Source organism: Methylacidiphilum sp. Yel, assembly GCF_004421185.1.
Classification (GTDB): Bacteria; Verrucomicrobiota; Verrucomicrobiia; order Methylacidiphilales; family Methylacidiphilaceae; genus Methylacidiphilum.
On sequence record NZ_LXQB01000030.1, the window covers coordinates 1 to 57,671 of the forward strand.

Below are 57,671 nucleotides of genomic sequence, written 5' to 3' on the forward strand. Positions count from 1 at the left end.
GCCCCGTCCTCATCCAGTCTTGCCAGATGAAAAGCGTTCGCATGCTGATGTTTCTGGCAGCCACTAAATCGGCATGGAGCGTATACCCACAATGGGCGCATACAAACAACAGTCCCTTATTGGGCCGATTCTCCCGCCCAACATGCCCGCAAACCGGCCGTCTCTGGCTGGAGGAATCCGCATCCACCCAATCCGGCACTCCGCCCGACAGCCGGATTTTGTAAGCCGTCTTGGCCTGCAGCTCCGCAAAACCCCAAGTGCTCCCCTTGCGGTTGGCCTTGCAGCTTTTGACGGAAACCTTCTCCGACTGTCTGCGCTCGGTTCGATGACGGATAGCCTTCAGCCACTCCATGCCAACCATCGCGTGGGGCTCCGCGATGGCCTTGCTCACACAGTGCGCCGTGTCTGCGTTCAGTAGTCTTTCTCGTCGCACCAATCGCCGCAAATCCGCTTTGGCTCCACGAGTGCCCTTCGCTTGCAGCGCACTTCGTCTACTGGCAGCACGCACTTGGCCAGGTGCCTTCGGTGTCCACCAGGATAAAAACGACATTTGCCTAGGGTATTGGATTCCACCGCGATGTTCCGGCGGTTCATGTCCACACCCTTGACCGTGGTGATGGAGGCCTGCGGGTTCCGGTCCAAAGCCTTTTCGATGGCCTTGTCGAGACCTTTATGGCGCCGGGCCGATTCAGCCTTTCGCTTTATGGGCCGCGCCCGATTTGGCGCGTTCCCAGAGGGTTTTGTAGGCCGCAGCCACTTGCCTGGGCACGTTGCATGCCATTTGAGCTGGCAGCCCGAACCACTCGCGCAAATCCTGGTACACCAGCCTTTGCAGTTTCATGTCTTGCGATATCTTCCCGCCCACAAAAGCGACAGTGGATGCGTGATTTAGGGCGTTACGGTAAGCCAACGCCGTGCGCCGCACCGCCTCCTCCTGCTCTTTAGTGAGCAGGAGGTTCAGTTTGCACCTCAGTGATTGGGTGGCTGGCAATTCATTCATGTTCACGAGTATTATGTTTCAGTTGTAAAGCATCGCCGCTGCGCGGCGGCGCTATCCCTCCCCGCCTTGAAAGGCGGGGACTCCCGCGCAAATTTGTTGAAAACGAGGGGAAAAAACTGCTGACTGGGTTTGTGGATATACCAAATGGAAAGGAAAGGAATGGAATGGAATAGAAACCTACCCAAAAGTGGCTATTTGAGTCAGTTCTATACTTTTTCTTAAGATGAATCGACCCTATGGACAGATCGTCACTGCTTACAAACAGGCTGATTGCTCAGAAAAAAACGTTTGAAAAACAGCTCAATCCGTCCCATTTGTTTACAGAGATGATTTCATCAGAAAGCAAAAACCTTGCCCATTTGGCGCACTTAGCTCCTTTGATTGGATATTTTTTTGCGATTGGACAAATTTTAGTGCCACTTACCATTTTTTTGCTCGCCAAAGATCCTTTCGTTAAAATGCAGGCTAGAGAAGCCTTGAATGCACAGATCAGCTTTACTGTTTATTTTTTGATTTGTCTCTTCCTCTTTTCTGTGTTGATCGGTTATCTTCTTATACTTTTTTTAGGGATCTTTGTAATTTGGACGATGATTTCAGCCTCAATCGCTGTATCCAGAGGGAAAACTTATAATTATCCCTATATTTTTAGATTGGTTTCTTGAATAGAAGGCTTGTTTTTTTTCTTTTGCCAAAAGGTTCTTGAGGTTGGAACTTATCCCGTAGCATACGATATTCTATTTCTGTTCCTTTGTTTTTCGATATGATGCGATTTTTGATTCTCTTTTTTTCACTATTCTTTCTTTTTTGCTCTTGTCCTATAAAAGCCATTTCTTTAGATGACTTTTTGGATATTTTTGGCAAAGAAGAAAATGTTCAAAAAGGGCATCCTGGGCATACAGTCGTAAAAATTTCTTTGAATCATCAAGCTCTTTATATTGTAAAAGATGGAAAAATCGTTCTTGCTACTCATGTATGCACAGGGAAGGGAGATACGACTCCAACAGGCCATTTCAAAGTACTAGATAAGCAACAAAGGAAATGATCCTCCAGTTACGGATTTTGGGTTAAAGATGGAAAATATATTCCATCAGATATTTCAGGGCGACCTGGAGCCGGATGGAGATATGTTGGTTATCCGATGCCCTATGCCGTAGAATTTTTACCTGGTTATTATATTCATCAAGGCTATGTATGGCCTGTTCCAAGAAGTCATGGCTGCATTCGGCTTGAATGGAAAGAAGCTGAAAAGTTTTACCAGCTAGTTGACATCGGGACTCCAATAGTGATTGCTAGGACGCAGGCAGAGGACAAAAGGATAGGAAGAAAGCTCAAACAGCCCAAAAGTTATAAAAAGCCTGATCCGCTTCCCTCTCTTTTGGTATCAGAAAAAGCATTTAGTCCTTATTAGAAAATTCTTAATGCTCAACATGTTATTTATTCGCAAGAGTTTCTTCGGCTGGAAGATCAATCATCAGCTCGTTATCTTTTTTTTTCTTGTTACTCATCAAATAAAACACTTGTGGCAGGATAATCAGGCTTGTAATTAAGCAAAAACTAATAGCTATCGTCATAACCAAACCTAAACTGTACAGTCCTTGATAAGAGCTTATGAGTAGAGAAGCAAACCCGATGACAGCTGTGAGGCCGGAAACGAGAATAGCTTTGCCTGTACTTGTAGAAAAAAGCTGAGCATTCCCATCTTCACTATATCTATCAACTGTATAGATACCATAAGCAACCCCTGCTCCGATAGCCAAAGGTAAAGTAATAATGTTGGCGGGATTAAAAGGAATGTTAAAAAAACCCATCCATCCCAAGGTCCATATAGCAGCCAAAACGAGGGGAAAAAGAGCTAGAATAGAATAGAGGAGGTTTTGAAACCTCAAGATAATAAGGATAACGATAGCTACGAATGCCCATTGAGCAGCTTCCGTATAACTTTTTCTTAAAAGCTCTATATACTCATAATTTTGAACGGGAGTTCCAGTAACTTTTGGATCAACTTTACGAATGTCGTTAACGAATTGCACATCAGCTTTCCTTTCCCATACATTTTCTTTAGGAATAATTTCAATGAGAATTTTCCCGTGAGGAGAAAGGAATCGTTCCAGAACCTCCTTCGGAAGGTCTTCTTTGGTGACTCCTCTAGAAGTGTCTTGTGATCTTAACCATAGCAGTCCACTTTCCATGGTACCAAAGATTTCAAATTGGGCTCTACTAAGTCGCTTGTTTAATTCAGTTCTTGGAAGCTTGTTCATTTGCTTTTGAATACGGCTTAGAGCAGGGATAAGTTTTGAAAAAATTTCCACAGCTTCTTTTGCCTGAGGGGCAATTGAGACGAATTTTTGTGCTGTTTTATAGCCTTCTTCAGACTTTTGGAGAAGATCGTCGATATCCTTTTTCAGTCTATCAGCGTTGACTTCTTTTTTCGAGGAGTCTAAAGGGACATCCTTAAGTTTATCGACAATATTTCTAATAATTTGAAGTTTTTCTTCTTGTTGCTCAGGAAAAATAGTTGTCAACGTACGGACTTCGGCAACAGAAGGTAAAGCCTCAAAAGCCTTGGCTCTTTTTTTTGCTTCTTCTTCGTTATCGGCGACGGATAAGGCTGAAATCATCCCCCGAGAAGGTGAGTTAAGAAGCTCTAGTTCTCGTTGGACACAATCGAGATTTTGATTTTGAAGATTCAAAAGATTGTAGTCAAATCCCACTTTTGGAATCATAAACGCAAAGAAAACAGTAGCCAGTGACGCTAGCGTCAAAGTGCCTCTAGGAGAAAAAAACAGAACGGTGTTAAACCATTGAGGTGTTGTCCAGGTGGTTTTAATTGTAGACTGCCGGATTCTGTTAAGCCCTATTTTAGAATCGATCCAGAAATACATGGCTGGTAGAAGAGTTAGGCTGCTTAAAAGGCAAAAGAGAATACCAAATCCTGCAACTATCCCGAATTCCTGTAACCCAATAAAATCGTTAAAACACATGGTAAAGAAAGCAATGGCTGTCGTACATCCGCCTGTAAAGATTGCAGCTCCCGTGTGTTTGGAAGTTGTTTTAAGAGCTTCTAGGATGGTTTTTCCTCCAGAAATTTCTTCTTCATATCTACTCATGTACTGAATACTAAAATCGATTCCCATCCCTATTACCATGGCTACAAAAGCTTCAGAAATAATGTTCAGATGACCAATGGTTACCATAGGAAAAGCCAGAGACCAGCACAAAGCCATTGCCAGAACAATCAAACCGATAGCAGGACGAAGGATTTCACGATAGCTGATAAAAAAAAGGAAACTAACAAGGCTGAAAGCTAGAAGAGCTGAGTTTAGGCTATCTTTCGAACTTTCCTGTAGTTGGTCATCTTCAAGTACCGGCTCTCCAGTCAGACCGATTGATAGCGAAGGGTATTCCATTCCAATATCAGCAATAATTTCTCGGATTTTTTTTATCGTTTCTGTTCTTTTTTTCCCATCGCTTGCTCCTTTGCCTGGAGAAGCAGTCACAAGGACAAGTTTGCCATCTTCGAAAGAAAGAAATTCATGATCTTCTAGAATAGACCGAATGTCTTCAACTCTTAGACTAGACATGTCTTTGTCCTGAAGCTGGAGCGAAGATTTCTGTACTTTTACTTGATAGTTTGGCTTCTGCTCGAGCTGATCAGCTAGCTGGTTCAAAATTGAAATAAACCGGTCGATAAAAGGAATAAATTCTTTCCAGTTTTCGTGTTTTCGTAGGTAAGATTCTTGGAATTTTTCATTTGCCTGGTTCAAAATAGTGTTCAGATCGAGCTTTATTTCAGGTTGTTCTTTAAGGGCTTTGACGTAGCCGTCAATTTCGGAATCGATTTTTTTAAGATCATCGAGCGATAGATAAAGCAAAAGATGGGTTTCTAGTTTTGAAAGATCAAGTCTATCTCTAACATTTTGCACCAAGGGAGCAAGTTCTCTAAGCTTTTTCCCAACTTCTAGAGCAGCTTTTTTATTTGCCTCTGGATCATCTCCATGGATCACCACGACATAATCTTCAGCAACGCCAAATTCCTTCCGATATTCCAAATAATACTTATGAATGGGAGAATCTTTTCGAATCAAGGCATTGGTGTCGTTAATGACTTTAAATTGCGTAGAAAGAATCCATATGGATAATCCTGTTAGGCCAAGAAATAGTAGAATAACTATTCGGCAATGCAGGCAGGTTTTGTGCAAAAGCCCAGCCAGAAAATTTTCTAAGTTTTTTTTCATTGAGAGGTAATGAAACAAGCATTTACATCATTGAATTATTTTTTACACTCCAAAAAAATGGGATTCAAGAATAGCCTTTGTAGGATCATTAAAAAGATTAATATTTTTTTATCAAAGTTATTATAATATTTATTGTTTTTGAAAATCATAGGCAAGTAGAAAAAGAGGGGGGTAATTTTTAGAATAATTCTTCTTCTAATGAACAAAAAGGATTCTTGACACCAACACGTTCACAAATTACACATTGGATTGTTGCAACAAAGTTCAAGGGACATTTTGAATTCCAGTGTTCTTATTCTTAACAGGCTGTGGCAAGCCGTTAATTGGTGCACAGCCCGTAGGGCTTTTAATCTTCTTTATTGTGGACATGCTTACGTGGTGCATAAAAACAAAGATGATTTTTATACCTTGGATTTTTTTGAATGGAAAGAACATTCTCAAGCATACCATGGGAGCGATGTAGTTCATACAGTTTCTTTTAAAATCAGGGTACCAAAAGTTATTTTACTGCTCCTTTTTGAAAAAGTTCCAATGAAGGAAGTTAAATTTACTAGGCATAATGTCTTTGAAAGAGATGGGTATCTTTGTCAGTATTGTGGGGGAAAATTTGACCCCTCTTATCTAAATTTAGACCATGTGATACCTAGAGAGCGGGGCGGTAAAACAACTTGGGAGAATGTGGTCTGTTCCTGTATTCGATGCAATAGCAAAAAAGGAAATCGAACACCTCAAGAAGCTGGAATGAAGTTACTTAAGAAGCCGAAAAAGCCTAAATGGCGTCCTCTCTTTATTGCCGGAAAGTTTCCCATCGATGAATCTTGGGAAAAGTTTTTGGATATCAACAGTTGGGAAGTCAATATTACTGAATAATGAAATAGATTAATAAAATTAATCCATTTCTACCAATGTAATTAAAGACGGATCTCTTTAAAAGCAATTAGGCAATAAAGAAATTTTTAATCTCTGCAAAGGGCTTGAAAAGTTTCAATTTAAGTCGCACTTTCTTGCGCAAAGATATATATTTTGAGCATGTCTCTCAAACTCATCAGCATTCAAGAAGCGGCTAAGTTCCTGGGGGTCGCACCGCAAAAGATGCGGCGCTTGGTGCATGAGGGCAAGCTTCTTGAACGCACGGCTGGTGGACCGCATCACTACGATCTTGCGCGGCTTCGGCCAGATCAATTTTATGCGCTGGAGGTGGCACGTCGTACCATCGCCTTCGCCTGTGAGTCCAGCTTCGAGCAGAAGGATGAGCTGGAGCGGCAAAAGCAGCTGCTCGAACGCTACTTCGCCCGGCAAGGTTGGATGTTCGAAGTCATTGCCGACATGAGCTCTGGAATGAACTACCACAAGAAGGCTATGAAACGGCTCCCGGAGACCCCATTGGTGGTGAAGTCGGATGCCTGGTCATCACCTACAAAGACCGGCTGATGGGCTTTGGCGTGGAACTGGTGTTCGCCATTTGCTAAGCCAAGGGAGTTGAGGTTGTGATCCTTAGCCAGGGTGAGGAGACGACCTTCGAAAAAGATTTGGCTAAGGAGGTGCTGGAGAGCATCCCCGTGTTCAGCACCCGGCTGCAGGGCAGCCGCTCAGGCAAGCATCAGAAGCTGCTTGCGACAAAAAAGCCCTTGAGGAATCCCAGCTAAGATCGTTGCCCATCAAACCTACAACTGGGCGCTGGCCCAGTGGCAGAGGCAATATGTGGCTTGCCAAGCATTTAGGGGTTCTGGCATGACAACGCGCTTTACCGGAGAAAAGCTCATCGGTCCCCAGCCACACAAGAACTTGCTCAAGCGATTGCGGAGACTGTCTAGAAGTCTTTTGCGCAAGAAAAAGGGGTCGGCCAATCGGACCAAAGCTAAGGCTTGGGCTTGCAAGGCTGCATGCCAGGATTGCTAATATCTGGCAGGAGGGCTTGCACAAGCTTGCGACAGAGCTCAGGCGACGATTTCACCCCGTCGTCGTCGAAGAGCTGAACGTGGGCGGCATGGTGAAGAACCTGTAATCTGGTCTGCTCTCTATCCGACATGGGTTTCTTCGATTTTCGGCGGCAACTGGAATACAAGGCAAAGTGGAGAGGTGGCTTGTGGTGGTGGCTGACCTCTGGTTTCCGTCCAGCAAGACCTGTTCGACTGGCGAGACGGTGCAGGAAAAAATGCCTCTGGCTGTTCGAGAGTGGCGATGTCCGGACTGTGGAACCCTCAGGACCAGGAATGAATGCGGCCAGCAATTTCCTGTCGTATGGATTAGCCGCCCTAAGCGGCCCTACGGCGAGAGCCGTCCGGATGCGAAGCCTGTGGAGAGGAAGGCTCTGGCTCGGGTCGCAAGGCCCAAGTGAAACCAGCATCGGTGAAGCAGGAAGTCAGCTTCGTACCTGTGTTACGAAACGGAATGCGACGAGGAGGTTCAAGAGTGGTTCTTTTATTTTCGAATAGAAAAAGATTTGATCCATTGCCAGAATTCTTTAAGAACTGAGAAAAGAAAATTACCTTCTTTGAGTGCGTACTTATAGCAAGCAAACCATACTTCTTTTGCTTTTTCGTCTATGGTTACTGAAAAATGGAGGGAGCGCATCCTCGACTCTCTCCTAGACGCAGTATAATATGATGGTCCCCCACACATCTCTGCCACAAAATCAGCCGAAGGTTTTACCAATTTTTCCATCTCAGCTTTATCGGTTGGCAAAAGATAGAAAATTTGGCTTTTTAGCAAATTTTCATGATGCTTGAGAACTAGTTTTCTAAGAAGCTCTTCCCTAGCGATTTTAAACACTCTTTCTGAAGGAAATATGACCTCTGGAAATATAAAATCTACACGTTCTGCAATACATGAATTTTATCAATTTTAGTACCAGCTCTTTTCTTGCAACAACACGCCTTCAGTGGATCTTTATCAAAGTTCTTTGTTTGGCTTTCGGAACGAGTAATAGACATAGAATTTCATTTTGATGTCATATATCAAAAACAAAATGTAATTTACAAAATCATTTTCTCGATCAGTTTTTGGATAATCCTGTTTTGGGGCTTTTAAGACAAGGATAGGGAGATTTTCTGACTAATTTTAGTCATTTTTCTTGGCTTCTTTACTCATTCCTAAAGGAAAAGTTTTTTTCCTTTAGGTTAGAAATATATCTTTATATTCTCTTTTCATCCGCCGATCCAAAACCGCAAACCAATCATCATACCCATTACTACTCTTAGCAAAGCAAGAAAGAAGAAAAGAGCGAATAGATAAAGAAGTTGCCGTATGATGTTTTTATCATTGTCGTCTCCCTGTGGAGGCCATTTGGGATTACCAACCATGTTTTTAACTTATCTCCATAAGCAAAAAATGGAAAATGAAATTGCAAAAAAACAGCATTGTGAGCTCTCTAACCAAAAACCAGAAAAGAATCAGAAGGAAGACTTTTCCCCTCTGCCAACGAAAGAACCATTTAAATTTCCAAATGTAAAGAGTAATGAGAAAAAATGCCCAATAAAACTAACGAGCTTAATGAGGATCATTAGGTGTTATTTTATGCTTCAGTATAGGATACCCAGAATTGGTAATATATATTCAGTTTGAAAAGCAAAAGACAAAATAGTAGAATCGAAGATAGTATATTAAAAATTTTTGATTAAACTGATTGGTTTTTTTCTCCCTTTCGATATATTATTTATTACATAAGAGGGGGCGTACCGGTAATCGATTCTCCGGTTCGAACTTGGAAATTGTGCAAGTCGAGGGCTTAAAGTAGGTTGGCCTCGTAAAAAAACCTGCTTTAAATTATAAGTGCCAACGAAGAATTGGCTCTTGCTGCTTAATACATAGTAGCAAGCGTCTTTTTCCACTTTCTCCGGCGGAGTGGAAAAGGGCGTGTCAATAAGCCGGAAAGCGTTGAATAATTTGAACCTGTTATTCAACGCGAGTAAAAAAAGGTTCACGTTGTAGGAAAATGGGTTCGTGGTTCCTTGATCCTACAACGGTTAATTAAAAAACCACTAAACTTGTAGGACAATTTTCAAGTTCCCGAGAAGACGAGGGTTCGACTCCCTCCGCCTCCACCATTTGTTAATGTTCTTTAAAAGAAAATAAGTCTATTTCAAAAACCCTTCTCTACTTATCTTCTCCTGTTCTCTGTTTCAAGAGAACCTCATCTATCTTAAGTTGGTATTGTAAGAAGGGGCCATCGATCCACAGAGAGGAGCTATGGCACCCAGCAATTGGCTGTCGCTTTGGCAACCAAATCTTTAAATAAAAAGACTAGGTACGCAGTCTCTCTGAGCAGGCAACCCATGACGGAGACAAACACCGGGTAAAACCTCGAACTGGGAATACAAACGCTAAACGAGCTTCAAGCATGCGAATACTTTTATTTTCTAAGAAGGAAGTGTTGAATAGATCTAAGTAAGTCGTAGGGGTTTATTTGGGCAAATCATGGCAAAGGCATTCTTACAGTAAGCATACATGGACGAGAAACCCGTGGAGTTGGGGAGATCGACCCCTGGAACAATCGGAAGCCTTATTCGATGAGAATCGAAAAAAACCTACACTACCACAAGGATGTAATGCATATGCTTTGCGAGCGTTCTAATAAGAAAATTGGGAGAGAGACGAAAGAAATGGACAGCGAACAGTGCCCGTGGATTGATGAAAAGATGAAAAGGGGGGAGTGGTTGAAAAAAAGATCTATAAGCTTGCTTGGATAAGGAGGCAGGAAATAATGCCTTCTCGCACAGCAGCAGCTAGCCTTTTAGATTTTTAAAACATCTTCTCCTTTTTGCTATCTCCACCTTTTATTTAGTTGAGCTTCAAAAAATGGCTAGAAAATAAGCATGCATGCTTCTTTAGAGCTAACCCGCTATATTTTCAATTCTACCTTCCTTGTTCCTGGAACTATTCGTCCGATTAAAAAACCTTCCACATTACTCAAACATACCTCTTTGGATTCAGGGCCAATAATAAGACAAAGCCCAATTCCCATATTAAAAATACTGTACTGCTCTTCGATCGTCATAGCTCCAAGACTTGTCAAAAAAGAAAATATGGGAGGTATAGGCCAGCTGTTTGCATAAATAATAGCATCAACTCCATCTGGAAGTATTCTAGGCAAATTTTCAAAAAACCCACCACCAGTGATATGAGCAATACCTTTAATGGGTATAAGCTTTTTTAAGAGCTTGAGCTCTTTAAGGTAAGATTTATGCACAGCCAATAGTTCATCGACTAGAGGCCGGCTAAAACCTGGAGGAGTATCCCAAAGATTATAATGCTTTTGAGCAAACAGAAGTTTTCTGACTAAAGAATACCCATTGGTATGTAAGCCAGAGGAGGGAAGACCAATGATCAGATCCCCTGGAGAAATCATTTTTCCATCAATTATATGCTCTTTTTCAACGACTCCTACAATAGCACCTACTAAGTCAAAATCTTTTTCTTTGTAAATCCCAGGCATTTGAGCAGTTTCTCCACCGATCAAGGCACAGTTTGCATTTCTACAGGCTCTTTCCATTCCTTCTAGTATTTTTATTAATATCGAAGGTTCTAGCTTTCCACATCCTATGTAATCGAGAAAAAAAAGCGGTTCAGCTCCAAGAGTGGCGATATCATTAACACAATGGTTTACAAGATCTTCGCCAAGACCATCATAACGATTGGCCATTTGGCCAATAAGTAATTTCGTTCCCACCCCATCAATACTTGACACAAGGACTGGATGATGAAAAGTTGGGAAAGCTGCAGAAAAAAGGCCCCCAAACCCACCAAAACTCCCGATAACTTCGGCTCTTTGTGTAGAGGTTATTAACTTTGGAATTGTTGATTTAAAGGCCTGGGCTGCTTTGAGATCCACACCTGCTTGAGAATAAAGATTCATGGAGACGAGACTGAATATTATTTAGTAACATTTTCAAAGAAAGACCTTCTTTCTAGAATCATTTTATCGAAATCGGGATCAAAATCTACTGGGTATCTGCCTGTAAAGCAAGCTGTACAAAACTCTGTGTTCGCCTCTAAGCATGCTTTGATGAGAGCTTCGTGAGAGAGATATCCAAGAGAGTCTGCTCCAAGATACTTACAGATTTCTTCTATTGCCAGTTGATTAGCTAAAAGACTTTTTGGATTAGGAAAATCGATCCCATAGTGACAAGGATAGCGGTGGGGAGGACAGCTGACTCTAATATGGACTTCTTTGGCTCCAGCCTCTCTCAAGTTCACTACTCTGGCTCGAGCTGTTGTACCTCTGACGATCGAATCGTCTACCACAATCACTCTTTTCCCCCTAATAGCTTCTTGAATGAGATTGAGTTTTATTCGAACACTAAAATCCCGAATTAGCTGTGTGGGTTGAATAAAGGTTCTTCCAATATAATGGTTCCGTACAAAAGCGGGGTAATAAGGAATACCAGATTGTTCTGCGTAGCCAAGAGCTGCATAATTCCCCGAATCAGGGACTGGAACAACAATATCGGCATCAACCGGATAGAGCTTAGCCAATTCTTTACCCATCTGAATTCTAGCTTTGCTTACATTCAGCCCAGCAATGGTGCTATCAGGACGAGCAAAATAAACATATTCAAAAATACAAAAGGCTTTCTTGGTTGTGGATCCATTTATAAAATAGGATTTTAGCCCTTCTTCTCCAATAAACAGCACTTCTCCTGGCTCAATATCCCTGATGTATTCGGCATGAATCAGATCGAATGCACAAGTTTCACTTGACACAACGTAACTGTTCTCTATTTTTCCAAGGCATAGAGGGCGAAACCCTAAAGGATCTCTTGATGCGAATATGCCTTTTGTGGTCATAAGAACACAGGAAAAGGCTCCTTTAACTCTTTGTAATGCATTGAGAAAACTACCGAAAGTATCTTCTTGTGCTGGCTGTGCCATAAGATGAAGGATAACTTCAGAATCAGAAGTCGTTTGAAAAATTGAACCTTTGTTTTCTAATTCTCGTCGAATCGAAACTGCGTTGACAATATTCCCATTATGGGCTAAAGCCAGTTCGCCCTTCGAACAAGAAACTACGATGGGCTGAGCGTTTAAAAGAGTGCTGGAACCTGTTGTCGAATAACGGACATGCCCGATGGCCATTGTGCCTTGAAGAGAAGCTAAGGAACGACTGTCAAAAACTTGAGAGACAAGTCCCATGCCCCGGCAAACTTGAAAATGGGCCTGACAAGGATCAAAGCTAGCTATTCCTGCACTTTCTTGGCCACGATGTTGCAAAGCATATAATCCATAATAGGTTAATTCCGCCGAATTGACATGACCATAAATAGCAAAAACGCCGCATTCCTCTTTAGGATACATGCTTTTCGTTTTGCCAAGAGAGTTGTCAGCCACTATATTCAACTTTAAGCAGAAGGTTGGTTACTGTTTTTAAAAATCTCTTTTTTTAATGCAAGCAAATTAAAACGCGCTATGACACTTGAAGAAATAGCAAAAAGAATTTTTTCCCTACCAACAGCCCCCTTGCATGAAAAATTCATTGCTAAGGAAATATATTCTATTTTATCCGAATATCCGCAATCAAAAATAGAAATCGATCCGTTTTCTAACCTTTTGGTTCAGTTAGACTCTGTTTCGGACGACAAAGACAAGCCTCTTCTTTTATTTGTTGCCCACATGGATCATCCAGGATTTTATTCAGACAGCCAAAGCCATATCTATTTGCTTGGAGGCGTAAAGGAATCCTATTTAGAAGGAGCAAAGTTGATTTTTCCAGTCAGGATCATGGAGAAAGAGTCGGAGAGTCGGTTATTAGAGGCTATCAGAACAAAGGAAAATTTAAATTGATACAATGCGAACCCATAGCGCCACCTAATTCGATTGGAATGTGGGATCTTCCTCCATTTTTCAGTCAAGATGGTATTTTTTATGGCAGGTCCTGTGACGATCTTGTGGGAGTTTGCTCCTTGCTTTACATGTTTATCCAGATACTTTCAAAGAATCTAAAGACCAAAATAGCCATACTTTTTAGTCGTGCTGAGGAAATAGGATTTTTGGGAACCTTAGCTTTTCTTAAAAGGCAGATTTTAAATCCAGAAAATACGATCATGATTTCGATTGAAGCGAGTATGGCTCAGGGATATGGATCTATGAATGAAGGTCCAGTGTTAAGAGTAGGGGATAAAACAAGGCTTTTCGATGCTTCTGTAGTAAGCTGGCTTGAAAAAGCTTTAGAAGATTACAGAAAAGTACATCCAGAGTTTGTCTATCAAAGGAAATTTATGGGAGGGGGAACTTGTGAAACTACTCCTTTTATTGAATTTGGATATCGATCAGCTGCACTCTGTTTAGCTATGGATAATTACCATAATATGGCTATTGGCAACCAGATTGCCATGGAATCTATCTCAATAAAAGATTGGGAATTTCTTTGCTCCTTTCTGCTATGGCTAGCTAGCTATCCAAGGGAGTTGAAAGCTATTGGATGGCAGAGAAAAAAAAGGCTACTCGACCTCCAAGAAGAGGCTATTGGCCTATTAAAACAGTTTCCTCTTTTTTAAGACTCTCTTTTTAGTTTTATATTCGAAAAGTACACTTCCCCATGTAATTCCAGCGCCAAAGGAAACGAGCACAATAATGTCTCCATCTTTAATCCGTTTTGACATGATAGCTTCATGAAGCGCAATGGGAATACAGGCTGAGGAGGTATTGCCATATTTTTCCATGTTGACAAAAAACTTTTCACTAGGGATGTGAAGCCTTTGAGAAAGTGCTTCAATAATTCTCAGATTAGCTTGATGAGGAATGATGCATGCGATGTCTTCAAGAGATCGTCCAGCATTTTTTAAACACCTCAAAAGGGATTGTTCCATCGAATCAATCGCTAGTTTAAAGACTTTTTTACCAACCATGTGGAGATAATGAAGTTTATGATTTATGTTTTGAGGGGTTAAAGGAAGCTTAGAACCGCCAGCGGGAATGTATAACGTTTGCCAATGGGATCCATCGGCCCCAATATTAAATGATAACCGCTTATTTTTGTCTTTCCCGGCAGCTATTATTGCAGCACCCGCTCCATCTCCAAACAGAACACAGGTATTTCTGTCTGTCCAATCAACAATCGTCGAGAGCTTCTCACTACCAATTACAAGAATATATTTAGCAGAACCAGAAGAAACAATATGAGAAGCAAGGACAAAAGCATAGATAAAACCGGAGCAGGCAGCCTGGATATCGAAAGCAGGTACTCTACGGGCACCGATTTTTTGTTGAATGTAGCAAGCAGTAGAAGGAAATATAGTATCTGGAGTGGTAGTAGCGACAATAATTAGATCTAGATCCTCGGGAGTTAACCCGGCATTATGTAAGGCTATCAACGCTGCTTCTGCACCCATTTCTGAAGGGGTTTCTTTTTCATTTGCTATTCTTCTTTCTTTAATGCCCGTTCTTTCCGTAATCCATTGGTCGGTAGTATCGACCATTTTTTCAAGATCATAGTTAGTCAATATTTTTGAGGGCAAATAAGTTCCGGTACCGACAATAACTACCTCAGGTAATTGGCAAAGAGGTTCTTTTATGCTCTTCGATAAGTTCATGATGTGCTTTAATTTCTTCGATAATAATATGATTGACATTTTGAATCAATGCTTCCCTCGCTACACGTATAGCATTGCAAATGGCTTTTGGAGTCGAAGATCCATGAGCAATGATACACGTTCCCCTTATTCCCAGGAGAAGAGCTCCCCCATATTCTTCATAATTTGTTTTTTTCTTGACGGATTCAAAGGCTCCTTTGGCAAGAAAAGCGCCAAGGGTACGAATGGGATTTTTTTTAAATTCTCTTTTAAGCCAGCGGACTATAGCAGTAGCTACACTTTCAGAAGTCTTTAAGACGACATTACCGACAAATCCATCACAGACCACAACATCCACTGGATTTTCAAAAAGATCTCTTCCTTCAATATTGCCTACGAAATTTAAATTAGATTTGGATAAAAGTTTGAAAGCGCTTTTGGTCAATTCATTGCCTTTGACATTTTCAGTACCTATGCTAAGCAATCCGACTCGTGGATTGAATACTCCAAGAATTTTTTTAGCATAGATGCTACCCATAATCCCAAAATCCAATAAGTTTTCGGGAGTAGAATCGATAATTGCTCCCGAATCGATTAATATGAATGGATTTTTTTCAGTAGGAATGATGCTGGCTATACCCGCCCTTGATATTCCAGGTAAAGTCCTTAAGTATACTGTAGCTGCAGCCACAACAGCTCCAGTGTTTCCTGCAGAAACAACGGCATCTGCCTCCCCTTTTTTTACTAACTCTACACATCGGCTAATCGAAGAATCCTTTTTATGTCGAACACTTTCTATTGGGAGATCCTCCATACCAACGACCTGAGAGGTATGAAGAAATTCCACTCGTTGTTGAACATCCTGTCCATTTTTTTTATAAAATATTTCTTTGATGATTGGTTTATTGCCAACCAAGATAAGATGTATATCCGGGAAAAGATGGAGAGCTTCGATAGCTCCAGAGATAGGAGAATCTGGAGCGTAGTCTCCGCCCATGGCATCGAGAGCGATCTTCATTGGTGCTCATTGAGTTAATGTTCATTACTCGTTTTTAGAGTGAGAACTTGTCGGCCATTATACATTCCCGTTGTTAGGTCCACATGATGAGACCTTACCCAGTTTCCTGTTTTTTTATCCTTAGAAATCCCTGGAGGGGTCCAACGATTGGCCGCTTTTCTTGATCTTTTTTTGGCCTTTGAAGTAATTCTTTTAGGTACGCCCATAAATCTTCCTATGGTTTAAAGTTATAACTATACTTTTAAAATATTTTTTATATTTTTTTGAAAACGAAAGTGTCTATCTTTTTATAATTTTTTCAAGTATTTTCCAAATGCCTGCATCATGAATGGATGCCTCTTTAGGTTGATCTTCAAAAAGTTCCTTGCCAAAACAACCATTTGCAACTTCAGGCCCACAAAAACCAATCATTGGCAAGGCCAACAAAATATCTTCTCTAATTCTGCTGGATAGATCAATTACCTCGGGAAAAGGGGCATGAAGTTGTACTGAAAAATTGGAAATTTCGATCGGATATTCGAACCATTTGCAGCATCTGCCACATTGAATAAGCACAGATGTTTTTAAATTTCCATTAAAATATACCTCTTCCTCATCTTTGTAGGCGGTGAGATGTATTTGAATTGGGGAATGCTCTTTTACATGGGGTTCTTTTAAATCAAGTAGGGAAGCATGCATGGAGCTATCAATCACCAATGTTTCTGCTGCAAGAATGGAAGTAAGAATTTTCATAGAAGTGAAAGGGGTTGAGGTTTAAGTAGGAAAAAGCACGAAAAGCTTGTAAAATAGTCAATTTTATCTATTTTAAAAATAGCGTTAATGGTTGATCTAAATAATTAAATAAAATATGATTATATTGTCATTTCAAGTATGAAATGTATGAAATGCGGAAATATGGAGGATAAGGTTATAGACTCCAGGCCAATAAAAGAGGGCAGATCGATTCGAAGACGTAGAGAATGCTTACAATGTGGTTTTCGATTCACTACCTATGAAGAAATCCAAGAAATTGAACTGTTAGTCAAAAAAAGAAACGGTTTGATTGAACCTTTTGATAGAAATAAGCTGATGTTAGGAATTCAAAAAGCATTGGAAAAAAGGCCAATAGATCAAGCTCAAATTGAAGATTTCGTTGATCAAATTATAGAAGAATGTAGTTCCGAAAAGTCTTCCATTATTCCTTCCTATTTGATTGGCACAAAAGTCATGAACAAACTGAAAACTATTGACGAAGTAGCTTTTATCCGTTTTGCTTCTGTCTATTGTAAATTTCACGATGCGGAAGATTTTATGAACGTCATTTCAGAACTTAAAATGAATGAAGCTCGATCAAAAGATATTCCTATGCTTTCTCCAGCTGCTTCCCAATAGGAAAAATTGTGCTATGCCTTCCCTTTTCAGTCAAATCATCTCAAGGAAAATACCTGCCGATATCCTCTATGAGGATAGTCAATGCGTTGCATTTCGTGATATACATCCCGTAGCCAAAGTGCATGTTCTTATAGTGCCTAGGAAAGAAATTCCTAGACTTGGCGAAGCCTCAGAGGAAGATATTCCCCTTTTAGGACATCTTCTTTTGACAGCTAATAAAGTTGCTACTCAGCTAGGAATTTTTCATTCAGGCTTTAGAGTCATTATCAACAATGGTCCAGATGCAGGAGAAAGCATACCTCATCTCCATGTTCATTTGATTGGAGGAGAACCATTAGGTTGGGGCCATGGAGGAACCAATATTTAATGTTTTTTTGGTTGGAAAAATACGAAGAGGAGAGTTTAATAGGACAAATAGGAAAAATTAATTGACTATTAGGTATAATGTAAGAGTCCAGATGGGGATTAATCTTCCTGGATGGAAAAAAAATAAAGAGTTATTTTTTTATCTTTGAAACTGAATTTTTAAAGAGATCTAGGGATCTAAAGTACTTATCGAGGAGTTATACTATGCATGAAGAAGCTTTTCAGACTTCTGATACTCCTGAAATAGAAAAATCGACCTTTTTTCTGGATATTAAAAAGGGCTTCTCTCAAATCTTTTCTGATCCATGGTGGTGGATGAAGATTTTGATTGGAGGATTTCTTCTCATTAATCCTTTCCTTTTAGCGTTAATTCCTAAAATAAGTTCCTCATACAGTAATGAAAAATTACCAAGCACTTTTTTAGGTCTTCTTATCATTAATGTATGCACTTTTTGGTTTTCTCTTGGCTTTACTTTTGAAGTTCTTCGAAGAGCTAAAACCGGTAAGCTAAATCAACTACCAGAATGGAAACTCTCTTTGTTATGGAATTATGCTAGGGAAGGAGCCGCCAAATTGACGATCGCTCTGACAACTCTTATCCTTCCTGCTATTCTTTGGATTGGGATTGTTTATTACATTTTTATCCAGCTTTTAGAATTACCTCCTAGTCTTTTATCCCTTTTCATTCCCCCAATTCTATGGTTTGTTATTCCTTTTTGCGCTGTAGCTTGTTGCCGGTGGCTTGATGGGGTAAATGTTTTTGATTGCGCTTTAAATTTTCCAGAAAACTTTAGGATTTTTGCCCTTGCAAAAACTGATTACTTGATTGCTTCAGCATTTCTTTTAGGCATTAATTCGTTGACAATGGCCTTTTATTATACCATCCCTTTTGGTGCTTTTTTTGGTCTGTGCTTAGTAGATACTTGGTTTGGCCCTATTTATACAAAAGCTGTAAAAAAACATAAATCTTCTTTATATACCTTAGACAGCACACAACGATGATTTTTATTAGAATAATGGTTATCAATAGTTCAATACATGGAGCGTTTTATAGACAAACTAATTTTTTTGGATCACCAATCTGTTTCTCCTGTTTTTAAAGAAGCTCTAGAACTTTTCTATCACTATTCCCTCGAACCTTTTTCTCCCGTCAGTATACATCAACTAGGAATTCAATCAAAAAAGACCTTGGAATCAGCCTTAGAATCTTTTAGTTCTTTTATCGGATGTTCTCCCGATGAACTCGTATTTACTGGTGGAATATGGGAAGCGATTATCCTTGGAATTGAAGGGTTTTGGAGAAAAAATTTCCTCAAAGGCAAACATATTCTGACAAGCCCTATCGAACAAAGACCAATCTTATTGCTATTAGATAAACTAAAAAGGGAGGGTGCCCAACTTACCCTTCTACCAGTAGATAAGGATGGAATGATTGATCCCAAAGCAATCGAAGAGTTATCGACTCCACAAACCATCCTCTGCTGTCTTCAATGGATTAATCCTGAAATAGGAACCATTCAAAAGATAAAGGAAGCTGCTGAAATTTGTGAAAAAAAAGACATAGCTTTCTTTTGTGATGGTTCTTATGCCGGAGGTTGGATTCCCATTGACTTAAAAAAAATACCTATTTCGCTTTTGGCTCTTAATCCCAATCAATTCAACGGACCCAAAGGAATTGGGATACTTTATATCAGACAAGGAATAGAAATAGAACCGATCATTCCAGGGCTCAATAGAGAGTTAGGGTTATGGGGAGGAACAGAAAATATGGCTTCCATTGTGGCTGCTGCTAAAGCGGCTGAAATCACGGCAAAAATTTTTAAAGAAAAAATAGAAAAAATTGGTTATTTTCAAAAAATGATCTGGGAAAGAATTTCTGCTAGCATCCCGATGGTATCTCTCAACGGTCCACAGCTTGGTCCAAACCGTTCCATTCAGAATTTGAATATTAGTCCCGAATTTATTGGGGGAGAAGCACAGGTATTGAGTTGTGATATGAAAGGAGTTTTGCTTTCAAGCGGGCCTAGCTGTGTACAAAAAAATTTAAGAATTTCCCATGTATTTAAAGCTGTGGGGTTGGAGTACCAAAAGGCAATGTCCAGTGTAAGAATCAGTTTGGGAATTACTACAACCAAAGAAGAAATCGAAAGATTTCTTGATATTTATATCGGAGTGGTTACCAAACTCAGAGAGATGTCTATTGGTTGGAAAAAATTTCTCTCTAAAAAGAATAGCAAATGAAAAATGAATGTTTTCGGTTTTATCAACTTTCAAAAAAGAAATTTTTAACTGTTTTCGAAGTTCTTAAAAATCTACCACCAACAATAAAATTAGCTTTTCCATTAGTCTGGCTTTTAAGTGTTATTCTAGCATTTCAGCTTGATTTTCTATTTTACAGTTTTTTTTTAATAAAAGGAGATTCTCTTTTCCACGTTTTTGCTGAAAAAATAAGTTATTGGGGTGACTTTCCTCAAGGAACAGTTCCTCTTTGCGTGAGCATCTATTTTTTAGGAATTTTATTTAAAAAAGAGAAATTGAAAGAAGTGGCCATTGGGTGTTTTTTTTCGGCCCTTATAGCTGGAGCATTGGTTGATTTAGGAAGAAATATCTTAGGACGAGCCCGGCCTTCGGCAAGTGCAACTGAAGTCATAAAAGAATTGGGATATATTCCTTTGCCTCTTGTTAGTTTTCGAAGAATCCACCCAAATGGTTCTCTAGTCGATGGCTTTTATGGCATCCAGTGGTTGACTATGTTCCATGGATTTCCTTCCGGGCATGCAGCAACTTCCATGGCAACAGCAGCTAGTTTTTTAGGACAAATGCCTAAGTTAGGATATTTTCTGGTTTTTTTGGCCCTTTTAGTTTGTTGGTCCAGAATAGCATTAGGAAGGCATTATTTTTCAGATGTTATAGCCGGTGGTCTTGTCGGATTTCTCTTGGGATTCATATTTAGTAAATCGGAAATCCAAAATTGTGGAGTTGCTTTTCAAAAAATTGAAAAATGAAAAAAGAAAATCTGATTTTTATAAAAAATTGGAAAAAAAGGGGAGTCTCTGGCTGACAGGTTGAAGGTTTTATTCATAAAGAAAAAATGAAAAATTGATGCTAAATTGATTTCTTGTGAAGAAAATCATAGATATTTTTTTTCATAATTTTTGAGAAGCTTCTCTCACAGAAACAATACCTGCTTAGCTAGCATATTTAAGAGCGCCTTTCTGTACGAAAGAATTCGAAATAGCTTCATAATAGTAATACCATAGTTTTTCAAATGATCTTCTCCAACTGTATTTTTGATGAACATTCAACGCGAGGTTTTTCCCGATTGTTCTTAAATCTAATGTTCGCATTTTTTCAACAGCTTCGGCTAAGGAACGAAAATCTTTTCTATCTGCCCAGTACTCATTGAATCCTTCTTCGACTAAATCCTCCATATGCGTTCCACGGAATCCTACAACTGGACAGCCACAAGCTTGGCTTTCAATGGTCACTAATCCAAAAGTCTCAACGATTCCAGGATGAATAAAAAGATCTGCAGACCGATAATAATCGGCAAGTTCTTTTTTCGAATCTACTCTTGGAATCCAACAGATTCTATTAGAGGCTTTTCTCGCTTTGATAATCTCATTCCTTAAGGGGCCATCACCTATAATCAATAACCAATAGTCTTTTTTAGAGGAATAATCCTGAAGAAAAAAAAATGTTTTCAGCAATAAACCAATGTTTTTTTCCTTTGCTAACCTGCCAACATATAATAACAGAAATGCATCTTTAGGAATTTCGAGTTTTAACCGATAGTTGTTTTTTGGGGGCTCAGGAGTAAACGTTTTGGTATCTACTCCAAGGCTGAGATGGACTCCGTTTTTGATACCCCAACTTCGTAGTAAATTTAAAAGGGAAAGAGTAGGGACAAAAGTAAAGTCGAATTGATTGTAAATTTCCTCTGCATACCACCGAGAGAAGGTAAAAAAAGCCTTTTCTAAAAAAGAATTTTTCCAACCAAAATAGGTTCGAACATAAGCATCAGGAAAATGAGAATGGTAGTAACCAACAACAGGAACTTTGAGTTTTTTTGCAGTCCAAGAAACAAGCCAGGAAGATTGGTAAGGATCCCCGGCTTCTATAATATCTGCTTTTATCTCCTGCAAGAGATCGGTAACTTCTGTAAGGTTCAATAAAATCCTATGTTGAGAAAACTGATTGATTAAAGGAGATTTAATACTAAATATGTGGATAGGGGGGTCGTGAATAGAGAAAGTTTTTTCTCCCGGAATGATGAGAAAATGCTCATCTTCTTTTTTTTGACGGATATAATCCTGCTTTTCGTCTATATATCTTTTGACTCCTCCACCAGGGGCATAAAACTGTGTAATGTCGCAAATTTTTATTCCCATTTTGTCCGCAATAAATGGAAAAACAATTTAAGTGCTTTCATTTTTTAGGCATATCTTTATAGGATAACAACTTTAAAAAATCATTTTTCTTTTATTTTGATTTGATCATAAAATTTTTTCTTCCTCTCCCTCAACTTCTAAAAAAAGAGAGGATCTCTATTTTCATTCATAAGTTATTAGAGATTTAATGATTGGGAGATCAAATGGAGTGTTAAAAATTTTTTTTTCTAACCTTTAAGTAATTCTTAGGAGTGTCTCTCTGATATACATGGCAAAACGATATACATGGAAAAGTAAGACATAAGTACCCCTGGGAAAACTAGATAACCTACTGGAAGAGGAGGCAATGGAGAGCATCTCTTCTCCCTATTCAATCCATATTGCAATTAGCATATGTCAAGGAATCGTGATCAATTATGACAGTCATGGCAGTCGGAGAAGTTGGAAGGTTTCCTGCTTTGCTATCCTGGAAGAGCCGGAGGCTATCGCATGTCAAGGCAGGGGACAAGCCATACGAGCAGAGAGAACTTTCTTCATCATTTCTTATGCCTACCGAACAGTTCGGGAAGCTCGTTGCATATACCGTAGCCAGTACTTCTCTACGGTGTAAGAGATCCTAACGGGGATCTAGACAACTACGAACGAGCATTCCCGTATCTGTTGAAATGAAAGGTAGGAATCGAATGGCACATTAAGTGATAGATCAGTTCCTATAAAAAGGCACATGGATAAAGTAAACGCAATCAAACCTTGTTGTACACTTATGCCATTTCCCAAATTCATTCTTGGGAAGATCTCACACCTATTATTAAGCTCTAAATGTCATAATACATGTAGAACTCCAATGGATGAGGCCGGATCCTTAACATATCATAGTCCTTTTTGCGTAAAGTCAGCAGTGTTTCAATTGCGTCTTTCGTAAAGACATCTCCTTTCATAAGGAATTCATGGTCCTTCTCAAGGGCATCGATTGCACCACTTAAGGAATCGGGGACTTTGGGAATGTTTTTTAATTCTTCAGGAGGAAGCTCATAGATATTTTTTTCCATAGGCTCTCCAGGATCTATCCTATTCTGAATACCATCAAGACCTGCCATAAGCATGGCCGCACAAGCTAAGTAAGGATTGGCAGAAGGATCTGGAGTACGAAACTCGATTCGCTTTGCCTTGGGATTGGCCGAGTAGGTAGGGATACGAATTGCAGCACTTCTATTTCTTGCAGAATAGGCTAGATTGACTGGTGCTTCGAAACCAGGAACAAGTCTTTTAAAACTATTTGTTGTTGGATTTGTGATAGCGGTGAGGGCAGGGGCATGTTTGATGATTCCACCAATATAATGAAGAGCCATTTCACTTAGCCCTGCATACCGGTTTCCAGCAAAAAGAGGTTTGCCTTCCTTCCAGAGTGATTGATGGGTATGCATTCCCGATCCATTATCCCCAAAAATAGGTTTGGGCATAAATGTAACGGTTTTACCATATTTTCTGGCCGTATTTTTTATTATATACTTATACATCATCATATCGTCACCTATCCGGAGCAGGGTATTGTAGAGGATATCTATTTCTGCTTGTCCTGCTGTAGCAACTTCATGATGTTGTCTTTCGACTTTGATCCCCATCGATTCGAGTGTCAAAACCATTTGATCTCTTAGATCCTGCAGAGTATCCGCAGGGGGAACAGGAAAATAACCTTCTTTATGGCGTATTTTATATCCAAAGTTCTGTCCATTTTCTTTCCCACTGTTCCATATTCCTTCAACAGAATCGACTTCGTAATAAGCGAAGTTGGCTTGGTTATCGTATCGAACACTGTCTAATATAAAGAATTCAGCTTCAGGACCGAAATAAGCGGTATCTGCGATTCCAGTGCTTTTAAGATAAGCCTCAGCTCTTATGGCAATACTACGAGGATCCTTGGAATAAGTCTGAAGAGTGATTGGGTCATATATTGAACAGATCAAGCTCAAAGTAGGTTCGGCAATAAAAGGATCAATAAAGGCGGTATATGGGTCGGGCATTACAAGCATATCCGATTCTTGTATTCCTTGCCATCCGCGAATAGAAGATCCATCAAAACCTATTCCTTCGGAGAAAGATTCAGGAGTCAATAGGTCTAAACCAATTGTAAAATGTTGCCAAGTTCCTAATAAATCGCAGAACTTTAAATTAACCAGTTTTACATTATGCTCCAGAGCAAAAGATATTACTTCTTCTCCAGTAGTACACCTCCTATAACATTCAGGCATCGTTACCTCCTCTGATTGGGTTAGATTTTGTTATGATATATCTTTCAAAAAGAAAATTTAGATCAAAGACTTTGAGAATTATTATTTTTGAGAAAAAAAATCAATTATTTAGAGATAGAAAAACACATCGAATTACATCCATACGTCCCATTTCTAAGACTGAGAAAAGAGAACTAGAAGAAAATCAAATAGCATTCTCACCTTTTTCTTCTGTCCGAATACGTATTGCTTCAGTAACGGGCAGAACAAAAATCTTTCCATCACCAATTTTTCCTGTTTTTGCCGATTTAATGATTGCTTCAGTAGCTTTTGGCAAAATCTCCTCCGTAAGCACTATTTCAATTTTCACCTTTGGTAAAAAATCTACCGTGTATTCACTGCCACGATAGATTTCAGTATGACCCTTTTGACGGCCAAAGCCTTTGACTTCGGTTACCGTAAGGCCAGCTATACCAATTTCCGTGAGTGCTTCTTTAACTTCTTCCAATTTAAAGGGTTTTATGATTGCTTCTATTTTATACAAAGCCATGTGAATTCTCCTCGTTCGTTCCTTATCAACATTTAATAGTTTTTTTATCTTATTGAGTCAATCATTGATAGAAAACACCAACTTAGTAAGCAAAAACCATGCCACCAAGGTTTTTAATTTCCTCTCATCTTCCACAACCATCCGAACATCTGAGCAATTGTGTTTGTAGATCATTTTGTTGGGATGAGCAAGGATTTTCTTGGGATTTACAAAAAAGTATCAGGTTTTAAAAAATAAAAACAATGATTTAGATTTCGGCAACAGATAAGAAATCCCTGTAAATTTTACATAACATATATTGTGCGAAGTAATATATTGCTTTTTTTCTTCCTCTTTAATGTTCCTCATGGAACAAATTTCCCTAAGTAGTCGTTTTTAAAATTGGCTCTCAAACAATTTTGATTTATGATCGAGTCCATGGCTAAAACACTCAATGCTGATGTCGCGATTATTGGTGCTGGTGGCGGTGGTTATCCGGCTGCATTTTTTTTGGATAAAGCTGGATTTAGAGTGCTAATGATTGATCCTATAGGAAATCTCGGTGGAAATTGTTTGGCTGAAGGTTGTGTCCCATCTAAAGCTGTTAGAGAAGCTAGTTTAATTCGTTCTTATGCAAAAAAATATGCTTTTTTTGGACTTTCAGGCCCTTCCCCTCAAGTTGATTGGAATGGCATTCTTGCACATAAAGATCGTGTCCAAAAAACTCGATATGAAATACATAAATCAGAGATTCAACAGTCTGGCATACTCTTCTATAAAGGTATTGGAAAAATTATTGATGATAAAAAAATTGAAGTGTGTACTGAAAATGAAAGTTTTTATGCTACTTTTAAACATTTAATTATCGCAACTGGCAGCCGTCCACATTCCCTTCAGATACCTGGAGCTGAACTAACAGTTAGTTCTCACGATCTGTTTAAACAAGAATCCTCAGTCCCCTTTCCCACCAAACCCATCATCATTGGTGGGGGATATATCGGGGTTGAGGTCGCTTCGATGTTAGAAAATTTAGGTTCTAAACCTTCTATTCTTGAATTTTCAAAGAGCTTGATTGGAGGATTTGACAAGGAACTCTCTCAATTTCTCTTCCAAAGACTTCAAAGCAGAATATCGATCGAACTAGAAGCTCAAGTAAAATCTGTAAAAGGTAAAGAGGGAAATTATGAAGTTATTTATGTTAAAAACGATCAAGAATTGTCCTTATTTGGAGATCTTGTTATAATGGCTACTGGTAGAGAATGTGTTAGCCCTGAGGGAATTGAGATTTTAGGATTTCAACGTTCTAAGGCTCTACCTGTTACTAACACGCTCCAGGTTTATGATTTTCCTCATATTTATGCCCCTGGAGATGTCAATGGAAAAAGTATGCTTTTTCATTCGGCTGTTCTTCAAAGTCGAATCACAGCCCATAACATTGCAGCTGGCGGACAATCAGTTGCCAGAATGGATTGGAAAAGTGTGCCATATGCTGTATTTACAGAGCCAGAAATCGCAAGTGTTGGATTGACTGAAGAAGAAGCCATTCACATGTTTGGGCACCGGATAGAAGTAATAAAGTATGAGTATGCTATTGATGCCCGTGCAGAAATTCTAGGAGAAACGGAGGGATTCATTAAACTTATTTTTGATTGTGAAGATAAGCGGCTTCTTGGTGCTCATATTGGTGGTATCGAAGCTTCTCAATTAATAGCCCCTTTAGCTTTAGCGCTTCGAGAAGGACTCGATGCAGAGGCTTTGGCTCGCGTAGCCTTTCCTCATCCGATGATTTCAGAGGGAATCAATAAGGCAGCCAGAGCATTTTCTCCCTAGTTTTTTTAGATGATGCAGATAGCTAAGTGTTTTGGTGCGTTCAACTAACAATATCTGGAATTGAGAGAACTCACACTTTCATAAGAAAAGATCACCCATGAACCAAGAAAAGCATAAATCTAGGCAAGACTGATTAATGAGGATTTATCAATTTCTAGTTTCTTCTTACCGCATGGAATTTTCTAAACTTTTTCTAAACTAATTATAGTTTATAGTCCCGAGAAAAGAATCATCAATGGAGTTTCCTTTTAATAGCTTGAAAAATGATTGCTTCTTCTTTCGCTTGGATCCAGGGACCAAATGGCAGATTTTGTTCATCTGCAAATCTCCAATCTACCCTATCTCCAGAATGGATTCCTAAATAATCTCTTACCGCAGGCGAAACATCAATTCCATAAGGAGCCTTTGGCCTACTATGTCCAAAAACATAACTGGCATCATCAGTTGTCCATGGCCCTACATCCATCCATTGAGCAAAACACCTTTTGCCCGTGGCTGGTACTCTTATTTCTATCCATCTCCCAAAACATTTCGAACCATTTCTCTTAGTCCATGCTACGGGAACAAACTTTCTAGAAAGCTCTCTATTCGCACTCGATGTATCATTAAATGGCAAGGCGACATAAAAAGGGTTTTCTGTTGGAGCAAACCTTGCAGGGAAATACCCTATCCTTTGGATGGGATGATCAATTCCTCCATAATTGTCTCTCCAGTGAGGATCCCAAGAGCTCATAGTTCCAGGTGGACTAAAATGCGCTCCTATCCACGCTGCTCTTTCCCCTATCCAAAAAATAGAAGCTCTAATTCCATAGTGCCAATCAGAAGCAAAAGTACTCAGTACAATATTTACTAACATGAAGGACAAAAGAGCTTGGATTGTTAGTTTTTTCATTCTTTTCGTCCTTTTTTGTGGTTTTGAAGATGAGTCACTGCTTCTCCACTTGTTAAGGGTTTCAATCCTCTAAAGGATCAGTCAACCCACTTCTTGACATTAGGATCCAGCCTTTAGCCCCTGTTATTGCCAATCTTAGGAGTCAACTACTCCGTCCTAAAGGACGGAGATTGCATCCAGCATACAAACAGCAGTCCCTTATTGGGCCGATTCTCCCGCCCAACATGCTCGCAAACCGGGCGTCTCTGGCTGGTGTAATCCGCATCCACCCAATCCGGCACTCCGCTCGACAGCCGGATTTTGTAAGCCGTCTTGGCTTGCACCTCCGCAAAACCCCAAGTGCTCCCCTTGCGGCGCTTTTCGCTTGCCTTCTCCGACTGTCTGCGCTCGGTTCGATGACAGATATCCTTCAGCCACTCCATGCCAACCATCGCGTGGGGCTCCGCGATGGCCTTGCTCACACAGTGCGCCGTGTCTGCGTTCAGCCGTCTTTCTCGTCGCACCAATCACCGCAAAACCGCTTTGGCTCCGCGAGTGCCCTTCGCTTGCATCGCACTTCGTGTACTGGCGGCACGCTTGGTCAGGTGCCTTCGGTGTCCACCAGGATAAAAACGACATTTGCCTCGGGCATTGGATTCCACCGCGATGTTCCGGCGGTTCATGTCCACACCCTTGACCGTGGTGATGGAGGCCTGCGGGTTCCGGTTCAAAGCCTTTTCGACGGACACCAGCAGATACCATGCCCTGGATGCAAGGTCCTGCCAGAGTAGGGCCCCGCCCAGTGTGACGCCATGCTCCCTGGGCCCGCGCCATCCACTCCAGATGCCGGTTCCATCCTTCGTATCGGCACCGGATGCCTCCGCCCAAAGTCCCCATGCTGACCGTTTGTTCCTTGCCCAAGGACCAGTCCTGGCAATGGTTCAAAGTCATGGTTATGGCAGTGAATCTGGGTGCCTTGTCGAGACCCTTATAGCGCCGGGCCGATCCAGCCTTTAGTTTATGGGCCGCGCCGGCTTTGGAGCGTTCCCAGAGGGTTTTGTAGGCCGCAGCCACTTGCCTGGGCACGTTGCATGCCATTTGAGCTGGCAGCACTAACCTCTCGCGCAAATCCTGGGACACCAGCCTTTGCAGTTTCATGCCTTGCGATATCTTCCCGCCCAAAAAAGCGACAGTGGATACGTGATTCAGGGCGTTACGGTAAGCCAACGCCGTGGGCAGAACCACCTCCTTCTGCTCTTTAGTGAGCAGGAGCTTCAGTTTGCACCTCAGCGATTGGGTGGCTGGCAATTCATTCATGTTCACGATTATTATGTTTCAGTTGTAAAGCATCGCCGCTGTGCGGCGGCGCTATCCCTCCCCGCCTTAAAAGGCGAGGACTCCCGCGCAAATTTGTTGAAAAGAAAGTGGCTGGATTTCAGAGACAGGATTTTATGCTCTAAATACAAACTATGTCAATCTTTAAAGTGAAGAGTTTAAAAAGAAAATTCTTAATAGAGACTTCAAAAGTTGATCATATATAAATTTTGAATCTTCAGCTCTATCCATACACTAACGACTGTTAGACAATCATTCAGAAGTCTTTGACACTTGTTTTGAGTCCTGTTCAGTTAACTTGCGAACGATGACAAAGTTCGACATAAATCTGACGATTTTAAGATGGGGCTTGTATCGCTCCAAAAAAGCATTTATTGCTCCAACAGGTCCAAGACCCCTGCTGGAGCATTCAAAGCCCATCTTAAGTGTTTTGTCATTGAATATCGATTGCAAATAATCACCCCTCCCTGTTTGACTCTATCCCAAGCGTTGATTAGATCAGCTAACATTATATCACTTCTTCCTGATCCATCGATATAGGCTATATCAATAGAATTCCATGGTACTTCTTTAATTTTGTCTGTAGACAATCCTTTTAAAATCTTGAACTTGTAGGCTTGTCCGGAAAGAGAGACATTGGAAATGAAGGTATTGTAGGAATGTTCCCCGAAATCATCTATAATGACTATGGTGGATGTGGGATCCGTTAAGATATTTTCAAGCATCCAGAGTGCGGATCTGCCTTCATGAACGCCTATTTCAAGATAAGTAAGATTTGGCTTTCCTTTGAATTCAGAGAGGTCTTCTCTCCAAAAAGGAATTCTATCTGTAAAAGTATCTCTAGTAAATTTATAAGGTTTTAAATAAATTGCGGCTGACAATTGGGAGTTAAGGAATAATGGATTTTGAAAAAAACTCTAGCACGAAAATAAAAGAAGCAGAAAGAACAGAAAATTTATTTCATTCTTTACATCTGTCTCATTCTGTGGCTGCAGACTTTTAGGATTAGGATTAGAATTCTTTTCTTTTAGAACTTTCATAAAAAACTAAAAAAAATTTTTATTCACTAAAGAACTCATCCGTAAATTTTAATAGCATTATGAGCTTTAGATATTTAATATATTAAATAAAATAATGGTCTAAAGTCTCCTTTTGGAGAAAATAACATTAGGAAAAAATCTTATTTTAATGTTTCATGATTTTGGTTTTCTCTGGAGAGTTTTATCAACACAAAAATTTTTACAGGCTTTTTGATCATAAATCAAAATAGATCTATTAATATAATTAATGATTAATAGGTTCTTCCTCTCTTTCTATAGCTCTTTTTCTTTAAAGTATAAGGTAGTCCAAAGAGGTTTTAAGGTTTGATATTAAAGTTAAGAGGATTGAATAGAAAAATCATCGAAAAATGGAAATGGTCTGGTAGCTGCCAGGATATTCCACTCCGCTTGCCTCGTCTTTCCTAGAAGGAATGTAACTGGTTCTGTAGGTTGGAGTATTGACTTTTTTCCCTTCTGCAGGTAATCCATATTCAGCTTCACGTTTCCATTTTTCGTTAAGTATTTCTGCTGCAGCCTCATTTTTTCCATCAATAACTCCTTGTTGGTAAGCAGTCATTCGTTTTTTGTCAAAATATTTGTTAAGAGCATAAGCTCCAACAGCTCCAACTCCTGCTCCAACAGCTCCGGCTGCATTTGATTTTCCAATTTCTTTTCCCGCAAAAAAACCAGCAGCACCTGCTCCACCAATACTCCCATAGCGTACAAGATTATCACCGGTTTGAGCCATAGGCCCATCATATCGATTGTAAACCTGAGTGGAACACCCATTAATCAAAAAATAACATGATAAAAAAAAGTATCCCTTATGGAAGCTCATACAGAATTTTTTGAGACTCATTGTCTATTCCTCCTGTTTTATCTACTAATAGGTTTTCCCAAAAAATTCTGTCCGAAAGAATGGCATCCATAATTGCTTCTTCTATTCTCCGAACTTCTTTTTCCCAACTAATCTCTCCCCCTATGGACTTGCTAATATGAGTAATAATAGCTTGTAAAAGAAATGGATTTTCTCTCATGGTTGTAGCTAAGGAATCAGTCCACATTTCCATTGCTTCTTTTTTGGATAACATCCATTGAGCCACTATAGGTGCCTGACCTCCATATTTAATTATGAGAAATACCGATCTGTTCCAATGTTCGGCGAATTGAGGACTTTCTAACCACCTCGGAAGAAGATTTCGCATAATCACGGGATCTTGAGCGATGACTTCTCGAAGATCTTCTGTGAGAGTTCGACCATTGGCAATGGCAATTTTTTGAGCAATTTTTTTTTCTTCATCTCTTTCCAAAGTATTTTCAGTGGCAAAAACCAGGACATTATTCAGATCGCTAAGTCCATCACACTCAATAATCGCTTCAAGAACCCTTTTTCTTTTTTCTTCATCCTCCCAAATAGTATCCCAATTAGCTGCGCATATATCAGCCAGCTCATAATTCCACGAAGCTATCCCTTGAAGTATAAGTTCCATTTCTTTTCCCGTAACAAGAATGTTGGTTACTCTTTCTTTCACAGTTTTTGCTGCAGGTAGAGCACAAACTCCTCGGTACCATTTCCAAAATTCTTCTTTGTCAGTTAACCAGCGATTTTTTAAAATTTTTCTTAACGACTCAGGAATGATCGTTTCCACCCAAAGCCTATTTATTATGTATTCCCAACCCGGCCCCATCGCCCATTTAACAAAAGAATCGATGTAGTATTGAGCTTCTTCTCCCAAAACAGGTTCTCTTTTTTCAATAGCTTCCTTTAATTGATCCTCCGCTCGCTTAAGCCACGAGTCATATTGTTCTACAGATATTTTGTGTTCGGGTTGATTACAAATCCATCTGCCAAAAGCATCAAACAATTCTTGATCATTGTTCAAAATACTTTCAAGCCAGGCTAAAGCACACTCTGGAGAATACTGGATAAGAAGAGGAAAAAATTTTTCAATGATAGGTGCCTTTCCTGTTTTTGAATAGACAAGATCCGCCCATGCTTCATCGTTTCTTAATAAATAATGGCCTATTGCATCGCCTATGGAAAAAAGATCCGCTCTAGTCAATTGACCGTTTTGATAAGCTTTTCTTAATGAAGAAGGAGTCGCATTTCTAGTTTGTTCACATAAACTCCAACTGCTACTTTTCTGGATCTCCCCTTCCCATTTCGGTCCTGCTTCCCATATCCATTCCATTGCTAGCTTACTAATTGCTTCTTCTTTGCTAAGAGTTTGACAAAGAGCCTCTCTTGTAGCTTCAGAGACTGCTTCAGCTGGACGAGTAAGATGCCAAAGAATAAAATCAATGAATCTGGGGTCCTTATCTACACAGATTAAGAATCGTTTGTAAGCTTCCTCTGCCAGATCAATTCTAAATGGAGTTTTCTTACCCATTAAAGCTTCCCATAGCCATAAAGGCCTTCCTTTCAGTTCCTGTTTTATCGCAGTATTACCAACAAGATAATGAATAAAAAAATCTTTTCCTTCGTAGGAGTGTAAGGCTTGCTTGAATAATCTAGATAAAGTGTCCCAACTTCTTCTATTTCTTTCTAGCCGATAAGAATATTCATGGGACAAAACAGGATCCTTTCTGACTTCTTCCCAAACATTATCCCAAAATGCATTATAAAAAGTATCTTCGTTTTTAAGATAAGTGGAGGCTAAAAAATATGCTCCTCGTCCATCATTTCCAATTCTGGAAAGCCTTCTAGCCACTTCCCAATTTTCTTCCATATTTTTCATCTTTATTGGCTTTATATCTACGGCTTTTAAGAGCGTTTCCATAACCAAGTCTGGAAGGGCATCTGGAGCACCATTTTCCCAATCTTTCAACGCAAATAAGACAGGTGGATAACTATTAGGGGTATAAAGTAAATAGTTTCTTAATGTCGAAATGGCTTGGGGATTAGATAATAAGGAAATCCAAAGCTTTGATTTCCCATCGTGAGCAATCCCTAAAACCTCTCTTTTAGCTGTGTCACTTCCGACCCTTAATTGATGGAATCCTTCAGAAAGAGCATCAGCTAAAAGCCCATCTCCTCGAAGAAGATCATCTTGAATAAGGTTTAGTACTTGGTCTCTTTTTAGAAAATTTAGAATTTCGCTATCCATCCAATCTTTTCGGATGAAATGGTTCGACTCTCCACTGGCTATCATCCATTTTAATGAGCGGTCTGACCATCCAGATTCTGCTAAAATGGGATTGAGATCGATTTCTTCTGGAAGTTTCTTGCCTAAGGATGATGCATGGGAAACGATGACAAAATTTAGAGGCAAAAAGATGCAGAGAAGAACAATTTGCTTCATTTTTTTATCCAAGACTCAAGGGGACTAAACTGGTGCTACTTTTGTCTTTTCTTCTCTAATGCCTAATGGATACTTTATAGATAGTGCTTCCAGTGCTTGGCGAATGTCACCAGGGAAGGCTGCTTTGGCCGCATTCCATGCTGGAAAATCATTAGGAGTGGTTGTGGTTAACCAATATTCTTCTGGCTCAATTTCTGCACGAATAACCCCGGATAGCGCATCAGGCCCCCTTCCCCTTAGATAAAAAGCTTCTCTCCATAGTTCTACTTCGCCATCTGTATGAACCCTAGCCGCAGATCGTAAATGAGTTAACAGATCCCTTTGACCTTGCGTGAGCTCTAGTTCTTTAACAGCATATTCAATATGATGTTCGCTTCCTTGAGGAAATAAAATCCAAGTGTCAACATTTTGTATGACAGCTTTCGCAACTGATGGATCATCCCCAAGATCCAGGATAGCTTGAGATTCTCCAATGACCGCACATCTTTTTTTCCTGTAGGTTTTAAAAGCTTCTATAATCAAATTGGCCGTAGCAGGATTGGATACATGTTGCCACATTTCTCCAAAAACCAAAATTTTAAAAACATTGGGGTTGGATAGAATAATATCTGACACGAATAAGACAGCCATTGGAATGAGAGCGGTTGCTAAATCCTTCTCCTTAGATATATATTCAAAATCGAAATGGACTACTCTAGTTTTCCAATGAATTTGTGTGGTGCCATTAAACCAATTTTTATACCTACCATCAATAAAAGGCTTAAGGGATTCAGCCAAAAATTTGGCATCGGATCTATAAGCCATTTGGCGTGCTAAATCGTCTAGCGTTACATAAAAAGCTCTATTTTTTACAGCATTAGAGAAAGTTTGTCTTGTTAAAGATTCAAGAATGTTTTTTTCCTCGATGCTCAGGCTATTTCCTCTTTGAGAAGTAGCAAGTATTTCCAAACAACTGACCACCTTGGTTAGTTCATAATCTGAAGGCTCTGACAGTTCTCCGCTTTTATTCCTCCGAGTATAAACCTCAAAAGGGTTGAAACACTTTGGGATAGCCATGTCCAGTCTGATAGTTGTTCCACCGCAAAGTTCAACGAGTCTATCATAACTGTTGCCTTTATCTAAAATCACAAGGATACTACCTTCCAAAAAATGTCTAAGAACAATCAGTTGTGCTAATGCACTTTTTCCAGACCCTTTTACTCCGCTTATGTAAAGCATGGAAGCACCTTCGTTTCTTTTGTCTTCCAAATCAAGAGGAACTAAACCTCCTGTCGTGTTTCCAAAAAGATAAACAGGTTTTTCATCGCTTTCTAATCCTCTGCAAATAGGCATCAAATCCGCTGCCATTTGCCCTCTTACAAGAAGAGGCCGAGTAAGCGGGGCATAAACGGCCGGCATTTCACTCATTAACACCGGTAAAAGGCTCGATTGTTCAATCCATCCTTTTGCCCTTGAGAGATCCCCAAAACGATTAAGCAATATTTTGGCTCTTTTTTTGATCTCTTCTTTTTGTTTATGCCAAAAATGAATGGTAAGCTGGATTTGAAGAAGATCATCCTCTCCCGAACGAATGTCTCTTAACAGATTCTGAGCTTCTTCTATTTGCATCCATGCTTCGATATTTTGTATACCCGATTCCCTTCTATTTTCATGAGGTTTATAGAGCATATCAATAAGGTTTAAACCAAGGCGCATCCTTTGATCCGCCCAGTCTATACGTTTTCTCAGTTTTTCTAATTCTTTTATTTTATCGGTCTTCCTAACCACAAGACTTACACGAACATCACGGAAGGGTAATCCTACGGTTAATTTTTCCATATCTCTGGGGCGCGTTTCCAAGGGTAATCCAACCATTGAGACCAATCCATGGTAGTAATCCCCAATTTGTAACATCTCTTTATCAATCCTTACTTCTTGAACCATCCAGGCATCCACAAAGGGCATCCTGTCGTAGTCGTAATTTACTTTCATTGTCTCTTCGACAGCTAATCCAGGATTCCACAGCCTAAAAAAATAATCCGCTATTTCATAAGCATCCAGAGGGAAAAACCGTGCAGAGGCTTTTCTTAATATTTCTGCAAAGACAGCTTCAGCTGCTTTTATACTTGAGATTGCTGAGTCAAATTGTGTTTTTGAGATCCTTTTTCTTACAGCTTCCGAACTCTCTCTACTCCCAATACGTAAAAACCATTCAGTTTTACTCAGTTGATTAGAGGGGGCAACCGTCAAAATCGTGTGGGTTTCAATCCTAACAAGCTTTCTTTTAGCCATCCGTTGAAAAAGTCTTTTTGCTTTTCTTTCTCTAAATTCTTTTAGCTGTTGATCAGAAGGAATACTAGCAAATGCTTCTAACAGAGGACCATAGTCTCCATTGCATGTAAAAATATGTTGGGTTTGTGAGATTTCATGAGGAAGCTGAGTAAGCAAAAGCCTAAGTTGATTCTGTAGATCGGAAAGACGAGAAGGACTGGCTATATCGGCTTGAGGAAAGTAGGTCCTGTAAAAGGCGTGAACCGCACCAAATTTGTCAATAATATATCTATCGTACAGTCCCGCATAAGGACACGCATCAGCCCAGTCTATGAAAGAAGGAATTCTCTTTTTAGTAAAGAGCTGACTCTTTACAAATAATCGTAAGGGGGAAACAAAATTTTTCATAGAGCTTTTGCGTTTAAAAAGAAATCTTCTATGAAGGATTTAAGACTAAGGGATATGTTCTTCAAATATTGATGCAGGGTTATAAGATAACTGAACATTAAAAAACCGGTGTTCATAAATTTTGGGGACTCTATGATAATCGATGATAAAGCGTAAAAAATGTGGAGGTTTATCACTCAAAAAGACTCGAATAAATGCGTAGATTATTACGAAAACACATAGGGAAAAATAAAAGTTGTGAGAATGATTATGAACAATGAGAAAGGCAGCAGCAGGAACGAAGATTAATGGACCTTCCAATCCCAAGAATGTTTCTTTTTCATTAATTAATCCCACAGATTTGCATACAGGTAGGCCATTTTTATCCCTTTCTTTGTCGGTATTTTGATTGAATGTTGAATAAGGTAAAGATGTTGTAAGAAAAAGATTAGATGGATTTTTCATCATTTTGTGCTGTTCAATAAACCATGAACTAAATGAGGACCGGCATAGATGACCGCTGCACCTACTATTGCCCCTATAGCAAAAGCAGGGCGTCTAAAAAAAAGCATTAAACCACCAAAAACTAGTAAAGATAGACTAATCCAATATAAATAATCTTGCAAAGAGCTTATAAATCCAGGAATTAGATTATCAGATTGATTATTGGAGCTACTCGAATTGTTTATAACATTAAAGTAGATTGATCCAAGTGTTTGGGCTGTTAGTAAAATTATCGAACCAGCCACAAATGCTCCCCATCTTTCCATTTCGACAGTATGCAATGCATGATTGATCCCCAGATATACAGTATAAAGAGATAAGAAAGAAAGAAAAAGGGAAGACTGAAATCCCCATATTTGAGAAAGAGCCTGTTGCAGGGGATCACACAAATAACAACTCCAAAAGATTTCTCTGCTCATCAGAATCATTTCCTTTAATTAAATAAAAATAAGCCTTATTGAGAAACAGCTCGAATTCCATTAGCAAGATGAGGTCCCCCATAGATTACTGCTGCAGCAACCAAGGCGCCAATTGTAAAAGCTGGTCTGTTAAAAAACCACATAACACCCCCAAATACCAATAAGCAAAGAGAAATAAGATAGCCGTAATCTGAAAAGGCCATCTGCAATTGTTGCAATGTAGTAAATCCTTCAGCATCAGCTCCATTAAGAGGTGTTACATTTAGAACCCCGGTCCCTCCGGCACCATAAGAAATAGAAGAATTAATAACATAACAACTAAAGATGCTTAATATAGCAATAATAAGTCGTAGCTGAAAAGAATAGTATCTTGTTTTCATACTTTCTTAATAGGAATGAAAAAAGAAAATATAACTTTTGTTAAAAAAAAATTTTTAAGAAGGGGAAAACAAAAGAAATAAGAGGTGATTGAGTCGTCCTTTTATTTAAAATTCAGAAGAATTTGATCTGGGTTTTCCATTATCTGTTTGTTTGTCTCGTCGTCATTTTTTTGAAGAAATAAAACTATATCTGGCCATTTATATTGATTTAATTTTTTATAAATGGGATTACTATTGTTTCTCAAAAAAGATTTAAAAGGAGAATAAACGTTTCTGAAATCGAATAAATTAGAAGAAGCTTCCCATCCCCCTTCTCCAGTCCATATTTCTTCTTTTTTGTTATCTTTGGATTGGATAATTATCCAAATTGGTGAGGCTATAGGCTTAATTTCCCCATTGTCTGAATGGAAAAGACTTAATGTTTGGCATAAGCTGACAGTCTGATTTTCTCCAAAGTTGGGCTGAATTTCTTCTCCAATGTCCACAGAGGCTTTGAGAAAATAGTGGCCGTCTTTGTTTTTATCTATCCAGATTGGCAAAGACTCGGAGATTTCCCCATCTGGCTTAAGCCAACAAACCAAAACAATCCATTTTTCTGTTCGATACGAAAATCTCTTTTCAAAAGATCCTTGAACGAATAGATCCTCTTGTGATTTTAAAAATGGGTTCTTTGGAACAATGCTTGCAGCGGGTTTTTGTTCTCTAGTAGTTGTTTTATTTTTTAATAAATAACTCGATTCTTTTCTTTTGAAAGGCAGAAATAAACTACTTCCCTTCCCTAAATAATCAGGTATTTCTTTTGCATTCGAAATAAAAGGGAAAAACATGGAAAACGACAAAAAAGGGAAGACCCAAGCTAAAGTGCCTTTCAGAATTTGACCTTTTTTAGACATAGCTGAATTGATCTTCCATTTTAAAAATCAAAAAGTTTTCTTTGATAAAACAATTCGAAGCTTGGAGCTATTTTGGCAAAGGATATTCTTCTTGAGTGTTAGGAGGGATATGCGCCATCGATTGCACATTATTTTTTTGTTCTTTTTCTATAGAATCAATGGATTCTATTGAAGAGGTTTGCTTGGAAGAACTCTCAGAAGTTGCCAAGTTCTGCAATACCGCTATATTCCGAAGCAGAGCTGCTTGTCGTCTTGAAAGAGCTGCTATTTCCTCTTCATATGCCTTTTTTTGTTGTTGGCCATTGGAATATACAATGAAAAGTTTTCCATCCTTTGATTCAACATTAAACAATCCAGAGTTTCTTAAAGGAATGATGAGATCGGCGGCAGTAATTCCTACAGGTTCAATGGTAATTATCAAATTGCCTCCGATCTCCCTAGCTATTCGTTTAAGCTCCATAAGTTCTGTGATTCGAAAATCCAAAACTATCGGTTGAAAGCTTTCGTTATTTGGAATTATTGATTGTGTTGGCAATTCCTTCTGGATTTGTTCTTTATTTTCTCCTATCTTGTCTATCGATTTGTTTTCTCTTGGAATGAGATTAGCTTCATTTTTCTTTAAAGGCTTGCTTTCTTTATTGGATAAATTCGATAAATCTCCTTTTAGAGGAAGAGAATGAGCAGATGGATTTGAGACTTTCAAAGGAAGGCTTATATCTGATCCATCATCAGCCCATAGAGCAAATGAAAATGAGACATACGCCCAAAGAATAAATAGACTCAGTTTTGAGACCGTTAAGGGATTTTTGATTAAAATCGTTGTTCTTCTCATTATATTCCATTCCTTTCTTTCATTTATGAATAGGATGCAGGATCTTTTTTAGGTTCCTTCTTAGATTTTGAAGAGAAAAATTCTGTTTCTGGAAAACATAGGGGGAGATTTTTGATTTTTGAAATCATTTTATAGGTAGTTTTTCCTAAGCCGTAGCGAATCTTTCTAAATAATCTCAATGCAACTGTTGGCGCTTTATTTGTCAAAGATATCGTCCTGAACATTACCCACAATGGGATAGTAATCCCCAAGAAAAGAAACAAAGCCAAACAAAAACAGACTAAACAGTAAAAACCAGCCTCCCATGAAAGCTCCCAAAATCCTAAGAAAACTATCCGAAAGGTTTCAGGCAAAAATTCTAAAAAGGAAAATAAAAAGTAAGTCTTACTCAGAGCATGCCGTATATCATGGCTAGAAGAATGAAAGAAAGCTAAGAAGCCTCCTCCTTCGTCAAAAATGGCTCCATAAAGGGATGTAAATAAGAGATAACACAAAAAAGAAAGGATGATCCAAAGGGAATTAGGAAGGAACGATAAAAGGAAAAATCGGTAGGATTGTCCCATCAACTGTGTATTTAGCTTAAGTGGCAATGTTAATCCAAAACACAAAAAGAGAAAAAGGGAAAGAAGCATAAGAGATTCTTCGATAAAATTGAGTACAATTGGGGTTAAAAGATAGAAGAAGAGAGAAAGCTGTGAAAGGATATAGGAAAAGAAAAGAACAGAGTGAAAAAATCCTTTACCTGCAACAATGAGCAGAAAGAAAAGTAATTTTTTTATTTTTTCTGATGGATAGTCATAAGGAAGAAATTTCTGAACGGTTTCTTTTGTTTTGGCTTCCAATTCCTCATATCGGTGCGGGAAGTATTTCCAAATCCCTTGGCTCTTTTCTACACTATATTCTAATGCAAATTTTGATCCAAGAGAGCTTTTATAATTAGACAACCAGTTATCCCACCATTCTCTAGGATTCTTCCCCTCAATTTTCATTCCTTTTATATTAAGCTGACCGATGTAGTTAACAAGCCCCTGCGTGATAATTCCTTCTATCGGATCAAAAACTATTTTCGGGATTCCAGAAAGAACAGTCATTACAATGAGGACGCAAAGAAGATAATCGACCGCTAAAAAACAGATCCTTTTTTTTCTAAATATTCTCAGTCCTCCAGCAGCTAAAAGAAATCCGATCAAAAAAGGAAAAGCCTTATAAAAAAAGGAAGTGGCCTGAGTGTAAAAAAGAGAAAAAATTTCACTTTCTTGTTGGCTTAGCTTGAGAGCGAGGTCATAGGAATATGACCGGGAATAAACCTCAACATTTTCCGCTTTAACCGATGGAAGAAAAAATAAAGGAGAAAAAACGAAAAAGAAAAAAAAGGATCGAATTACTTTCATAAGAAATGAGTGATTCGATCGAGTACAGAAAAAATATTTATTTGAAAGCTTAAGATGGCTGAAAATAAACCCAAAGCAAGGTCATAAAGAATTACGGAATAATAAAAATCAAATTTAATATTTAAAAAAATAAGATAAAAAATAATCAAATGTTACAGAAATGTTACAATGTTGTTACAATGGTATTTTTTTCTTGCCGAGAATCTCTGCTTATTTACAATGGTTATAACCAAATACTCTCATGAGAACCAAACTAACTAAATCTTTGGATATTGTTAGTAATCAACAACAAAATTCTACTCACTATGAACAGAAATTCAAGGAAGAACTTCCACTGATTCTTAAAGCAAAAGCTGCAGATGCGGAAGCCTTGGATTGGCTTGCTGAACATTCTTTACCTATAAGACAGCAAGTAGCTCGTTTTTATTTACCAAATTTAGCTGATCAATGGCCTGATGCTGAAAACGTTGGATGGATTGGAATACTTGATGCTCTTGAAAAATGGAATGAGAATTTCAACATTCGATTTTTAGATTATGCCATTCATCATGTGAGAAATAGAGTTAGAAATTATGCCAATGCTTGTAGAGCGACAGTTCGAAGACCAGCGTCGATGTACAGATCGTATAGAAAAATAGAGAGATTTTTAGAACAAGGACTGACCGTTGAAGAGATCACTGAATTGTATGGATGTTCTCTCCATGACATGGAAAAAATACTCCATGTATATTCTGGAGATTTAAGCCTTCATTTTTTTGTCTCAGACGACTCTGAAACGTCTCTTATTGACCTTTTGGTTTATCCTGACAATACAGCTCAAGAAGAAGAAAAAGAAGAAAAGCTGCAGAAGCTTTATATTGCGTTGTCTCATTTAGATGATATTTCTAGAAAAATAGTTTTATACTTCTTTGGCTTTGAAGGAGAAGGAGCTAAAAAAAGACCTACCGCCTGGATTGCTCAAAAATTAAGACTTTCTAGAAAGAAGGTTCTACAACTTTTAGAGAAATCTCTAAGTCAACTTAAAAGAGATTTTTTCCTTTTTGAAACTTTAAACATCCGACATCCCCTGCCTACTGGAATACCCTCTACAATGATAAACGTCAATTTTTATAACGACCCTTCATTAGATTACGAATAATGAAAACGAAAATTCAAAAGTCTTCTTCTATCTCATTAATTCCAATTGAAAAAATTAAGTTATCCAAACAGAATCCAAGAAAACAATTTCAAGAAGACAAAATCGAAGAACTTGCAGTAAGTATAGAAAAAATCGGACTCATTCATCCTATTCTAGTCAGACCAATAGAAGAAGACTATTATGAAATAGTTTCAGGAGAAAGAAGATGGAGAGCTTGTAAGAAACTGAACAAAGAATTTATTGAGTGTTTTATTCATCCGATGGATGAAAAAATGGCTCTTCAAATACGAATAATTGAGAATATTCAAAGGCAAAATCTTAATCCTATAGAAGAGGCTGAAGGGTACAAAAATCTTTTGCAAGGAGGGATGACTATTGTGGAATTATCCTCAGTCATAGGCAAGGGTAGAGATTATATCAGTCGAATGGTTACCCTATTGTCTCTACCTGAAGCGGCAAAAGAGGCGATAATATCTGGGAAATTGGCCAAACGCGCAGGATGGTATATAGCTAGAATACCTATACCTCAACTACGGGCTGTCGTTGCTTCTGAAGCGATCGCAAAATCTTTAACCGTTGCTCAAGTAGCCAAGATGGTGTTAGAAAATTTTCTTCTTGATTTAAGAAAAGCAAACTTCTCCATTTCAAAACCCGATTTGATTCCAGGTGTTCCAAGCTGTCTTGATTGCTCTAAACGAACAGGCAATTCAGAAGATCTATTCGAGGATGTAAAAGATGATATGGTCTGTACAGATCCAGAATGTTTTGCAAAAAAGAGAGAAGCTGATTGGCGTTTTCAATGCTATAAAGCTCAAAGTGAAAACAGAGAAATACTTTTTGATGAAGAATCAATAAGACATTTTGTTCCAGGAACATCTAGACTTAAAATGGATTCTCCTTTTATAGATATAGATTCTACATGTGATTTGGATAAAAAAGAAAGAAAATGGGCATCCTTATTAGCTGAAGAATTAACTATAAAGGATAGTAAGCCACTTTTGCATCAGTACTTGGCACGGAGCCCAATTGGAACCATCCATAGGCTTGTTAAAAAGGAAGATGCGCTTTTTATTTTACAAAGACAAGGGATTACCTTTGCAGCGAAAGCAATCAAAGAATTGAAAGAAAAGGAAGAGGCTAAAAGAGAGAGAAAAAAGAAAGAAGAATTTTTAAATTTGAGCTGTTCTTCTCTCATATCCAAAGTGTGTGATAAGATAAAAACAGAGAATATTGATCGATCCTATAATATCTTTTTATCTCTGGCACTACGAGTTCTACCAAGAGAGGTTTCTACCTTTGTATTCCAAAGACACAATTATAAGCTTGGCACAATGAAAGAATCTTTAAAAATGCTAGAGGATATCAATGAATTGGAGTCAAAGGCAATCCTATTAGATTTATTCCTTTCTACGGATCTTTTTTTAAATAGTTATAATGATCTTCCTCCTCATCTTATCAGCATTTGTAAGATTTTATCCATCGATGTTTCTAAAGTTGTCGATGAAATACAATCTGTCAATCAGTCAAATTCATTTCTAATCAAGAAAAAAATAAGTTATTGTGGCACAGAAATCACTACAACATCTTGATCTGGTGGAGCAATCTTTTCTACTGTATGACCTTTGTATAACACTTTAACTTTTCGATTAGGTAAAAATTCGACCACCACAAATCCACCATTTGGAGTTTTAACGACAAAGTTCTGTCCTGGTTTCCCAAGAGGAACTTCTATCGTGGTTAATGCAGAATTATATTTTTTTAAATCTTGGTTTTTTGTATTTTTAACGGCGAGTCCTTCTTCCCCAACAGTAATAAAGGATGATGTCTTAGTTACATTAAAGGTTGAAGGTTGGGCGATGGTTCCCATATCTGGATCTCCTACTACAATGGAAGGAAAATTGGTAGAACTGTATTTTTTGCTTTGTGATTTTTTTTCTAACGCATTCATTAATGCGGCCTCTTTATACTCAGGAGAAGGAATGGATTCTGCCAAGCTAGATTCCATTTTTTCTAGCCTATTTTTCATACTAACAAGATCTATTTCTACTCCATTATCTTTGCTTGGAGGGTTGTCTTCGTTGGGATTAGGAACGATCGTTTGTCCATTATCCGCTCTGATATAAGGTTTTCCAGAGAGCTCAGCCTCTTCGAGAGTAGCCCAGTGTCCAGGATCAATAACGGTGCCTACATAATGTCCACCAATCCATTGTCCTGTTTTAGGATCTACTCTCGCTTTTGCCCATCCAGTATTTATAACCGGAAGAACATATGCAGGTTTGCTCCTGTCATAAACATCATATGGCTTAGTATAGTCGTAACTGTTTTGTATTAACGCTGGATCAATTGGCAAAGCTGTTTTTTTCTGCGAAACACAACCTATAACAAGAAAAACAACAAGAGCACAAAGTGTATATAATTTTATATTCATACTAATTTGAATCGTGGATTATGAATTTTCATCTCCCATAATCAGCTTTTGAAATATCCATATAACTTTTCAAAAAAACCCTAAATCTAGTTCCTGCTGGCACAAAAACATAGGGCTTGTATTGCTCAATATCTTGAGCAAGAATGTTCATAATCTGTTGCATTGCGTTAGTCCCTGCATACATTCCACCCAACATCATTGCCTGTTTTGCCCCATTGTAAGCTGGCTGACCATAAAGACCCCAAGGAGTGAGTCCATATGGAGACATATAATAGTTAAAGGATTGATATTCCATGGCGTAGAGAAAAGCTTGACCCATGGCTGCTAAAATTGGTCCTAAAAGTTGTTTGCCATATTCACTAACTCTGTATCCTTTGATTCCTTCTGTCCCATCAGTATGGAGGGCGACTCCTTGAATTGGTAATGATCTACCATCTTTAAAGATAATTTTGTCGATATGGACCATCATTCTATCTCTTAAAGCTGTTCCTCCGCCTGAAGTGCCGATCAATCGATCACCAGGTTCAAGAAGAAGATTCCCTTGAAAGTAAAAGGGAAGCCAAACTGCCCCTACAACATCGACATCTGTGTTAGAACTAAAAGCAGAATTTACCAAGGCTGCTTCTATCATCTCACCTTGTGGGGAGAACGAGTTAATATCAATATTTGCAAATGGTCCTTCTGAGCCTCCTTTATCCTCAGTTCCATTAGTTTCAAGGGCTGAAAGAGAAAGATTTCGGAAAAGATATCTTTTTCTTGCCCATTTTATGATCACCGGCTGATCTGAAGCTTGAGAATCCCTAGCCAAGGCTTTCTGATCGACTATACCGCGAGGAACAGGAGCAAGTCTGTTAGGAGGTTGTTGTTCTAAAACTCCAAGGGAACTTTTGTCTTTAGAAGTTGGAGGGGCTTTCACTTGGGTTGGAGGAAGGGTTGGCTCTGGAATCTTTTCTTTAGCCTGTACAATTTCTTCGGGAATAACCGCCTTTAGCTTGGATTTCTCCCCTTTTTGTACAATGACGTTCTTTTTTTGTTCTTGAGCCTCACTCTTTATCTTTTTCTCTGAATCTAAAGGTAGAACTTTTCCTCTAAAATAGGTATATCTTGCAGACTCAATAATCCTATACATCACCTCTGAGACAAGATGAATGGGTTTGATATTGTAAAAAGTGGCTACAGATAATATGCCTACAATGGTTAGAAAAAATTTGTTTTTAAGAAACTTTTTCATTTTTTACTTTCTTTCCAGATTAAAGAAAAAGGTTGATCTGGAGAATACGGAGGATTAGAGATAATCAAAAAGCCACTAGTCATTCCTCCAGGAGGTACAATTAACTTATTTAATGATACGTAATCGGGTATAAAGCGACTTTGCCCAATTGCTACCCTTAAAGTCGACTCATCTAGCCTTACCCGATATGGATAAAGATTTTTCCATGCGAAAGAAATTGCTAATAGACCAGAAGAAAATCTGTAAAGATAATAATAATCAAAACCAGTAAGTTTTGAACGTTTAAATATTGCCATTCTGCTCACATCCATCGGCTTTAAAGAACCTTCTCTAACCAAAAGATCATAGTTAGTGATAATTTGAGCCACACTTTTGACTGAAGAGATATATTCTTCTGTTCCTATGGAATAAGTAACAAGCTGTGTGGGCATTAAAGAACTATTTTTACTAAAAGGGCTAACTCGAATAAGGCTCAATGCCTTTTGGAAATCTGCTTCTACAAAAATATGATAAATTCTCGTTCTGTTTCCTTGAAAAAAAACTAAAAGAGAGGTATCACCCGTGGTATCGAGAGATCTTAGTATTAGTTTTACACCCTGTTTACTTATATGAATCAATTTAGAGTCTCCAATCTCCCATCCAACTATTGGCTCTGAAAATTCTATGGCTAGCGGATATCCTGGAGAAATTCGAAGAATTTCTACCTGACCGTCTTCCTGATGAATCATTTTAACCTTTTGTTGAAGAAACTGGAGCAGTTCATCTTCAGATAATTCTTCTGCCTTTTTACCATTGATAATAACAGGGGGAGCATCTTCTTCTGCAATTTGAGGTGAAGGATTTGAATTTATGTTTCCGTTCTGAAACGATGCATTGAGAGCATTTCTAGAGTCAAGCGGATCGATTTGTTGACTCTTGGCAATGGAGGCAAACAGTAGTATCAAAAAGACAAAGAGTTTTCTTTTCATTTTTCGGAGCCTCTTTTCTTTGAAGGTAAAATAGGTTCTTTTTTCAATATTTCAGGCGAACCAACTATTGGTACTGTATACGACCAGATTTTTTCTGCTTCTGCTCCCTGAAACTCTTCTACTCCTTCGAGTCTTAATCCTAAAGGATTCATCGGTGTGTTGCGGCCTTCACTGATATAAAAGAGAATAACAACTGATTCACTTGTGATATCTGGCATACCATTTTGAATTTGGTAACAAGCCCGATCACATTTTCCGGCAACTATTAAATAGCTTGGCAATTTTGGAGAGTTATATTTACGCACTTCTCTCAAATTCCATACAATTCTTTTTCCATTTCCACCATTCATCGCCAGTGGAACATAGACTTCTTTAAATGCGGCAGCGACCTTGGGAGAAACGCGATCGGCAACTGTTGAAAGAGAATAAGAGCCAGGGCTTACTTCATAAAGAGCTTTACCCACTTCCTGAATAAAAGAAAAAATCATGTTTTCATTTAATTTAAATATTTCAGTTTTTGGCCAAATAACATATCCTGGTAGATCGACAATCATTTGAGTTGGCTCATGAATCTTCAGATAAAGTGCAATACCAAGAAATATGATCGCTATAGCTTGTAATAAACAGAAAAGCAGAAGCCAACTGTTTACAACAGCTAGATCTTCCTTCCATTCCCATATGGTTCTTAAAAAAGCGGGTAGCCTTATTCTTTGAACACCGTATAATCCATCCCTTTCTCTTTCAGGAGGATTGACCTCATGTGGGTTTCGAAAAACAAAACTCATAATAATCAAAGTATTAATAGGCCATTACAGAAAATATTTTGCGCCAACAAACGCACAAATTATGCAAATGAAACATTGTCTTCCTATTCAAAACGATTTTGAAAACTTTCTTCTCAAGGAACGGCTGATAGTTGCAGAAAATCTTAAAGAGTGGAAAAAATCTGACCCATTCTTTGATCTAGAAAAAGCGATCTTACGATTTTCTACCCTTTTTTCATGGGAAAAGTGGTCGGAATCATTCACCAATCGTAATGGATGGCCACCCCTATATCCTGCTGATAGAGATCATCCCTTGCCCCCTTCAGCTTTCTATTCTGTAGGCAAGAAGCTAGAAAAAGAATTCAATGCGATAATCTTATGGGACAGTCCATTTTATGTCATCGGTATTCTCAATCCTTTTCGCTTACATGAGGTTGAAATTTTTGCTGCAATTAATTTCCCAGATAAACCAAGAATTTTTTATCTCTTACATCCTAGCGATTTGGCCAATCTTTTTCTGAAAAGGGAAAGAGGGGTAGAAGGGTTTCCTGATTGGGAGCAAGAAGATAAGGAAAGGTGGTTAAAACTATTAAGGTTAGAATCATCATTGTATCCACGAGTAGCTGATATTCTTGAACAAATTCTTTTTGGATCCGAACCAAAAATTATTATTCCAGAAGGAGCTGTACAAGCTTGTGCAGCCATAAAAGGATTTGAAAATGCTCTTTTATGGAGGAAGTCTCCTACCTGCTCTTGGGTTCTTACACCAGAAGCCTTTAATTCTAAACTAGAAGATCAACTGATTGAAGCTTTAAAAACAAAAATCAAACTTGTGATTTGTTCTCCTGGTTATTTCCAAAAACTATTTCTTCTGGTTGAAAAAGAAAACAAAATTAAAGGAATTTTACCAGGAGATCCTCTTCACGTAAGGGAATGGCCTCAAGTAGATTTAGGTCATTTTAACGAAACAGGAATCACTCTTTATCATGCTATCATGAGCAGTGCCATTGATATGGGAGCCAGCGATATTTCCCTGGAACCTAAAGATCATAATGTGCGAGTGCGTTTCCGCATAGACGGTGATTATTATGAACAAGCTCCCCTAAGCAGACTTCAATATCAGATCCTATTGGATCGAATTAAGCTTTTTGGAAATATGGCTGCCGATCAGAAAGGGATATTTCAAGACGGAAGTAGTAGTTATCAGTACAAAGGGATACGTTATGACCAACGGTATAGTATTGTAATTGGCCAAGGGATGGAAGAGCATACAGCCATTCGCATTTTTTCTTCTCGGATTCCAACCCTTGATGATTTGAATTTGCCGCCAATGGAGCATTCCTTTCTTTTGTGGTTTTTAGCGAATGGACAGGGGATGTTTATCTCCGCGGGACCAACAGGAAGTGGAAAGACAACTACTCTTTATGCTATGCTACAGCATATTAGTTCTCCTAGAAAAAAAATAATTACCATTGAGAACCCTATTGAAAAACATTTTCCCGATGCCATGCAAATCGAAGTTAGAGAAAAAGCCGGAATTACATTTGCCACTGCTCTGAGAGGAATAGTTCGACAAGATCCAGATATTATTATGATTGGGGAAATACGTGATATGGAAAGTGCTCGGATTGCTATTGATTCAGCATTAACTGGCCATCTCGTATTTTCCTCTATTCATGCAACTGATCCTGTGGGGGTAATAGAAAGAATGGTTCAGAGTTTTGGCATTGATAGGCTTGCTGTATCTTATGCTCTGAAATTGGTTGTTTCCCAAAGGCTCGTTTCAAAATTATGCCCTTATTGTAAAAAAATAAGAAAAGCCACGACAGATGATTTAAAATATTTTCCTAATTGTCAGGTTGCAGAGCCTGTCGTTGCAGAAGCTAGTGGTTGTCAAGCATGTAGAGGAACAGGGACGGCTGGAAGGATGCCGATTCTTGAACTTCTTCCATTCGATAGTGAAATTATTTCTTTAATTGAAAATGGTGCAAGCCCTAATCGAATACGAGCTCATAATGAAAGTAGAGGATTTAAGCCATTAGCTATTCAAGCTACAGAGCTCTTTTTTACAGGAGTGATATCCAAAGAAGAAGCTTTGCTCCTACTTTCTTCTCGCTCATATTCTAGCATATTCTGTTGATCTTTTATCTAAATTTTTTTTGGACTATCGCCTAACACTATATAAGTATGAATAATCCTCAAATTCATCTTAATGCCACTAGAGGCTTGCCATTGTCTTCTCTTCTCAATGCTCGCTTTCTTACTCCAAGTTTTCGTGAAATAAGTATCCTTGATCAGTCCTCTCCTAATGTTGATGAAAACACTTTCAAAGAGATGCCTACTGTTTTACCTAATGTATTAGGACTAGGAGCTGGATATGGAGCCTATACTCAGTTTTCAAAGAATCAAACAAATTATCCTGGTAAAATTGTAGAAGAGATAAAAAAAGAACCATTTTCTTTTGCTCCTCTTGAAAAAGAAAATGTTAAAAATTCAGGATCCATTGTAGCTATGGGAAATGAAGGAACAACACAGCAATTAAAAGCAATAGAACAGCTGCAGAATAGAGAAATAATGGATAAGCCGGATTCTTTTTTATTAAGAGTTGTAAAAACGATTACTCGATTAGGAGGTCCAAAGTACGCAGCATTTTTAGGGGCCGAAATTGCAGGTCCAGGAGTCTACAGATCCATGCAATCGTTGGCGCATGGGAAAATTGATGAGGCTATGTTTAATATGAGTGAGGCGGCTATAAAAGGAGCGACAGCTGTGGGAATTGGAAAAATAGGCGAAAAGTTGGGAGAAAATGTCCTTGGTGGAATTCCTTTGATTGGAAAACCCATGGGAGGATGGCTCGGATGGGTTGTTGGCTCTTCTATGGGTGAAAGAATTGGTGAGAAGCTTAAAAAAATAGTAGAAAAGTTAAAAGCCCCTACTGAGAAAATAGAAAATATAAGAAATTCTGAAAGGTTTTATACGAAGCTTCAAAATTATCAGCATCCAATCAATAGAGATTTTTATTTCCCTGAATACTTTTCCTCAGTTTCTAATTCCAATTTTCAAACACGACCCCTGCTTTCCTATTTAAATAAAAAAGAAGAAATTGCGCGATAAAGATTTAAAAGAAAAGGAGGATGCACAATGAACGAACAAAACAAACGAGTAGAATTAACCGCACATCAGGGAGGAGAAGAAAAGCCTTTGGCGCATATTCAATCATTTGATCATATTTCAATGAACATATCCCCTATGGATATTATGGATGAGAGAACAAACAAAACAACAAATAGAAACAAAGAAAGCGATAACAGATCCCTTCCTGTCCAGCAAAACTCTATCTCAAAGAATTCCATTGGAGCCTTATCCAATATTCAGACACTAAATGCGATAGGCTTGACTAGAGCTTCTGCTAAAGAACAGCTGAAGCAGGGAATAGATTCAGCTTCAAACCCTCAAAAATGGGATGGAATGTGTACCTGTAGGTGTCTAGAAAGAAATGACCAAAGGTTAAGCTCTTTGGATTGGAAAAGAATTGATGAAAAAGCCAATAGTATGGTGAATCAAAAAACAACAACCCCCCATTCCCTACCTTCCTATTGGAATATTCCTGGAATAGGAAAAGGGCCTTTTCTACAACAAGAATTTTGGCAGAAAGCATTTGATGAGAAACAAAACCAGAAGTCTCTTGAAAAAGAAAAGGAAGAGGCCCCAATTTTTAATCCTGAAGGCTTAAATCCTTCGCTAATACAAGGAATTTATCACTCAGATACTCTACTTGAACAAAAGAAAATACAGGAAAAGATTCGATAAACAAAAATTGTAATTTAATTTATTTCAACTATTGGAAAGCAGTTCACAAAATGCTTTCTTTTGCTTGAGAGCGTTTTTTAAATATTCTGTTGCAATTTTTAATTTGGATTGAATCTGTTGCTTGGTAAGTCCTAAATAGTAGCCTATGGAATCATGATTTAATGATTCTACTGGAATAGATTGATTTTGGAATGTTCCCATAGCACAAATCCCCATACAATTAAATGGACAATTTTTGTTTTCAAGAACCATTTTCTTTTTTTTACAAGTTTGTACATACTGACAGAGGGCGATAGGTTGTAAATTGTTTTGCTGAACTTCTTTTGACTTTACACAAGAAAATAAAACCAATAAATCTTCGTAGTACACTTGCAAAAGATCTTTCGGCCATTGAGTTGGATGAACTAACAAGTTTAACCAACCTCCTTCTATGGGAATTGATTCAATTGCTTTGTTATTTGGGAATTGGTTAAAAGTTAAAAGATTAGCAGGAATAGAAGGCAATAAGTGTGGCAATGTGTTGATGGTGTTTTCCCAGAGTATTTCTTGAATGACTTTTTCTGTGTGGTAAAAAAAACCATTTGATGATGAAAATGAAGCAAAAACATTCATTAGTTTTAACAAAATTCTTTTAATTTTCTATTTATAATAGTATGCAATCTCAACCAATTAACCCAACTGACTATTTGGATAATTTTAGATTTAAAACAATATTCCCTGCGTATTTTGATCCAGGAAAATTTCTCCATTTTTTTTCTGGTCATCCACGCTTAGCTAAAGCAGACCTTATTATCATTTCAGAGGATATGATTCAGCCATTTTGTCAGTATACATCTATCTATCCTTCATTACCCTGCTTTTTTGGCGTTCACACAACAGTCGATCGACTTAGTGAAAAAAATCTCTCTTTTTTTGAAAATCTTAGTTCATCTTGGCATTATTCCTTTATCGCTTGTACTATAATCAACTTGGCAGTTATCGAATCATGCTCACATTTTTTACAAAATTATTTTTATTTTAAAAACAATCGGTCAAATGAATCATCAATGGTTCATCCATTTTCTCCCCTTTTGGGTTGGTGTTATTATGAATCAACTCAATTTTGGTTTGAAGATTATGCTCCAATTGTTGGTAAAAGAAATGCCTTTGTTGATGATCCAGCTACTTTCAATCAGCAAGCAAAAAAAATTCAGGAGTTTTTTTTACCTTACAACTCCTTATTTTCTGAAGAAGAAAATCCATATTATTTTATAACTGATAATGTTACTACTTTAAATTTTATTGAATCTCTATATAAGAATAAGGAAAAAAGTAATGCTTTAATCCCTATAGAATTGAGAAACAAGAGTGTTTCTCTAGATCAATAACATCTAAAAAATAATTTAACAATGAAGAATCTATTCTTTTCCTATTCTCCAAAAGATCCAAAGACAAGCGATTTGAGAAAGAATGGCTAAAAAGATTCCTTTTTTCCAAAAAAAAGCTATGAGAGAAAAAATAGCCGTAAAAAACCCTAAAAAAATACCTATCCGAATGAGTTTTATCCTATTGTCTTCATTATTCAAAAAAATACTTTTTAGCTTATCGATAAACTCTTGAAAAAAGATTTCTCTTTCAACAACGCAATCTCGATCAATTTTATGCGCCAACAAACGCACATTATGAAATTCATTATCATTAATAAAGAGAAAATGCATTGCTTTTTGCCCATTGATCAGAATAGAACCACGAATGGATCCTAAATAATTTACTCTTGGCAGTTTCCTGTAATTTCCTAGCATAATTATTTTAGAAGCCCTGTCAGCTTCAATCCTTTTCGACAATAAGGCTTCTATAAACTCGTCGAAATTTTCAAATCCATAATCGATCCAAGCATTTTCTCTTAAGAGAAGCCATTGATTATCATTAGTTTTTTGAGCATAGACAAGTGAACCATCGGGAAAGATTTTAGGCCAATATTCTTCATAACTTTCTATCCAAAATCCATCAATTAGATTACTGCTAACTGCATCTGCCCATTTTTTCCAGGGCTTAGGCCATTCGATAATAAAGTTCATATTCTAACAATAGATCGCTATTAGTAACGTTGACCTATTTAATGTATAAGAATGAAACTATTCCAAAAAATCAGAGAGACTTTAGTAGGAACGATAGGCCCACAATATGTAAAACCAAGAGAATCTCTTTCTGCTAAAGTCAAAGGAAATTATTGGTCACGGCATCCAATAAGTTCTTCGGATTTTGGAAAATTGTATTTTCGAGTTGAAACAGAACCGCAGGAGCTAACGGATGAATCTGGTAATCCTCTAACAATTAAAGACTTATTTTCCCACATGAGCATTTTGGGTGGATCTGGTGCTGGAAAAACTCGATTCGTTCTGACTCAAGTTTTGGAAAGCCTTTTTAGAGCTACTGATCTTAGAGATTCTAAAGAAAAAGCAGAATTAAAATTTTCGGGATTTATAATGGATGGAAAATGCGAACTGACTGAAATGGTATTATGGCTTGCCAAGAAATATGATAGAGAAAAAGATGTTTTGCTTTTTGGGCCTGAACATGATCTTGCTCTAGATCCATTTAATAATCCTGATTCTCTACCATCAGAGCTTGCTGATTTAATGATTACTTTAAAACAAGCAGTTGATGATGGGAAGACAAGCCAAGATCCTTTCTGGGATGCCGCTGGACGGAAACTGTTTAGCTCCATTTTTCAACTTCATCGAGAACTTGTTATAGCTGCTCAAAAAGGGATTATTGAAGACTGCCCTCCTCCAATGTCTTTTCCTCTCCTCAATCTTCTTGTCATGGATCGAGGACAGCCTGCAAACCAAAGCCAAATATCTTCAGCGGAAAGTGTTTTAAGAGAAAATAAAGAGAAAGTTTTTCAGGGATTGGAAAAAATCAATCGCCTTATCAACAGGATCGAAAATCTGGTCCAAGAATGGAAAAAGAAAATTAAAGACATATATGTTGCGAATAAAAATGCGCCGGAAAATGAAAATGAAGAAGAGAGGGAAAAGAGACTATGGAAAAAAATCGAAACAGAAAAAATTTTAAAATATTTAAATGGTGAGCAAGCTTCGAAATCGCATTTTGGTTCTTCTAGCATTCTTTCCTTATTCAATGGCTTGCGTTCTTTTCGTGCTGCTTTTTTTTCTTATTCTCAAAATGATGAATTTCACAACAATCTTCTTTTAGTGTGCTCGGAACTAACAGATCGACTAAAAAAACTTTTAAAATCTTTTAAATTTGGAGTTCTTCCCAACCTTGAACTTTGGGAAAGCTGCCTAAGTCTTATTGATGAGATAGATCAATTATTGGCTTTATCTAATTTGATAAACAATATTGAAATCCCTGCTCCAGAATATGGTCCTTTGCAAAAGTGGTTAAATTCTTACGAAAAAATCCTCCATCACTATGGAAAGGATCCCTATTCAGATGAAGTTTACCTTTATTTCAAAGGTGAATATCTAAACATTGCCAATGAAAGAACCTCAGGTTCCATTGGTATGACAGTTTCGGTTCTCACATCACTGATGACTCAGCCGCCTTTTGATCGAATGGTAAGTCCCAAAGGAAACCTCAATTTTGCAGATATCATTGATCAGGGAAAGATCCTCGTATTGGATATGAATTTTTCTAGATGGAGAAATGCAGCAAAAGTGGCAAGCATTCTATTAAAACTCGATTTCTTTCGATCAGTCCTTTCAAGAAAGCAACTAAAAATTGATGGCAGACCAATTAATCAACAAAGACCTGTAATTTATCTCTGCGATGAATTTGCTACAGTAGCAACCACAGGAGATTGGACTGGAGAAAGAGGTTTTTTTGATAAGGCAAGAGAATATAAATGTGGTTGTATTATTTCTTTTCAGTCTTTAGCTGTTTTGGAATCCCGAATGATTAAATCTGAAATTGAAGCTATTCTAACAAATACAGCAACGATCATTTTTCTAAGAAACCCTCATATGGAAACCAACGATTATGCCTCTAGTCTTTTTGGTGAAATTGAAAGAAGTGACGGTTATCTATATAGAGGAACACAAGAAATTCTTTTTGATTTATCAAAACCCATCGCCCATCAAGATTTTCAAATCCAATTCCGCAAAGAGCCGATTTATCCTCCTTATGTCTTTTCTAGACTTAAAGATGGAGAAGCGATTGTGAAACTTCACCCTCGGTTTGGGAAAAAAAGCATAAAAAGAGTTCAATTTCTGCTTCACCTTATCCCTAGATAGAAAGGAGCGTTATGCTTGATCATGTGACTAATCCGCAGCCTCCTGTAAACAATAATAATTTGCATATCATCGGATTACTAATGCTTTGTTTGATCTGTGGTGTTATGACCGTTACAGGGGATCATCTATTATTTTCAACCGATAAGCTTAATTTTTGGGAACTTCTCGAAGCTTTTCCAATAGCTCTTCTCTATATTCTTCTACACTCTCGACGAGAGGCCGATCTAGTTGTTTTTCTTTTCGAAGTTGCCCTTCTATCCTTTCTTTTTTTGGGATTATCTAATTTTTATTCACGTTTTATAGGCACACCGAAAAGGATATGGCAAATGGTTAAAGAGGGAGAGTTTCAAGCTGAATTAAAACAAAAATTCACAGACATAATTAGAGCAAAAAAAGGAATGTGAAGATCTGTTCTTCAACTGTATCTATCAATTTACTTTTCTACTATGAACATGAAACAATGGAAAAATGCTTCACCTTTTCTCTTTAGCTTTCTTTCTTTTCCTCTTTTCCTCTCTTTATTCTATTTTAAGAATAAAACAACATCGGATGTCCTTCATTTTTTGGTACGCGGCCTTTTTTCTCTAAGCAATAAGTCATTAAATCAGATGGGAAGCTTTTTAGATGTAGTCTTAAATGACTTTTCTATGATGATCGAAAATGGATTTAAAGAAATTGGAGGGTATAGAAAATGAACAAAAAAATTGTTGGTAATTGGAAAGAGAAAGAGTATTTATGTGCAGAAGAAAGCGAAGAGAAGGAGCTTTCTAAAATTGTTTTTCCAGAGGATTTAGGAATTCATTTTAATGAAGAGTTAGAATCCTCTCCTCTGTCATTAAGAGCTATTCTTTTTGAAGCCTATTTTTATCAAAGATTAGGCAAAGAAATTCCAAGAAATTCAAATAATGAACCTTCTTTCCCTGCCATTGTCATAGATCGGAATTTTTTTCTTAGTCTTTTAGATGGAGAATATCCTTTATGGTCTCAGATGTATGACGAAGCTCCTGAAGCATGGGAAGAATGGTTTATCATCGATAATCCCAAAAAACCTGGCACTGTAATTTTATCTATGCCTATAGAAAAAAAGGAAATTGGCAACCATTCCATTGAATTTATTAAAAGTTCGTTGCATCCATTGAAAAACGAGCTGTTGGAGTGTTGTAAAAAATTGAGTGCCAGTTGCCAACTTCTTTATTCCATCTGGGAAAAAAGAAATTTTCGCTTTGTCGTCTTCAACAAGTTACCAAAAGATTTTGTCAACAAGAAGTTTAGGTTGGAGCAAATTGACAAACAAAAGAAAATTTCAATGGAGATGAAAAAATGAAAAAGAAATCACTAAAAAAAGGAATTCTTTTACATTTCTTTCTCATGTTATTCATGCAGTTTCCGCTTTTCTCTGACTCCTCCACCATCATTCCTCCCATTCAAAATTATCCACAGGCTCCTTCCGCTCCTCCCGTAACTTCTGGAGGGGGATATCCAGTAGATGTAACAGGATTTTCTGGGAGTGCAGCCGATGCGATGAACTATATCGTAAATAGGCTTCAAGACATTCAAAACATCCTTCGAGATAATGACGAACATGTTCAACATATTGATCAAATGATCTCTGGAACAAAACAATTAAGTCAACAACTAGCTTCTCTTGCGTCAATTGAAAATTATGAGAATGCCGTCTCTCAGGTCCATGTCCCTCAAAATCCATACAATGATCCAAATTCTAGCTCAAACTTTTTAAACACATCCATAACTCAATCTCAATGTTTAAATGGAATGCTCACTCAACTGCCTTATGGTCTTCAATTTGACGGTAACAATTTTAATGGCATGGGTTTGGGATATGTAGGGAATATAATGGGATTATCAGGTCTTCCCATTGGTTTAGATGCTTTCCCACCTTTTATGTTGACTTCTCTATCCCCTCAACAATTTGCAGTAGGCACTTCTCTTGCTCAGCAATTTATGGGAGGAAGTAACTTAGGAACAATGGTAGGAGGGTTAGGATATATGGCAATGAATTTCTTTCCAATGTACATGGGTTCCAATCCTCTATTTAGCAATATTGGTGGATTGATGAGTTTATCAGGTCCACTAAGCTGGGGAATACTTGGCAATCAGATCTCTTCAACTAATGGGCTTAATGGTCAAATAAATTTGGGATCTGTTTTGCCTAGCATTTTAGGCAACGCTATGGTATTGGGATCTAACGCCTTGATTAGATCATCATCCCCAAATGATCCCTTATATCAAAGTGTATTATGGGGAGGAAATGCCTTGCAACAGCTTCTTTTCTGGATGAATAGCAGTTCCCTCAATGGACTTTATAGTCCTGTCAATGGAATCAATCAGTCGAATACCTACGGCCTGAGTCCAAATCTCTCGGAAATATATTCTGCAGGTGCTTTCGGGGCTGTTGAAGATTATTTAATTCGATCCAATTTAAGGAAACAGTCAAATTTTTTGTATCAATTTTCCAAAAAGTATGAAAAGCAAATAATACAATTTACTCTATCAACAAAACCAGGCGAACCTGTTATATTTTTTGCATCTAATAGATTTGATAAAATCGTTTTCCCTTATGCTTCTTTACTCTCAATAAGAAGCGCACAGCCAACTGATAGTGAAGGATCAATTGAGATCTCACATAGAAAAGAGAATAATCTGGAAAATGTGCAAGTCCTTCCAGTTCAACTTCTTAATCCAAGTTGGGGATCAGGAACTTTAGTGACAGGAATAAGTCCACAATCTTATCAATCTTATATGATTTTAATACAGGCAAATACCGCTCGCCTACAGCAAAATGTTGCAATAGAAAGATTAGATGTTCAACTCTATCAAGATACAGTGAATATTATACAAAAATTAACCCAACTCCAAACTGATATTAAATCTTTGAGAGAGCAATGCCAACAAAATTATCTTTTAGCCATTCCCCAAATTTCTCAGCTAGAGGTTATGGTAACAAATCAACTCAATAACCAACAGCAGTTTTTGGAAAAACTGAAAAACAATATAG

53 protein-coding genes, 1 other RNA gene and 2 pseudogenes (1 of these 56 running past the window's edge) are annotated in these 57,671 nt (G+C 38.1%); 25 read left to right on the forward strand and 31 right to left on the reverse strand.

What is annotated here, in order from left to right:
• Window positions 1-550 (reverse strand): zinc ribbon domain-containing protein (locus tag A7Q09_RS11460; RefSeq protein ID WP_394346622.1); only part of this gene is annotated, 550 nt, incomplete at its 3' end.
• Between the two features lie 138 nt (window positions 551-688).
• Window positions 689-1,000, reverse strand: a complete 312-nt coding sequence (locus A7Q09_RS05500; RefSeq protein WP_134390289.1) for a hypothetical protein — start codon at window positions 998-1,000, stop codon at window positions 689-691.
• Window positions 1,001-1,236: 236 nt separating this feature from the next.
• Here A7Q09_RS05500 and A7Q09_RS05505 point away from each other — a divergent pair, with 236 nt between their 5' ends.
• Complete coding sequence (locus A7Q09_RS05505) at window positions 1,237-1,662, forward strand: DUF4870 domain-containing protein (protein ID WP_244228554.1); 426 nt, start codon at window positions 1,237-1,239, stop codon at window positions 1,660-1,662.
• A 101-nt stretch (window positions 1,663-1,763) separates the two neighbouring features.
• Window positions 1,764-2,408: pseudogene (locus tag A7Q09_RS05510) on the forward strand (L,D-transpeptidase).
• Window positions 2,409-2,430: 22 nt separating this feature from the next.
• Here A7Q09_RS05510 and A7Q09_RS05515 read toward each other — a convergent pair.
• On the reverse strand, window positions 2,431-5,235 hold the full coding sequence (locus tag A7Q09_RS05515) for an MMPL family transporter (RefSeq protein WP_134390290.1): 2,805 nt from the start codon (window positions 5,233-5,235) through the stop codon (window positions 2,431-2,433).
• A gap of 273 nt (window positions 5,236-5,508) precedes the next feature.
• Here A7Q09_RS05515 and A7Q09_RS05520 point away from each other — a divergent pair, with 273 nt between their 5' ends.
• The 3 genes and pseudogenes from A7Q09_RS05520 to A7Q09_RS11275 all read left to right on the forward strand — a co-directional run bounded on the left by A7Q09_RS05520 (window position 5,509) and on the right by A7Q09_RS11275 (window position 7,240).
• Entirely contained in the window at window positions 5,509-6,105 is a 597-nt protein-coding gene (locus A7Q09_RS05520) for an HNH endonuclease (protein ID WP_039722117.1), read from the forward strand.
• A 159-nt stretch (window positions 6,106-6,264) separates the two neighbouring features.
• Window positions 6,265-6,881: pseudogene (locus tag A7Q09_RS05525) on the forward strand (IS607 family transposase).
• A 269-nt stretch (window positions 6,882-7,150) separates the two neighbouring features.
• The gene (locus A7Q09_RS11275) at window positions 7,151-7,240 is read left to right on the forward strand and encodes a hypothetical protein (protein WP_347877500.1); all 90 of its coding nucleotides are present in this window, start codon (window positions 7,151-7,153) and stop codon (window positions 7,238-7,240) included.
• 416 nt (window positions 7,241-7,656) lie between these two features.
• Here the strand turns inward: A7Q09_RS11275 and A7Q09_RS10955 are convergent, their stop codons facing one another.
• A complete protein-coding gene (locus A7Q09_RS10955; RefSeq protein ID WP_244228555.1) occupies window positions 7,657-8,007 on the reverse strand; it encodes a hypothetical protein in 351 nt (116 codons plus the stop codon).
• A 374-nt stretch (window positions 8,008-8,381) separates the two neighbouring features.
• Entirely contained in the window at window positions 8,382-8,537 is a 156-nt protein-coding gene (locus tag A7Q09_RS10465) for a hypothetical protein (RefSeq protein WP_153300116.1), read from the reverse strand.
• 366 nt (window positions 8,538-8,903) lie between these two features.
• Between A7Q09_RS10465 and ssrA the strand changes: the two genes are divergently transcribed.
• Window positions 8,904-9,281: a transfer-messenger RNA gene (ssrA, locus tag A7Q09_RS05540) on the forward strand.
• A gap of 794 nt (window positions 9,282-10,075) precedes the next feature.
• Here ssrA and purM read toward each other — a convergent pair.
• Together purM and purF are read right to left on the reverse strand one after the other, a co-directional pair.
• Window positions 10,076-11,089 (reverse strand): phosphoribosylformylglycinamidine cyclo-ligase, encoded by a 1,014-nt coding sequence (purM, locus tag A7Q09_RS05545; RefSeq protein ID WP_134390291.1) that lies wholly within the window; start codon window positions 11,087-11,089, stop codon window positions 10,076-10,078.
• 17 nt (window positions 11,090-11,106) lie between these two features.
• Complete coding sequence (purF, locus tag A7Q09_RS05550; protein WP_134390292.1) at window positions 11,107-12,561, reverse strand: amidophosphoribosyltransferase; 1,455 nt, start codon at window positions 12,559-12,561, stop codon at window positions 11,107-11,109.
• Between the two features lie 78 nt (window positions 12,562-12,639).
• On the opposite strand from purF, the gene A7Q09_RS10960 reads away from it, so the two are divergent.
• Window positions 12,640-13,014, forward strand: a complete 375-nt coding sequence (locus A7Q09_RS10960; protein WP_244228556.1) for a hypothetical protein — start codon at window positions 12,640-12,642, stop codon at window positions 13,012-13,014.
• Window positions 13,011-13,727 (forward strand): M20/M25/M40 family metallo-hydrolase, encoded by a 717-nt coding sequence (locus tag A7Q09_RS05555; RefSeq protein WP_244228557.1) that lies wholly within the window; start codon window positions 13,011-13,013, stop codon window positions 13,725-13,727. The genes A7Q09_RS10960 and A7Q09_RS05555 overlap by 4 nt, the downstream gene beginning before the upstream one ends.
• Here A7Q09_RS05555 and A7Q09_RS05560 read toward each other — a convergent pair.
• The 4 genes from A7Q09_RS05560 to A7Q09_RS05575 form a co-directional block, all read right to left on the reverse strand.
• Window positions 13,704-14,762: a beta-ketoacyl-ACP synthase III gene (locus tag A7Q09_RS05560; protein ID WP_134390293.1), complete on the reverse strand. Its 1,059-nt coding sequence runs from the start codon at window positions 14,760-14,762 to the stop codon at window positions 13,704-13,706. The genes A7Q09_RS05555 and A7Q09_RS05560 overlap by 24 nt on opposite strands.
• Window positions 14,716-15,759 carry a phosphate acyltransferase PlsX gene (gene plsX, locus A7Q09_RS05565; RefSeq protein ID WP_134390294.1) on the reverse strand — a complete coding sequence of 348 codons (1,044 nt, stop codon included), beginning with the start codon at window positions 15,757-15,759 and terminating at the stop codon, window positions 14,716-14,718. Before plsX ends, A7Q09_RS05560 begins: the two co-directional genes overlap by 47 nt.
• Window positions 15,760-15,773: 14 nt before the next feature.
• On the reverse strand, window positions 15,774-15,965 hold the full coding sequence (gene rpmF, locus A7Q09_RS05570; protein WP_134390295.1) for a 50S ribosomal protein L32: 192 nt from the start codon (window positions 15,963-15,965) through the stop codon (window positions 15,774-15,776).
• 73 nt (window positions 15,966-16,038) lie between these two features.
• Entirely contained in the window at window positions 16,039-16,491 is a 453-nt protein-coding gene (locus A7Q09_RS05575) for a DUF177 domain-containing protein (protein ID WP_134390296.1), read from the reverse strand.
• Window positions 16,492-16,629: 138 nt separating this feature from the next.
• Between A7Q09_RS05575 and nrdR the strand changes: the two genes are divergently transcribed.
• The 5 genes from nrdR (at window position 16,630) to A7Q09_RS05600 (ending at window position 20,501) form a co-directional block, all read left to right on the forward strand.
• On the forward strand, window positions 16,630-17,130 hold the full coding sequence (nrdR, locus tag A7Q09_RS05580) for a transcriptional regulator NrdR (RefSeq protein ID WP_134390297.1): 501 nt from the start codon (window positions 16,630-16,632) through the stop codon (window positions 17,128-17,130).
• A gap of 13 nt (window positions 17,131-17,143) precedes the next feature.
• A complete protein-coding gene (locus tag A7Q09_RS05585) occupies window positions 17,144-17,497 on the forward strand; it encodes a histidine triad nucleotide-binding protein (protein ID WP_134390298.1) in 354 nt (117 codons plus the stop codon).
• Window positions 17,498-17,700: 203 nt separating this feature from the next.
• Window positions 17,701-18,498 (forward strand): hypothetical protein, encoded by a 798-nt coding sequence (locus tag A7Q09_RS05590; protein WP_134390299.1) that lies wholly within the window; start codon window positions 17,701-17,703, stop codon window positions 18,496-18,498.
• A 36-nt stretch (window positions 18,499-18,534) separates the two neighbouring features.
• The gene (locus A7Q09_RS05595) at window positions 18,535-19,737 is read left to right on the forward strand and encodes a cysteine desulfurase family protein (RefSeq protein WP_134390300.1); all 1,203 of its coding nucleotides are present in this window, start codon (window positions 18,535-18,537) and stop codon (window positions 19,735-19,737) included.
• Window positions 19,734-20,501, forward strand: coding sequence for a phosphatase PAP2 family protein (locus A7Q09_RS05600; protein ID WP_134390301.1), 768 nt, complete (start codon window positions 19,734-19,736; stop codon window positions 20,499-20,501). Before A7Q09_RS05595 ends, A7Q09_RS05600 begins: the two co-directional genes overlap by 4 nt.
• A gap of 183 nt (window positions 20,502-20,684) precedes the next feature.
• On the opposite strand, the gene A7Q09_RS05605 is transcribed toward A7Q09_RS05600, so the two are convergent.
• The 3 genes from A7Q09_RS05605 to A7Q09_RS05615 form a co-directional block, all read right to left on the reverse strand.
• A complete protein-coding gene (locus A7Q09_RS05605; RefSeq protein WP_134390302.1) occupies window positions 20,685-21,887 on the reverse strand; it encodes a glycosyltransferase in 1,203 nt (400 codons plus the stop codon).
• 815 nt (window positions 21,888-22,702) lie between these two features.
• Window positions 22,703-24,136, reverse strand: coding sequence for a type I glutamate--ammonia ligase (gene glnA, locus A7Q09_RS05610; RefSeq protein ID WP_208526690.1), 1,434 nt, complete (start codon window positions 24,134-24,136; stop codon window positions 22,703-22,705).
• A 184-nt stretch (window positions 24,137-24,320) separates the two neighbouring features.
• On the reverse strand, window positions 24,321-24,665 hold the full coding sequence (locus A7Q09_RS05615) for a P-II family nitrogen regulator (protein ID WP_009061406.1): 345 nt from the start codon (window positions 24,663-24,665) through the stop codon (window positions 24,321-24,323).
• A 405-nt stretch (window positions 24,666-25,070) separates the two neighbouring features.
• On the opposite strand from A7Q09_RS05615, the gene A7Q09_RS05620 reads away from it, so the two are divergent.
• Complete coding sequence (locus tag A7Q09_RS05620; RefSeq protein ID WP_244228559.1) at window positions 25,071-26,474, forward strand: dihydrolipoyl dehydrogenase; 1,404 nt, start codon at window positions 25,071-25,073, stop codon at window positions 26,472-26,474.
• Window positions 26,475-26,706: 232 nt separating this feature from the next.
• Here the strand turns inward: A7Q09_RS05620 and A7Q09_RS05625 are convergent, their stop codons facing one another.
• From A7Q09_RS05625 to A7Q09_RS05675, 11 genes are all read right to left on the reverse strand, one after another.
• A complete protein-coding gene (locus A7Q09_RS05625; protein WP_134390303.1) occupies window positions 26,707-27,366 on the reverse strand; it encodes a hypothetical protein in 660 nt (219 codons plus the stop codon).
• A 1,685-nt stretch (window positions 27,367-29,051) separates the two neighbouring features.
• Entirely contained in the window at window positions 29,052-29,561 is a 510-nt protein-coding gene (locus tag A7Q09_RS05630; protein ID WP_134390304.1) for a class I SAM-dependent methyltransferase, read from the reverse strand.
• A 517-nt stretch (window positions 29,562-30,078) separates the two neighbouring features.
• Entirely contained in the window at window positions 30,079-30,468 is a 390-nt protein-coding gene (locus tag A7Q09_RS05635) for a hypothetical protein (protein WP_244228560.1), read from the reverse strand.
• A gap of 76 nt (window positions 30,469-30,544) precedes the next feature.
• Window positions 30,545-33,022, reverse strand: a complete 2,478-nt coding sequence (locus A7Q09_RS05640) for a hypothetical protein (RefSeq protein WP_134390306.1) — start codon at window positions 33,020-33,022, stop codon at window positions 30,545-30,547.
• A gap of 24 nt (window positions 33,023-33,046) precedes the next feature.
• Complete coding sequence (locus A7Q09_RS05645; RefSeq protein ID WP_134390307.1) at window positions 33,047-35,680, reverse strand: VirB4 family type IV secretion system protein; 2,634 nt, start codon at window positions 35,678-35,680, stop codon at window positions 33,047-33,049.
• A 45-nt stretch (window positions 35,681-35,725) separates the two neighbouring features.
• Window positions 35,726-36,127, reverse strand: coding sequence for a hypothetical protein (locus tag A7Q09_RS05650; RefSeq protein WP_134390308.1), 402 nt, complete (start codon window positions 36,125-36,127; stop codon window positions 35,726-35,728).
• Window positions 36,124-36,582, reverse strand: a complete 459-nt coding sequence (locus tag A7Q09_RS05655) for a hypothetical protein (RefSeq protein WP_244228561.1) — start codon at window positions 36,580-36,582, stop codon at window positions 36,124-36,126. The genes A7Q09_RS05650 and A7Q09_RS05655 overlap by 4 nt, the downstream gene beginning before the upstream one ends.
• A 35-nt stretch (window positions 36,583-36,617) precedes the next feature.
• Window positions 36,618-36,962, reverse strand: coding sequence for a hypothetical protein (locus tag A7Q09_RS05660; RefSeq protein WP_134390310.1), 345 nt, complete (start codon window positions 36,960-36,962; stop codon window positions 36,618-36,620).
• A 101-nt stretch (window positions 36,963-37,063) separates the two neighbouring features.
• Window positions 37,064-37,855 (reverse strand): hypothetical protein, encoded by a 792-nt coding sequence (locus A7Q09_RS05665; RefSeq protein ID WP_134390311.1) that lies wholly within the window; start codon window positions 37,853-37,855, stop codon window positions 37,064-37,066.
• A gap of 67 nt (window positions 37,856-37,922) precedes the next feature.
• Complete coding sequence (locus tag A7Q09_RS05670; RefSeq protein WP_134390312.1) at window positions 37,923-38,687, reverse strand: hypothetical protein; 765 nt, start codon at window positions 38,685-38,687, stop codon at window positions 37,923-37,925.
• Window positions 38,688-38,710: 23 nt separating this feature from the next.
• The gene (locus tag A7Q09_RS05675) at window positions 38,711-39,877 is read right to left on the reverse strand and encodes a hypothetical protein (RefSeq protein ID WP_208526691.1); all 1,167 of its coding nucleotides are present in this window, start codon (window positions 39,875-39,877) and stop codon (window positions 38,711-38,713) included.
• Between the two features lie 442 nt (window positions 39,878-40,319).
• Here A7Q09_RS05675 and A7Q09_RS05680 point away from each other — a divergent pair, with 442 nt between their 5' ends.
• Window positions 40,320-41,216, forward strand: a complete 897-nt coding sequence (locus A7Q09_RS05680; RefSeq protein ID WP_134390314.1) for a hypothetical protein — start codon at window positions 40,320-40,322, stop codon at window positions 41,214-41,216.
• Window positions 41,216-42,805, forward strand: a complete 1,590-nt coding sequence (locus tag A7Q09_RS05685) for a ParB/RepB/Spo0J family partition protein (protein ID WP_134390315.1) — start codon at window positions 41,216-41,218, stop codon at window positions 42,803-42,805. Before A7Q09_RS05680 ends, A7Q09_RS05685 begins: the two co-directional genes overlap by 1 nt.
• Here A7Q09_RS05685 and A7Q09_RS05690 read toward each other — a convergent pair.
• From A7Q09_RS05690 to A7Q09_RS05705, 4 genes are read right to left on the reverse strand one after another with little or no spacing between them, the layout of a single operon-like run.
• A complete protein-coding gene (locus A7Q09_RS05690; protein WP_134390316.1) occupies window positions 42,772-43,644 on the reverse strand; it encodes a hypothetical protein in 873 nt (290 codons plus the stop codon). The genes A7Q09_RS05685 and A7Q09_RS05690 overlap by 34 nt on opposite strands.
• 28 nt (window positions 43,645-43,672) lie before the next feature.
• Window positions 43,673-44,875 (reverse strand): TrbI/VirB10 family protein, encoded by a 1,203-nt coding sequence (locus tag A7Q09_RS05695; protein ID WP_134390317.1) that lies wholly within the window; start codon window positions 44,873-44,875, stop codon window positions 43,673-43,675.
• Window positions 44,872-45,843, reverse strand: a complete 972-nt coding sequence (locus A7Q09_RS05700) for a hypothetical protein (protein WP_134390318.1) — start codon at window positions 45,841-45,843, stop codon at window positions 44,872-44,874. The genes A7Q09_RS05695 and A7Q09_RS05700 overlap by 4 nt, the downstream gene beginning before the upstream one ends.
• Window positions 45,840-46,628 carry a hypothetical protein gene (locus tag A7Q09_RS05705; RefSeq protein ID WP_134390319.1) on the reverse strand — a complete coding sequence of 263 codons (789 nt, stop codon included), beginning with the start codon at window positions 46,626-46,628 and terminating at the stop codon, window positions 45,840-45,842. Before A7Q09_RS05705 ends, A7Q09_RS05700 begins: the two co-directional genes overlap by 4 nt.
• A gap of 67 nt (window positions 46,629-46,695) precedes the next feature.
• Here A7Q09_RS05705 and A7Q09_RS05710 point away from each other — a divergent pair, with 67 nt between their 5' ends.
• From A7Q09_RS05710 to A7Q09_RS05720, 3 genes are read left to right on the forward strand one after another with little or no spacing between them, the layout of a single operon-like run.
• Window positions 46,696-48,747, forward strand: a complete 2,052-nt coding sequence (locus tag A7Q09_RS05710; protein WP_244228562.1) for a GspE/PulE family protein — start codon at window positions 46,696-46,698, stop codon at window positions 48,745-48,747.
• A 47-nt stretch (window positions 48,748-48,794) separates the two neighbouring features.
• Window positions 48,795-49,721, forward strand: coding sequence for a hypothetical protein (locus A7Q09_RS05715; protein ID WP_134390321.1), 927 nt, complete (start codon window positions 48,795-48,797; stop codon window positions 49,719-49,721).
• A gap of 27 nt (window positions 49,722-49,748) precedes the next feature.
• Window positions 49,749-50,417 (forward strand): hypothetical protein, encoded by a 669-nt coding sequence (locus tag A7Q09_RS05720; RefSeq protein WP_134390322.1) that lies wholly within the window; start codon window positions 49,749-49,751, stop codon window positions 50,415-50,417.
• A 24-nt stretch (window positions 50,418-50,441) separates the two neighbouring features.
• On the opposite strand, the gene A7Q09_RS05725 is transcribed toward A7Q09_RS05720, so the two are convergent.
• On the reverse strand, window positions 50,442-51,029 hold the full coding sequence (locus tag A7Q09_RS05725) for a hypothetical protein (RefSeq protein ID WP_134390323.1): 588 nt from the start codon (window positions 51,027-51,029) through the stop codon (window positions 50,442-50,444).
• 41 nt (window positions 51,030-51,070) lie between these two features.
• Here A7Q09_RS05725 and A7Q09_RS05730 point away from each other — a divergent pair, with 41 nt between their 5' ends.
• The gene (locus A7Q09_RS05730; protein ID WP_134390324.1) at window positions 51,071-51,784 is read left to right on the forward strand and encodes a hypothetical protein; all 714 of its coding nucleotides are present in this window, start codon (window positions 51,071-51,073) and stop codon (window positions 51,782-51,784) included.
• Between the two features lie 30 nt (window positions 51,785-51,814).
• Here A7Q09_RS05730 and A7Q09_RS05735 read toward each other — a convergent pair whose 3' ends face one another.
• Window positions 51,815-52,474 carry a hypothetical protein gene (locus tag A7Q09_RS05735; protein ID WP_134390325.1) on the reverse strand — a complete coding sequence of 220 codons (660 nt, stop codon included), beginning with the start codon at window positions 52,472-52,474 and terminating at the stop codon, window positions 51,815-51,817.
• A 51-nt stretch (window positions 52,475-52,525) separates the two neighbouring features.
• Here A7Q09_RS05735 and A7Q09_RS05740 point away from each other — a divergent pair, with 51 nt between their 5' ends.
• The 5 genes in view from A7Q09_RS05740 to A7Q09_RS05760 are tightly spaced (at most 42 nt apart) and all read left to right on the forward strand, a layout consistent with a single transcriptional unit that may run on beyond the window.
• Window positions 52,526-54,655: a type IV secretory system conjugative DNA transfer family protein gene (locus A7Q09_RS05740; protein ID WP_134390326.1), complete on the forward strand. Its 2,130-nt coding sequence runs from the start codon at window positions 52,526-52,528 to the stop codon at window positions 54,653-54,655.
• An 11-nt stretch (window positions 54,656-54,666) separates the two neighbouring features.
• Complete coding sequence (locus tag A7Q09_RS05745) at window positions 54,667-55,059, forward strand: hypothetical protein (RefSeq protein WP_009061451.1); 393 nt, start codon at window positions 54,667-54,669, stop codon at window positions 55,057-55,059.
• A gap of 42 nt (window positions 55,060-55,101) precedes the next feature.
• The gene (locus tag A7Q09_RS05750) at window positions 55,102-55,350 is read left to right on the forward strand and encodes a hypothetical protein (protein ID WP_134390327.1); all 249 of its coding nucleotides are present in this window, start codon (window positions 55,102-55,104) and stop codon (window positions 55,348-55,350) included.
• On the forward strand, window positions 55,347-55,979 hold the full coding sequence (locus A7Q09_RS05755) for a hypothetical protein (protein ID WP_134390328.1): 633 nt from the start codon (window positions 55,347-55,349) through the stop codon (window positions 55,977-55,979). The genes A7Q09_RS05750 and A7Q09_RS05755 overlap by 4 nt, the downstream gene beginning before the upstream one ends.
• A protein-coding gene (locus tag A7Q09_RS05760) for a hypothetical protein (RefSeq protein ID WP_134390329.1) crosses the window boundary here: on the forward strand, window positions 55,976-57,671 show its 5' portion. The gene runs 152 nt beyond the window's last position; 1,696 of the gene's 1,848 nt are visible here — the first part of the coding sequence; it begins with the start codon at window positions 55,976-55,978; its stop codon lies off the right edge, out of view. Before A7Q09_RS05755 ends, A7Q09_RS05760 begins: the two co-directional genes overlap by 4 nt.

Coding starts and splice junctions, on each gene's coding strand:
- A7Q09_RS05655 (WP_244228561.1), bottom strand. CDS start 36,582: ATGAGCAGAGAAATCTTTTGGAGTTGTTATTTGTGTGATCCCCTGCAA.
- A7Q09_RS05620 (WP_244228559.1), top strand. CDS start 25,071: ATGATCGAGTCCATGGCTAAAACACTCAATGCTGATGTCGCGATTATT.
- A7Q09_RS05645 (WP_134390307.1), bottom strand. CDS start 35,680: ATGAAAAATTTTGTTTCCCCCTTACGATTATTTGTAAAGAGTCAGCTC.
- A7Q09_RS05710 (WP_244228562.1), top strand. CDS start 46,696: ATGAAACATTGTCTTCCTATTCAAAACGATTTTGAAAACTTTCTTCTC.
- A7Q09_RS05635 (WP_244228560.1), bottom strand. CDS start 30,468: ATGGCTCAAACCGGTGATAATCTTGTACGCTATGGGAGTATTGGTGGA.
- A7Q09_RS05685 (WP_134390315.1), top strand. CDS start 41,216: ATGAAAACGAAAATTCAAAAGTCTTCTTCTATCTCATTAATTCCAATT.
- A7Q09_RS05605 (WP_134390302.1), bottom strand. CDS start 21,887: ATGGGAATAAAAATTTGCGACATTACACAGTTTTATGCCCCTGGTGGA.
- A7Q09_RS05500 (WP_134390289.1), bottom strand. CDS start 1,000: ATGAATGAATTGCCAGCCACCCAATCACTGAGGTGCAAACTGAACCTC.
- A7Q09_RS05600 (WP_134390301.1), top strand. CDS start 19,734: ATGAAAAATGAATGTTTTCGGTTTTATCAACTTTCAAAAAAGAAATTT.
- plsX (WP_134390294.1), bottom strand. CDS start 15,759: ATGAAGATCGCTCTCGATGCCATGGGCGGAGACTACGCTCCAGATTCT.
- A7Q09_RS05695 (WP_134390317.1), bottom strand. CDS start 44,875: ATGAAAAAGTTTCTTAAAAACAAATTTTTTCTAACCATTGTAGGCATA.
- A7Q09_RS05585 (WP_134390298.1), top strand. CDS start 17,144: ATGCCTTCCCTTTTCAGTCAAATCATCTCAAGGAAAATACCTGCCGAT.
- A7Q09_RS05735 (WP_134390325.1), bottom strand. CDS start 52,474: ATGAACTTTATTATCGAATGGCCTAAGCCCTGGAAAAAATGGGCAGAT.
- A7Q09_RS05720 (WP_134390322.1), top strand. CDS start 49,749: ATGAACGAACAAAACAAACGAGTAGAATTAACCGCACATCAGGGAGGA.
- A7Q09_RS05715 (WP_134390321.1), top strand. CDS start 48,795: ATGAATAATCCTCAAATTCATCTTAATGCCACTAGAGGCTTGCCATTG.
- A7Q09_RS05725 (WP_134390323.1), bottom strand. CDS start 51,029: ATGAATGTTTTTGCTTCATTTTCATCATCAAATGGTTTTTTTTACCAC.
- A7Q09_RS05640 (WP_134390306.1), bottom strand. CDS start 33,022: ATGAAGCAAATTGTTCTTCTCTGCATCTTTTTGCCTCTAAATTTTGTC.
- A7Q09_RS05660 (WP_134390310.1), bottom strand. CDS start 36,962: ATGAAAACAAGATACTATTCTTTTCAGCTACGACTTATTATTGCTATA.
- A7Q09_RS05505 (WP_244228554.1), top strand. CDS start 1,237: ATGGACAGATCGTCACTGCTTACAAACAGGCTGATTGCTCAGAAAAAA.
- A7Q09_RS05560 (WP_134390293.1), bottom strand. CDS start 14,762: ATGAACTTATCGAAGAGCATAAAAGAACCTCTTTGCCAATTACCTGAG.
- A7Q09_RS05625 (WP_134390303.1), bottom strand. CDS start 27,366: ATGAAAAAACTAACAATCCAAGCTCTTTTGTCCTTCATGTTAGTAAAT.
- A7Q09_RS05615 (WP_009061406.1), bottom strand. CDS start 24,665: ATGGCTTTGTATAAAATAGAAGCAATCATAAAACCCTTTAAATTGGAA.
- A7Q09_RS05700 (WP_134390318.1), bottom strand. CDS start 45,843: ATGAAAAGAAAACTCTTTGTCTTTTTGATACTACTGTTTGCCTCCATT.
- A7Q09_RS05515 (WP_134390290.1), bottom strand. CDS start 5,235: ATGAAAAAAAACTTAGAAAATTTTCTGGCTGGGCTTTTGCACAAAACC.
- A7Q09_RS05755 (WP_134390328.1), top strand. CDS start 55,347: ATGAACAAAAAAATTGTTGGTAATTGGAAAGAGAAAGAGTATTTATGT.
- nrdR (WP_134390297.1), top strand. CDS start 16,630: ATGAAATGTATGAAATGCGGAAATATGGAGGATAAGGTTATAGACTCC.
- A7Q09_RS05650 (WP_134390308.1), bottom strand. CDS start 36,127: ATGATGAAAAATCCATCTAATCTTTTTCTTACAACATCTTTACCTTAT.
- A7Q09_RS05705 (WP_134390319.1), bottom strand. CDS start 46,628: ATGAGTTTTGTTTTTCGAAACCCACATGAGGTCAATCCTCCTGAAAGA.
- A7Q09_RS05595 (WP_134390300.1), top strand. CDS start 18,535: ATGGAGCGTTTTATAGACAAACTAATTTTTTTGGATCACCAATCTGTT.
- rpmF (WP_134390295.1), bottom strand. CDS start 15,965: ATGGGCGTACCTAAAAGAATTACTTCAAAGGCCAAAAAAAGATCAAGA.
- purM (WP_134390291.1), bottom strand. CDS start 11,089: ATGAATCTTTATTCTCAAGCAGGTGTGGATCTCAAAGCAGCCCAGGCC.
- A7Q09_RS05745 (WP_009061451.1), top strand. CDS start 54,667: ATGCTTGATCATGTGACTAATCCGCAGCCTCCTGTAAACAATAATAAT.
- A7Q09_RS05680 (WP_134390314.1), top strand. CDS start 40,320: ATGAGAACCAAACTAACTAAATCTTTGGATATTGTTAGTAATCAACAA.
- A7Q09_RS05590 (WP_134390299.1), top strand. CDS start 17,701: ATGCATGAAGAAGCTTTTCAGACTTCTGATACTCCTGAAATAGAAAAA.
- glnA (WP_208526690.1), bottom strand. CDS start 24,136: ATGCCTGAATGTTATAGGAGGTGTACTACTGGAGAAGAAGTAATATCT.
- A7Q09_RS05575 (WP_134390296.1), bottom strand. CDS start 16,491: ATGAAAATTCTTACTTCCATTCTTGCAGCAGAAACATTGGTGATTGAT.
- A7Q09_RS05690 (WP_134390316.1), bottom strand. CDS start 43,644: ATGAATATAAAATTATATACACTTTGTGCTCTTGTTGTTTTTCTTGTT.
- A7Q09_RS10465 (WP_153300116.1), bottom strand. CDS start 8,537: ATGGTTGGTAATCCCAAATGGCCTCCACAGGGAGACGACAATGATAAA.
- A7Q09_RS05665 (WP_134390311.1), bottom strand. CDS start 37,855: ATGTCTAAAAAAGGTCAAATTCTGAAAGGCACTTTAGCTTGGGTCTTC.
- A7Q09_RS05750 (WP_134390327.1), top strand. CDS start 55,102: ATGAACATGAAACAATGGAAAAATGCTTCACCTTTTCTCTTTAGCTTT.
- A7Q09_RS05670 (WP_134390312.1), bottom strand. CDS start 38,687: ATGAGAAGAACAACGATTTTAATCAAAAATCCCTTAACGGTCTCAAAA.
- A7Q09_RS10960 (WP_244228556.1), top strand. CDS start 12,640: ATGACACTTGAAGAAATAGCAAAAAGAATTTTTTCCCTACCAACAGCC.
- A7Q09_RS05730 (WP_134390324.1), top strand. CDS start 51,071: ATGCAATCTCAACCAATTAACCCAACTGACTATTTGGATAATTTTAGA.
- A7Q09_RS05740 (WP_134390326.1), top strand. CDS start 52,526: ATGAAACTATTCCAAAAAATCAGAGAGACTTTAGTAGGAACGATAGGC.